At 48.2% G+C, this 56,786-nt stretch carries 58 protein-coding genes and 1 tRNA gene (2 of these 59 cut by a window edge); 32 read left to right on the top strand and 27 right to left on the bottom strand.

All coding sequences use genetic code 11. From position 1 onward, the window contains the following. The 5 genes from LVQ76_RS04820 to LVQ76_RS04800 form a co-directional block, all read left to right on the top strand. Positions 1 to 1,131, top strand: the 3' portion of a protein-coding gene (locus tag LVQ76_RS04820) for a heavy metal sensor histidine kinase (RefSeq protein ID WP_232921116.1). Its footprint begins 327 nt before the window's first position; the window shows 1,131 of its 1,458 coding nt (coding positions 328-1,458); its start codon lies off the left edge, out of view; its stop codon occupies positions 1,129 to 1,131. A gap of 64 nt (positions 1,132 to 1,195) precedes the next feature. Then, complete coding sequence (locus LVQ76_RS04815; RefSeq protein WP_172893304.1) at positions 1,196 to 1,675, top strand: (R)-mandelonitrile lyase; 480 nt, start codon at positions 1,196 to 1,198, stop codon at positions 1,673 to 1,675. Further along, on the top strand, positions 1,653 to 2,414 hold the full coding sequence (locus LVQ76_RS04810; RefSeq protein ID WP_232921115.1) for a carboxymuconolactone decarboxylase family protein: 762 nt from the start codon (positions 1,653 to 1,655) through the stop codon (positions 2,412 to 2,414). Before LVQ76_RS04815 ends, LVQ76_RS04810 begins: the two co-directional genes overlap by 23 nt. A 9-nt stretch (positions 2,415 to 2,423) precedes the next feature. After that, complete coding sequence (locus LVQ76_RS04805; RefSeq protein WP_232921114.1) at positions 2,424 to 3,008, top strand: flavodoxin; 585 nt, start codon at positions 2,424 to 2,426, stop codon at positions 3,006 to 3,008. A gap of 107 nt (positions 3,009 to 3,115) precedes the next feature. Continuing rightward, positions 3,116 to 4,180, top strand: a complete 1,065-nt coding sequence (locus LVQ76_RS04800; RefSeq protein WP_232921113.1) for an alpha/beta hydrolase — start codon at positions 3,116 to 3,118, stop codon at positions 4,178 to 4,180. Positions 4,181 to 4,394: 214 nt separating this feature from the next. Here LVQ76_RS04800 and LVQ76_RS04795 read toward each other — a convergent pair whose 3' ends face one another. Then, entirely contained in the window at positions 4,395 to 5,306 is a 912-nt protein-coding gene (locus LVQ76_RS04795; protein WP_232921112.1) for a LysR family transcriptional regulator, read from the bottom strand. Between the two features lie 105 nt (positions 5,307 to 5,411). Between LVQ76_RS04795 and LVQ76_RS04790 the strand changes: the two genes are divergently transcribed. Next, positions 5,412 to 6,017, top strand: coding sequence for an FMN-dependent NADH-azoreductase (locus tag LVQ76_RS04790; RefSeq protein WP_232921111.1), 606 nt, complete (start codon positions 5,412 to 5,414; stop codon positions 6,015 to 6,017). 253 nt (positions 6,018 to 6,270) lie between these two features. On the opposite strand, the gene LVQ76_RS04785 is transcribed toward LVQ76_RS04790, so the two are convergent. After that, entirely contained in the window at positions 6,271 to 6,873 is a 603-nt protein-coding gene (locus LVQ76_RS04785) for a site-specific integrase (RefSeq protein WP_232921110.1), read from the bottom strand. A gap of 302 nt (positions 6,874 to 7,175) precedes the next feature. Then, positions 7,176 to 7,418 (bottom strand): DUF2798 domain-containing protein, encoded by a 243-nt coding sequence (locus tag LVQ76_RS04780; RefSeq protein ID WP_232921109.1) that lies wholly within the window; start codon positions 7,416 to 7,418, stop codon positions 7,176 to 7,178. A gap of 416 nt (positions 7,419 to 7,834) precedes the next feature. Between LVQ76_RS04780 and LVQ76_RS04775 the strand changes: the two genes are divergently transcribed. Beyond that, a complete protein-coding gene (locus LVQ76_RS04775; RefSeq protein ID WP_232921108.1) occupies positions 7,835 to 8,686 on the top strand; it encodes an aldo/keto reductase in 852 nt (283 codons plus the stop codon). Positions 8,687 to 8,712: 26 nt separating this feature from the next. Continuing rightward, complete coding sequence (locus LVQ76_RS04770) at positions 8,713 to 9,702, top strand: aldo/keto reductase (protein WP_232863659.1); 990 nt, start codon at positions 8,713 to 8,715, stop codon at positions 9,700 to 9,702. Between the two features lie 34 nt (positions 9,703 to 9,736). Here the strand turns inward: LVQ76_RS04770 and LVQ76_RS04765 are convergent, their stop codons facing one another. Then, positions 9,737 to 10,630 carry a LysR family transcriptional regulator gene (locus tag LVQ76_RS04765; protein ID WP_232921107.1) on the bottom strand — a complete coding sequence of 298 codons (894 nt, stop codon included), beginning with the start codon at positions 10,628 to 10,630 and terminating at the stop codon, positions 9,737 to 9,739. Positions 10,631 to 10,778: 148 nt separating this feature from the next. On the opposite strand from LVQ76_RS04765, the gene LVQ76_RS04760 reads away from it, so the two are divergent. The 3 genes from LVQ76_RS04760 (at position 10,779) to LVQ76_RS04750 (ending at position 12,337) form a co-directional block, all read left to right on the top strand. Next, complete coding sequence (locus LVQ76_RS04760) at positions 10,779 to 11,570, top strand: SDR family oxidoreductase (protein WP_232921106.1); 792 nt, start codon at positions 10,779 to 10,781, stop codon at positions 11,568 to 11,570. A gap of 123 nt (positions 11,571 to 11,693) precedes the next feature. Further along, a complete protein-coding gene (locus LVQ76_RS04755) occupies positions 11,694 to 11,945 on the top strand; it encodes a YdgH/BhsA/McbA family protein (RefSeq protein WP_099462172.1) in 252 nt (83 codons plus the stop codon). A 56-nt stretch (positions 11,946 to 12,001) separates the two neighbouring features. Further along, positions 12,002 to 12,337, top strand: coding sequence for a helix-turn-helix domain-containing protein (locus LVQ76_RS04750; protein ID WP_232921105.1), 336 nt, complete (start codon positions 12,002 to 12,004; stop codon positions 12,335 to 12,337). Between the two features lie 118 nt (positions 12,338 to 12,455). Here LVQ76_RS04750 and LVQ76_RS04745 read toward each other — a convergent pair whose 3' ends face one another. The 4 genes from LVQ76_RS04745 to LVQ76_RS04730 form a co-directional block, all read right to left on the bottom strand. Next, positions 12,456 to 14,219 (bottom strand): hypothetical protein, encoded by a 1,764-nt coding sequence (locus LVQ76_RS04745; protein ID WP_232921104.1) that lies wholly within the window; start codon positions 14,217 to 14,219, stop codon positions 12,456 to 12,458. A gap of 8 nt (positions 14,220 to 14,227) precedes the next feature. Beyond that, positions 14,228 to 15,337 carry a dsDNA nuclease domain-containing protein gene (locus LVQ76_RS04740; RefSeq protein ID WP_232921103.1) on the bottom strand — a complete coding sequence of 370 codons (1,110 nt, stop codon included), beginning with the start codon at positions 15,335 to 15,337 and terminating at the stop codon, positions 14,228 to 14,230. Between the two features lie 223 nt (positions 15,338 to 15,560). Then, positions 15,561 to 16,745, bottom strand: a complete 1,185-nt coding sequence (locus LVQ76_RS04735) for a tyrosine-type recombinase/integrase (protein WP_232921102.1) — start codon at positions 16,743 to 16,745, stop codon at positions 15,561 to 15,563. Between the two features lie 163 nt (positions 16,746 to 16,908). Further along, positions 16,909 to 16,983 (bottom strand) — tRNA-Gly (locus LVQ76_RS04730). A 650-nt stretch (positions 16,984 to 17,633) separates the two neighbouring features. Between LVQ76_RS04730 and ttcA the strand changes: the two genes are divergently transcribed. Beyond that, positions 17,634 to 18,569 (top strand): tRNA 2-thiocytidine(32) synthetase TtcA, encoded by a 936-nt coding sequence (gene ttcA, locus LVQ76_RS04720; protein WP_232863656.1) that lies wholly within the window; start codon positions 17,634 to 17,636, stop codon positions 18,567 to 18,569. Between the two features lie 42 nt (positions 18,570 to 18,611). On the opposite strand, the gene ynaL is transcribed toward ttcA, so the two are convergent. After that, positions 18,612 to 18,764: a proline-rich small protein YnaL gene (ynaL, locus tag LVQ76_RS22440; protein ID WP_277813390.1), complete on the bottom strand. Its 153-nt coding sequence runs from the start codon at positions 18,762 to 18,764 to the stop codon at positions 18,612 to 18,614. 264 nt (positions 18,765 to 19,028) lie between these two features. After that, a complete protein-coding gene (zntB, locus tag LVQ76_RS04715) occupies positions 19,029 to 20,012 on the bottom strand; it encodes a zinc transporter ZntB (RefSeq protein ID WP_232903507.1) in 984 nt (327 codons plus the stop codon). A gap of 217 nt (positions 20,013 to 20,229) precedes the next feature. Here zntB and LVQ76_RS04710 point away from each other — a divergent pair, with 217 nt between their 5' ends. After that, positions 20,230 to 21,318: a GGDEF domain-containing protein gene (locus tag LVQ76_RS04710; RefSeq protein WP_232921101.1), complete on the top strand. Its 1,089-nt coding sequence runs from the start codon at positions 20,230 to 20,232 to the stop codon at positions 21,316 to 21,318. A gap of 13 nt (positions 21,319 to 21,331) precedes the next feature. Beyond that, positions 21,332 to 21,430, top strand: coding sequence for a YoaK family small membrane protein (locus tag LVQ76_RS04705; protein ID WP_151993583.1), 99 nt, complete (start codon positions 21,332 to 21,334; stop codon positions 21,428 to 21,430). Positions 21,431 to 21,502: 72 nt separating this feature from the next. On the opposite strand, the gene LVQ76_RS04700 is transcribed toward LVQ76_RS04705, so the two are convergent. Next, positions 21,503 to 23,122, bottom strand: a complete 1,620-nt coding sequence (locus LVQ76_RS04700) for a peptide ABC transporter substrate-binding protein (RefSeq protein ID WP_232863653.1) — start codon at positions 23,120 to 23,122, stop codon at positions 21,503 to 21,505. 254 nt (positions 23,123 to 23,376) lie between these two features. On the opposite strand from LVQ76_RS04700, the gene mpaA reads away from it, so the two are divergent. Beyond that, on the top strand, positions 23,377 to 24,084 hold the full coding sequence (gene mpaA, locus LVQ76_RS04695) for a murein tripeptide amidase MpaA (protein WP_232921100.1): 708 nt from the start codon (positions 23,377 to 23,379) through the stop codon (positions 24,082 to 24,084). A 7-nt stretch (positions 24,085 to 24,091) separates the two neighbouring features. Here mpaA and ycjG read toward each other — a convergent pair whose 3' ends face one another. Beyond that, the gene (gene ycjG / locus LVQ76_RS04690) at positions 24,092 to 25,057 is read right to left on the bottom strand and encodes an L-Ala-D/L-Glu epimerase (RefSeq protein WP_232921099.1); all 966 of its coding nucleotides are present in this window, start codon (positions 25,055 to 25,057) and stop codon (positions 24,092 to 24,094) included. Between the two features lie 349 nt (positions 25,058 to 25,406). Here ycjG and tpx point away from each other — a divergent pair, with 349 nt between their 5' ends. Then, positions 25,407 to 25,913, top strand: a complete 507-nt coding sequence (tpx, locus tag LVQ76_RS04685; protein ID WP_151993587.1) for a thiol peroxidase — start codon at positions 25,407 to 25,409, stop codon at positions 25,911 to 25,913. 111 nt (positions 25,914 to 26,024) lie between these two features. On the opposite strand, the gene tyrR is transcribed toward tpx, so the two are convergent. The 7 genes from tyrR to pspA all read right to left on the bottom strand — a co-directional run bounded on the left by tyrR (position 26,025) and on the right by pspA (position 31,930). Beyond that, a complete protein-coding gene (gene tyrR, locus LVQ76_RS04680; protein ID WP_232863650.1) occupies positions 26,025 to 27,587 on the bottom strand; it encodes a transcriptional regulator TyrR in 1,563 nt (520 codons plus the stop codon). Positions 27,588 to 27,745: 158 nt separating this feature from the next. Next, positions 27,746 to 28,816 (bottom strand): YcjF family protein, encoded by a 1,071-nt coding sequence (locus LVQ76_RS04675; protein ID WP_232863649.1) that lies wholly within the window; start codon positions 28,814 to 28,816, stop codon positions 27,746 to 27,748. Then, complete coding sequence (locus tag LVQ76_RS04670; protein ID WP_151993590.1) at positions 28,813 to 30,210, bottom strand: YcjX family GTP-binding protein; 1,398 nt, start codon at positions 30,208 to 30,210, stop codon at positions 28,813 to 28,815. The genes LVQ76_RS04675 and LVQ76_RS04670 overlap by 4 nt, the downstream gene beginning before the upstream one ends. A 123-nt stretch (positions 30,211 to 30,333) precedes the next feature. Further along, positions 30,334 to 30,564, bottom strand: coding sequence for a phage shock protein PspD (pspD, locus tag LVQ76_RS04665; RefSeq protein ID WP_064511601.1), 231 nt, complete (start codon positions 30,562 to 30,564; stop codon positions 30,334 to 30,336). Positions 30,565 to 30,609: 45 nt separating this feature from the next. Then, complete coding sequence (gene pspC / locus LVQ76_RS04660; protein WP_064511602.1) at positions 30,610 to 30,969, bottom strand: envelope stress response membrane protein PspC; 360 nt, start codon at positions 30,967 to 30,969, stop codon at positions 30,610 to 30,612. Further along, positions 30,969 to 31,196, bottom strand: a complete 228-nt coding sequence (gene pspB / locus LVQ76_RS04655) for an envelope stress response membrane protein PspB (protein ID WP_034455459.1) — start codon at positions 31,194 to 31,196, stop codon at positions 30,969 to 30,971. Before pspB ends, pspC begins: the two co-directional genes overlap by 1 nt. Before the next feature lie 62 nt (positions 31,197 to 31,258). Then, entirely contained in the window at positions 31,259 to 31,930 is a 672-nt protein-coding gene (pspA, locus tag LVQ76_RS04650) for a phage shock protein PspA (protein ID WP_151993591.1), read from the bottom strand. Positions 31,931 to 32,103: 173 nt separating this feature from the next. Between pspA and pspF the strand changes: the two genes are divergently transcribed. The 6 genes from pspF (at position 32,104) to sapF (ending at position 38,539) form a co-directional block, all read left to right on the top strand. After that, positions 32,104 to 33,087: a phage shock protein operon transcriptional activator gene (gene pspF, locus LVQ76_RS04645; RefSeq protein ID WP_232921098.1), complete on the top strand. Its 984-nt coding sequence runs from the start codon at positions 32,104 to 32,106 to the stop codon at positions 33,085 to 33,087. A gap of 174 nt (positions 33,088 to 33,261) precedes the next feature. Next, positions 33,262 to 34,902, top strand: coding sequence for an ABC transporter substrate-binding protein SapA (gene sapA / locus LVQ76_RS04640; protein ID WP_232903503.1), 1,641 nt, complete (start codon positions 33,262 to 33,264; stop codon positions 34,900 to 34,902). Next, the gene (sapB, locus tag LVQ76_RS04635) at positions 34,899 to 35,864 is read left to right on the top strand and encodes a putrescine export ABC transporter permease SapB (protein ID WP_151993594.1); all 966 of its coding nucleotides are present in this window, start codon (positions 34,899 to 34,901) and stop codon (positions 35,862 to 35,864) included. The genes sapA and sapB overlap by 4 nt, the downstream gene beginning before the upstream one ends. Further along, entirely contained in the window at positions 35,851 to 36,741 is an 891-nt protein-coding gene (gene sapC, locus LVQ76_RS04630) for a putrescine export ABC transporter permease SapC (protein WP_134182414.1), read from the top strand. The genes sapB and sapC overlap by 14 nt, the downstream gene beginning before the upstream one ends. Then, complete coding sequence (gene sapD / locus LVQ76_RS04625) at positions 36,741 to 37,733, top strand: putrescine export ABC transporter ATP-binding protein SapD (RefSeq protein ID WP_232863647.1); 993 nt, start codon at positions 36,741 to 36,743, stop codon at positions 37,731 to 37,733. Before sapC ends, sapD begins: the two co-directional genes overlap by 1 nt. Then, the gene (gene sapF, locus LVQ76_RS04620; protein WP_064558754.1) at positions 37,733 to 38,539 is read left to right on the top strand and encodes a putrescine export ABC transporter ATP-binding protein SapF; all 807 of its coding nucleotides are present in this window, start codon (positions 37,733 to 37,735) and stop codon (positions 38,537 to 38,539) included. The genes sapD and sapF overlap by 1 nt, the downstream gene beginning before the upstream one ends. A 51-nt stretch (positions 38,540 to 38,590) precedes the next feature. On the opposite strand, the gene LVQ76_RS04615 is transcribed toward sapF, so the two are convergent. After that, on the bottom strand, positions 38,591 to 39,001 hold the full coding sequence (locus tag LVQ76_RS04615; protein ID WP_232863646.1) for an SRPBCC family protein: 411 nt from the start codon (positions 38,999 to 39,001) through the stop codon (positions 38,591 to 38,593). 282 nt (positions 39,002 to 39,283) lie between these two features. On the opposite strand from LVQ76_RS04615, the gene fabI reads away from it, so the two are divergent. The 4 genes from fabI to pdeR all read left to right on the top strand — a co-directional run bounded on the left by fabI (position 39,284) and on the right by pdeR (position 45,788). Next, positions 39,284 to 40,075: an enoyl-ACP reductase FabI gene (gene fabI, locus LVQ76_RS04610; RefSeq protein WP_232921097.1), complete on the top strand. Its 792-nt coding sequence runs from the start codon at positions 39,284 to 39,286 to the stop codon at positions 40,073 to 40,075. A 226-nt stretch (positions 40,076 to 40,301) separates the two neighbouring features. Next, entirely contained in the window at positions 40,302 to 41,462 is a 1,161-nt protein-coding gene (locus LVQ76_RS04605; RefSeq protein ID WP_232903502.1) for a CMD domain-containing protein, read from the top strand. A 100-nt stretch (positions 41,463 to 41,562) separates the two neighbouring features. Beyond that, on the top strand, positions 41,563 to 43,497 hold the full coding sequence (locus LVQ76_RS04600; RefSeq protein ID WP_232903501.1) for an exoribonuclease II: 1,935 nt from the start codon (positions 41,563 to 41,565) through the stop codon (positions 43,495 to 43,497). 299 nt (positions 43,498 to 43,796) lie between these two features. Beyond that, positions 43,797 to 45,788 (top strand): cyclic di-GMP phosphodiesterase, encoded by a 1,992-nt coding sequence (gene pdeR, locus LVQ76_RS04595; protein WP_232903500.1) that lies wholly within the window; start codon positions 43,797 to 43,799, stop codon positions 45,786 to 45,788. Positions 45,789 to 45,820: 32 nt separating this feature from the next. Here the strand turns inward: pdeR and LVQ76_RS04590 are convergent, their stop codons facing one another. Beyond that, positions 45,821 to 46,195, bottom strand: coding sequence for a carboxymuconolactone decarboxylase family protein (locus LVQ76_RS04590; protein WP_232903499.1), 375 nt, complete (start codon positions 46,193 to 46,195; stop codon positions 45,821 to 45,823). A gap of 88 nt (positions 46,196 to 46,283) precedes the next feature. Between LVQ76_RS04590 and LVQ76_RS04585 the strand changes: the two genes are divergently transcribed. Beyond that, a complete protein-coding gene (locus LVQ76_RS04585) occupies positions 46,284 to 47,174 on the top strand; it encodes a LysR family transcriptional regulator (RefSeq protein ID WP_232921096.1) in 891 nt (296 codons plus the stop codon). Between the two features lie 97 nt (positions 47,175 to 47,271). Here the strand turns inward: LVQ76_RS04585 and LVQ76_RS04580 are convergent, their stop codons facing one another. Continuing rightward, on the bottom strand, positions 47,272 to 48,141 hold the full coding sequence (locus tag LVQ76_RS04580) for a crotonase/enoyl-CoA hydratase family protein (RefSeq protein ID WP_232921095.1): 870 nt from the start codon (positions 48,139 to 48,141) through the stop codon (positions 47,272 to 47,274). A gap of 220 nt (positions 48,142 to 48,361) precedes the next feature. Between LVQ76_RS04580 and yciZ the strand changes: the two genes are divergently transcribed. Then, positions 48,362 to 48,544, top strand: a complete 183-nt coding sequence (yciZ, locus tag LVQ76_RS04575) for a protein YciZ/DeoL (RefSeq protein ID WP_034455445.1) — start codon at positions 48,362 to 48,364, stop codon at positions 48,542 to 48,544. A gap of 27 nt (positions 48,545 to 48,571) precedes the next feature. On the opposite strand, the gene fsa is transcribed toward yciZ, so the two are convergent. Next, positions 48,572 to 49,234, bottom strand: coding sequence for a fructose-6-phosphate aldolase (fsa, locus tag LVQ76_RS04570; RefSeq protein WP_232863640.1), 663 nt, complete (start codon positions 49,232 to 49,234; stop codon positions 48,572 to 48,574). Between the two features lie 131 nt (positions 49,235 to 49,365). On the opposite strand from fsa, the gene LVQ76_RS04565 reads away from it, so the two are divergent. The 4 genes from LVQ76_RS04565 to osmB all read left to right on the top strand — a co-directional run bounded on the left by LVQ76_RS04565 (position 49,366) and on the right by osmB (position 53,987). Beyond that, positions 49,366 to 50,265 carry a glycyl-radical enzyme activating protein gene (locus tag LVQ76_RS04565; RefSeq protein WP_232863639.1) on the top strand — a complete coding sequence of 300 codons (900 nt, stop codon included), beginning with the start codon at positions 49,366 to 49,368 and terminating at the stop codon, positions 50,263 to 50,265. Positions 50,266 to 50,269: 4 nt separating this feature from the next. Beyond that, on the top strand, positions 50,270 to 52,702 hold the full coding sequence (locus tag LVQ76_RS04560) for a formate C-acetyltransferase/glycerol dehydratase family glycyl radical enzyme (protein WP_232921094.1): 2,433 nt from the start codon (positions 50,270 to 50,272) through the stop codon (positions 52,700 to 52,702). A gap of 43 nt (positions 52,703 to 52,745) precedes the next feature. Further along, the gene (gene yciT, locus LVQ76_RS04555; protein ID WP_232863637.1) at positions 52,746 to 53,504 is read left to right on the top strand and encodes a DNA-binding transcriptional regulator YciT; all 759 of its coding nucleotides are present in this window, start codon (positions 52,746 to 52,748) and stop codon (positions 53,502 to 53,504) included. Between the two features lie 264 nt (positions 53,505 to 53,768). After that, complete coding sequence (gene osmB / locus LVQ76_RS04550) at positions 53,769 to 53,987, top strand: osmotically-inducible lipoprotein OsmB (protein ID WP_034455440.1); 219 nt, start codon at positions 53,769 to 53,771, stop codon at positions 53,985 to 53,987. Between the two features lie 138 nt (positions 53,988 to 54,125). Here osmB and yciH read toward each other — a convergent pair whose 3' ends face one another. The 4 genes from yciH to LVQ76_RS04530 form a co-directional block, all read right to left on the bottom strand. Continuing rightward, entirely contained in the window at positions 54,126 to 54,452 is a 327-nt protein-coding gene (gene yciH / locus LVQ76_RS04545) for a stress response translation initiation inhibitor YciH (RefSeq protein ID WP_151993608.1), read from the bottom strand. Beyond that, positions 54,452 to 55,189: an orotidine-5'-phosphate decarboxylase gene (gene pyrF, locus LVQ76_RS04540; protein WP_232921093.1), complete on the bottom strand. Its 738-nt coding sequence runs from the start codon at positions 55,187 to 55,189 to the stop codon at positions 54,452 to 54,454. Before pyrF ends, yciH begins: the two co-directional genes overlap by 1 nt. Before the next feature lie 194 nt (positions 55,190 to 55,383). Beyond that, a complete protein-coding gene (lapB, locus tag LVQ76_RS04535; protein ID WP_151993610.1) occupies positions 55,384 to 56,553 on the bottom strand; it encodes a lipopolysaccharide assembly protein LapB in 1,170 nt (389 codons plus the stop codon). A gap of 6 nt (positions 56,554 to 56,559) precedes the next feature. Continuing rightward, positions 56,560 to 56,786, bottom strand: partial view of a LapA family protein gene (locus LVQ76_RS04530; protein ID WP_151993611.1) — the 3' portion only. Its footprint extends 79 nt past the window's final position; 227 of the gene's 306 nt are visible here — the last part of the coding sequence; the start codon falls outside the window, past its right edge; it ends in the stop codon at positions 56,560 to 56,562.

Genomic DNA, 56,786 nt, shown 5'->3' with positions numbered 1-56,786 from the left:
CAGGAAGGCTTTAATAAAGTGCCCGGTGCATCAGAAGGTGCATGCTCGCTGTTTCTGTTAGTGAAAACCATCCCCGCCAACGGTGAAAGGCCTGAGCTGCGCTATGTGGTTGCTATCGACTCCACACCGTACATGGGAACACTTGATGCGTTCACGCGTACATTGCTGATCATTACCGCACTGGGCGTCGTGATTGTCGCCTTACTGGGATACATCGTATCAAGGATCGGTCTTCGTCCGGTTAGGGCGCTCAGTAAACAGGCCCGGCAACTCGCTCCCGGGGACCATGGTCAGCGCCTGAATACCGAAGCATTACCTGACGAATTACAGCAGTTAGCATCATCTTTTAATGGCGTGCTGGAACGGCAAGAGGTCGCCTGGAGGCAGCTCGAAAGCTTCAATGCCGATGTTGCGCATGAACTCCGGACTCCGCTGACTAATCTGATCGGCCAGACGCAGCTGGGGCTCTCACGCCGACGTTCGCAAGATGAACTGGAAGAGTTATTGGGTTCCAATCTGGAAGAGCTTGAACGTATGACATCTATAGTTAACGACATGCTGTTCCTGTCGCATGCTCACGCGGGTGAACATGCTTCCCAGCTTACGCAGGTGTCCCTGAGAGAAGAAACCCTGAAAACTGCGGAGTATGTTGAACCCTCTTTTGCTGAAAAACAGCTCTCTCTGGATGTTCAGGGCGACGTCACCGTGCACATCGACCGGCGACTGTTCCACCGCTCACTGGCTAATTTACTGGAAAATAGCGCAAGACACTCACCGTCCAACAGCACGGTTACGGTGCGCTTAAGCGAAAAAGGTCATCAGGCCTGTGTCGAAGTTTCAAACCCGGGCGATCCGATAGCACCAGAGCACTTACACCGGCTTTTCGAGCGGTTCTATCGCGTCGACACCTCCCGATCCAGGAGTGATACCCATCATGGACTGGGCCTGTCGATCGTGCGTGCTGTCGCCATTATGCACCGGGGAGATGTCTTTGCCCGTAGTGAAGGTGGCATCAATACATTTGGCCTCACCTTTGCGATACAAGCGGATAAAGTGGCGGGTAATGCTCAATCCAGCGCTGAGTCGGGACAAGGGTTAACTGACAGAATTGTCAGGGGGGCGTCAGCCTGACGTCATTACTCGCTCGATAAAATCATCGCAGGCAATTCCCTCTTCATTGATAAGGACGCTTTGCATGATCGGACATTTACGTTACCTCGGGCTGTTACTGCCCTTCTTCACCTTTTCATCCTGGGCAGCGGAGCAAAATCCTGCTGTCCATATCGCCCCCGCAGGAAGTCAGAATGCGGTGTACGGGCCTGCCGAGAACTTTACCGGTCGCGTCCGGGTTGATCCTCTCTTCAAACCGGATAACGACATCAGTGTTTCCGGGGCTTATGTCACGTTTGAGCCTGGTGCCCGCTCCGCCTGGCATACGCATCCGGCAGGTCAGCGGCTGATTGTGACCTCGGGTGTCGGGCTGACCCAACAAGAAGGCCAGCCGGTGCAGGTTATCCGCGCCGGTGACGTTGTCTCTTGCCCGGCGGGCGTCAAACACTGGCACGGGGCGGCACCCGGCAGCGCGATGACGCATCTGGCGATAACCGGGATTGTGGATGGCAAAAGCGTTAACTGGATGGAGAAAGTGACAGATGAACAATACCACGCCCATTAAAGCATTAGCGGCAGCGGTACTGCTGACCTTTGGTTTTGGTCTCGCGGCAAATGCTGCGCCCGTCAATAAAGGAGCCTCAGAAATGAACCACGAACAAACGGTTTCAGATACGCTGTCAGCCAGCCAACAGGCCATCCCGTTGATTGCGGCATCGATGGCCAGCAGTCAGATGGATAAGCTGAATGCAGCACTGAATCAGGGACTTGATGCAGGACTCACCATAAACGAAACCAAAGAGATTCTCGTCCAGCTTTATGCCTATACGGGCTTCCCCCGTAGCCTGAATGCGCTTAGTGAACTGATGAAGGTCGTCGAAGCACGTAAACAACGTGGCATCGAAGACGTTGAGGGCAAAGAACCGGTCGCCACCATCCCAGTCGGGGATGAGCTTCGCCGTGTCGGTACCGCAAACCAGACAAAAATCTCAGGCGCTCCCGTCCAGGGCCCGCTGTTTGATTTTGCCCCAGTGATTAACCAATTCCTGCAAACGCACCTTTTCGGCGACATTTTCGCCCGCGATAACCTCGACTGGCAAAGCCGCGAGCTGGCAACAGTTGGCGCATTAGCGGCCACACCTGGCGTTGAAGCCCAGCTGTTATCGCATACACGAGCCAGCATGCGGGTTGGCTTGACGGCAGCGCAGCTGCGCCAGCTGGCGCAGGTTCTGCGTGAACATGGCGAAAATGATGCAGCAACGCGAGCTGAAAAGGCGCTGCAACAGGCGCTCGCAAGCAATTAGGAGGTGGTTATGGAGCATGATCCCAACCGCAGAATGTTGATCACCGCACTTGCCGGACTCACGCTGGCGAACGTTTCTCTGGCGACAGCTGCCACCGGAAATGCAAACGTGCAGGGTAAAAGTCGAATTCTGGTGGCGTACTTCTCCCGCAGCGGAAATACACGGGTGATTGCGGGCGTCATTCAACGTAGCCTGAACACCGATCTGTTTGAAATCGAACCGGCAACGGCTTATCCGGAAGACTATTTCCAGACCGTTGAGCAGGCAAAAAATGAGCGTGAGCGGGGAGTAAAACCGGTATTAAAAAATAGCGTCGCAGATATATCACGCTATGAGACCGTGTATTTAGGCTTTCCGATCTGGGGGACCAGCGTGCCGCCTGTAGTGCAAACATTTCTCAGCAGCCACAACCTTGCGGGCAAATTACTGATCCCCTTTATAACTCACGGTGGCTACGGTAAAGGAGACAGCGACGACATCCTTGCCCGTCTCGCCCCAACTGCGCGTAGGGAAAAACCGCTGGTCATTGAATGCGACCAGGAGCGAAGAACAACTGAAACGGTCACCAGTTGGTTAGAAACAATACGCAGTTAATCGTCCGCATTCATGAGTCTGCCAAATAAGGGCAATCAGGGGTGCTAAATAATTAACGCTGACAACTCAGATATGATTGAACAGCAAACATAACAGAGGATGTAATCTTGAAGACGATCTTAAAAACGCTGGCCATTTGCATGATGGCGGGTGGTCTGGTGGCTCAGTCGGTATATGCCGAGCCGCTGGTCATTCAGGAACAGGGAAGCTTTTCTGCTGGTGGCACTATCATCACCGCACCAGGAACATTTGACGCGAAAAAGCCGCTGGACTCAGCTGGCCAAACCTACCATGGCGATCATGCGTCTGTGTTCTACCAAATCCCGGAGAATCCGCATAAATACCCTATCGTCATGCTGCACGGCGCAGGTCAGTTCTCCCGTACCTGGGAAAGCACCCCGGATGGTCGCGAAGGTTTCCAGAACATATTCCTGCGTCGCGGTTTCTCAACCTGGCTTGTCGATCAGCCACGCCGGGGCAGCGCCGGTCGCACGACTGTAGAAGGTACTGTTACGCCTAAACCGGATGAACAGATGTGGTTCAACCAGTTCCGCGTTGGCGTGTGGCCAGAGTATTTTAAAGGCGTTCAGTTCTCTCACGACAAAGAAGCACTGAATCAGTATTTCCGTCAGATGACCCCAAATACCGGGCCGTTTGATATCAATGTCATCTCTGATGCGATGTCCACCGTCGTGGATAAATCCGGCCCGGCTATCCTTTTCACTCACTCTCAGGGTGGCGGACCGGGCTGGTATACGGCGATGAAAAACGACAAGGTTAAAGCCATTGTCGCCTTCGAGCCTGGCAGCAGCTTTGTCTTCCCCGAAAAAGAACTCCCTGCCCCTATGCCAAGCGCGTTCGACACGCTGAAGGGTGAGCCTGTGCCAATGGCGCAATTTATGGCACTGACCAAAATCCCGATTCTAATTATTTACGGCGATAACATACCGGATAAACCTGTCGCCATGCCCGCGCAGGACAGCTGGCGGGTACGTCTGGCGATGGCTCGCGAGTGGCGCGACGTGGTGAACAAGCATGGCGGGGATGTGACGGTAACGCATCTGCCAGAGGTAGGAATCAAAGGAAATACTCACTTCCCGTTCTCTGACCTCAATAATGTGCAGATTGCTGATTTAGTCGGTCAGTTTTTGAAAGATAAAAATCTGCAGTAGGACGAAATAGCATTGAGCTTTCATTATTGAGGGCTCAATACAAACATCAATTTTTTCAAAAAAAATGGGGACGTGACAGTCTGCTGTGAGCGAACAGCGGACGTTGAATATTAAGGCCTTACAGTTGATTAGCCGTCATCCCAAAAAATAACCGGCCTTTGATTAGATTTACCAAATTCAGGGGGTAGAGATTAAAAAGACATCACGGATACTGTCAGATTGAACTGGAAATCAATCCCTGTAGTTCAGAACGAAGCTCATCTATTACAACACGCGTTTTTTGAGGCATCCAGGTAACAGCTGGCCATACAGCGCTGATCTGAAAAGTCGTGTTCGCGCTTCCGGGCAGGATCTCTAGCATTTCTCCCCGCTTAATTTCTCTTGATACTAACCAGTCCGGAAGCCATGCCACTCCAAGCCCATTGTTTACCGCCGCAGCAATGGCTGCGAAATCATCCGTTGAGAAGACTGGAGTTGGATTAAAATCAACCGACCTGCCTTTCTCATCCTGTAGTTTCCAGCTCTGCAGTATCCCACCACGCGCATATCCGATGGCTGGATGATCGCTTAGCTCAGCCACGGTAAGTGGCATTGGCCGATTTTTAAGATATACAGATGAAGCACATATCATCATCCCGTGCTGACTCAGCTGCCGGGCTTTGATAAAACTTGAGTCAGCCAGAGCACCAATTCGCACGGCAAGATCAAATCCTTCCTCAGAAAGATTCACCTGCCTGTCATTGTAAGAAACCTCCAACTGTAGTTGTGGATAGCGCCGGGTCAGATTGAATAAAAGTGGAGTGACGCAACGATGACCAAAGAGTACTGGAAGGCTTAACCTGAGACGTCCCTTTACGGCTTTTTTACCTCGCTGAATTTCTTCTTCTGCTTCTTTTAGCCTGTCCAGTGCGAGACAGGATTGCTGATAAAGAGTCTCACCTTCCTCTGTCAGAATCTGACTTCGGGTTGTGCGTTTGAACAAGGCGGTTCCGAGTTGCTCCTCGAGTCGCGAGATAGTTTTTCCGACTGCTGAGCGAGTGACATACAGCTTCTGAGCTGCTTTAGCAAAATTCCCGCTTTCAACTACTGCGACAAAAACAGGGATACTATTCAGGTCTGTTAACATTCATTGGTTCCACTATGGATACACTCAAAGGATAGAATGTCACTAATGGTGCTCACAGGAAAGTGATAACCTCATTTTTATGAAATTCATTCCGAGGATATTGCTATGAGTAAAGTTTTGATTCTGAAATCCAGCATTAATGGCCAGACATCTTTGACTAATCAACTGATAGATGAGTTAAAAGTGCTGCGTAAAAACGCCGGACATAAAGACACATACATTGAACACGATCTCACCACGATGGGATTACCAAAACTTGACCATTCACTTTTTGCAGCAATGCGGGGTGGGGACGATGCTGAACCCGCAATCCGGCAAGCAATTGCACTTTCTGACAAGCTGATTAAAGAATTAAAAGCCAGTGATTTACTCATTATTGGCGCACCAATGTATAACCTTAATGTACCGACGGATTTAAAAAAATGGTTCGACCTGGTGGCGCGGGCGCGAGAAACCTTTCGCTATACCGAAACCTATCCACAGGGCCTTGTGGAAGATGTCCGGGCTGTAGTGATAAGTTCCCGTGGTGGCGTACATGAAGGGCAACAGACAGATGCTGTGACACCTTACCTACGTTCCGTTCTGGGACTGATGGGTATCAATGATGTCGAATTTATATATGCAGAAGGAATGGATATTAAGCCCCACGGACGCGATACCGGCATTGCTCATGCCCGGCAGTGTCTCGAACAGACGACACTCCAAGCATAAGACCCCAATATATTTAATGGGAGGCCATGCCTGGTTTCAGTGTTATTTGCTCAGCATTCAGGTTATTCCATACGTTAGCTAGCGAACGTAGAGCACTTAATGGCTCAAAAGCAAAGCAGCAATCATCAAATCACATGATTCTGGCACAATATTCGTAACCAGTAAGCGCACACCCTGAATCATTTAAAAGTGTAACTCTCAGGGTGTGAATGACTATATTTGGCACAGGACTGCTATTGCAGCCCTGACAACTTTAGACTTCAATCGACTCAGAGATCTCTAACGCATCATCGACTTCAATGCCGAGATAACGCACTGTGCTTTCCAGTTTCTTATGACCCAACAGAAGTTGGATCACCCGGAGATTCTTTGTCTTCTTGTATATCAGGTAGGGTTTTGTTCTTCTCATGGAATGAGTGCTGTACAGCGAGTCTTCGAGACCAAGCTTTTCTACCCATCCATGAAAAATACGGTTGTATTGCCGGGTTGAAATGTGTTGGCAAGAACCGACCCGAGATTGGAACAAGTAGTCTTTACTGTGCAGATTACCCCGCTCTATTAGCGCTGCAACTGCTTCTCTTGTCCCTTTAGTTATCTCAAATTGGACGGGGCTACCGGTTTTCTGTTGTAACACTGTTGCTCTGCTCGAAACAGAACAGCCATATGCAACATTTGATACTTTGAGTTTTACCAAATCACAGCCCCGAAGTTTACTGTCTAAAGCCATGTTGAACAGAGCTAGATCGCGCGTTTTGCCCTCCAGTTCAAGTCTAATTCGGATACCCCAGATATGAGATATCTGAAGCGGTCTTTTTTGTCCGATGATACGATTTTTGTTCCACGGTGACGTGTTCATGCTCAAACCTCCTGCAATGTGGGAGATTTAAGTATGATTGTCCCTTATGAGCGAACTGCGGAAGTTAGCCTCACACGGGTAATCAGTTTGTAGGAAGATTTCTAAAAGTGAATGGCGCGGATTACAGGGATACTTACAATAACGCCTCACTGTGCGAACCGTATGAAAAAGCCCACTCATGGTGGGCTTAAAACCAAACTATTGTCGTTCAGCCTGCGGTAGCGGCATGCAGTTAATTAACTAAAACCCCCTACTGGTTGCGTTTTTACTAGAGGTCTAACACTCCCGGCTCCAGCAGATATTCACTCAGCTCTGACGAGATCACGATTAGCCATCAACCGTCCGGCCATCATGAAAGCCAACGGCGACACGACCAAAGAAAAACAGAAGGCTACCGGCCAAGCAATAATAAACGAACTGGCCCAAGCATCCACAAAGGTGGAGCTCATACCGAGATGAAGAATGGAGAAGAATCCAGTCATAAGGAAGGCCATCATCCCGGAGATGAAGACTTGGGCGGTGATCAAAACTTTCTTGCTGTGCATGCAAATATTCCTTTTACGGAGGTGCGAGCATGGACAGCATATAGCTACCCACGGCATCACACCCAAATTGATTAGGGTGATGCCGTGGGTTCTTAAAATAGACTAATTCTCGCAAGATACGAGGGTCGGAATAACCAAACCGACCGATCATTTTTCGGCACAAGGATTCTAAGTGTCACTCGGTAGCAAGTCAACGTGCTCAAAAAAACGAACTTGGCATACAGTTTCGTACAGCTCCCCCCACTTACAATTGATTTACTTATTCTGCTTTGAAATGACCGCTGTTGGCACGCAGCGGACCTTCAGCCCCTCAAAATTAATGAACACATCTAATAAGCCCTAGCTAATTACCCCATCTAATCGAATAAATTACTTTGCGTTATGCTTTTCCTACACAACAGCTGAAGGATAACGTCATGCAAACTGTAAAACTGAACAACGGTATTGAAATGCCCCTGCTGGGCTTTGGTGTCTTCCAGATGACGGATGCCGCAGAATGCGAAAGAGCCGTTATTGATGCCATCGATACAGGATACCGCCTGATCGATACCGCTGCGTCTTACCAGAATGAAACCCAGGTCGGGAACGCACTGAAACAGACCGGTATTGCCCGTAACGAACTCTTTGTAACGACCAAACTTTGGCTACAGGATACCAATTACGAAGGCGCTAAAGCACAGTTCGAACGCTCCCTGAATCGGCTGCAACTTGATTACGTCGACCTGTATCTGATTCACCAGCCTTACGGCGATGTCCATGGGGCATGGCGTGCTATGGAAGAACTGCAGCAGGCAGGCAAAATTCGCGCCATTGGTGTCAGCAATTTCCATCCTGACAGACTGGCCGACCTTATCGCCTTCAACAAAGTTGCCCCTGCGGTAAACCAGATTGAAGTTAACCCCTTCAACCAGCAGCTGCATGCTGTTCCATGGAATCAAAGCCGTGGCATTCAGCCAGAAGCCTGGGCACCGTTTGCGGAGGGTAAGAATGGTCTGTTCCAGCATCCCGTATTAACGGCGATTGGTCAGAAATACGGCAAAAGCGTGGGTCAGGTGGTTCTGCGTTGGATCTTCCAGCGAGGCATCGTTTCACTGGCGAAATCGGTGCGTAAAGAACGCATGGCAGAGAACATCAACATTCTCGATTTTGAACTCAGCTCTGAAGATATGCTGCAAATTGCCGCCCTCGACACCGCAGCCAGTGCCTTCTTCTCTCACCGCGACCCGGCGATGGTGGAATGGCTGACTGGCCGCAAACTTGATGTTTAAGACCCGATAAAAGAGGTATTTATTCAATGCAAAAACGTTATCTGGGTCAATCCGGGCTCGAAGTCTCAGCGCTTGGACTCGGCTGCATGGGCTTAAGCCACGGCTACGGCCCGGCGACCGATACCCGTCAGGCTATCGAGCTCATTCGCGCTGCGGTTGAACGTGGCGTCACCTTCTTCGATACCGCCGAAGTATATGGCCCCTTCCTTAATGAAGAGGTTGTCGGCGAAGCCTTAAAACCGTTTCGTGACCGTGTGGTCATTGCCACTAAGTTTGGTTTTACTTTTGGCGACGACAACAAGCAGCAGATTTTAAACAGCCGTCCGGAGCATATCCGTGAAGCTGTGGAAGGATCATTACGCCGTCTTAAGACTGATGTCATTGACCTGCTGTATCAACACCGTGTCGATCCGGATGTCCCGATTGAAGATGTTGCGGGTACGGTAAAAGACCTGATAGCTGAAGGCAAAGTTAAACATTTCGGTCTGTCCGAAGCGGGTGCGCAGACCATTCGTCGTGCCCATGCCGTACAACCTGTCACGGCCCTGCAAAGCGAATACTCAATGTGGTGGCGCGAGCCTGAGCGGGAGATCCTGCCTTTACTGGAGGAACTGGGCATTGGTTTTGTGCCTTTCAGCCCATTAGGTAAAGGCTTCCTTACGGGCTCGATTAAGCCAGGAACTACTTTTGGGAAGGATGATTACAGAAGCCAAGTGCCGCGTTTCGCCGAGCAGGCGATTGAAGCCAATGAAAAGCTGGTCTCATTGCTGGGTGAACTGGCTGCAGAGAAAGGCGTGACGTCTGCGCAAATTGCGCTGGCATGGCTGCTGGCACAAAAGCCGTGGATTGTTCCTATCCCTGGTACCACCAAACTACACCGGCTGGAAGAAAACCTGGGGGCTGCCGACATCATTCTTTCGCAGGATGACTCACGGCAGATAACCCAGGCGCTTGAAACGATTAAAGTCGTTGGCGAACGTTACTCTCCTGAGCACCAGGCCCGCGTAGGCCGTTAATATCCGGACGGGTCCGCTGAGATTGGCGGACCCTTTATTCCTGATAGCGAAGTGCATCGATCATCAGCGCAAAAGCTGGCGGATGCTGCTTACGGCTCGGGTAGTAAAGATAATATCCGGGGAAAGACGGACACCAGTCCTGCAGAACCTGAATAAGCTCTCCTGACTTTATATAATCCTGCACCCTGTCTTCAGGTATACAGGCGATGCCAAAACCGGATAAAGCCGCATCAATTCTTTCCGCCTGCAGATTAAACGTTACCTGCCCTTCCACTCTGACCCGTAACGGTTTCCCATCCTTCTCAAACTCCCAATGGTAAAGTCCACCGGCAGTCGGCAGGCGCATATTGATACACCGATGGTTTTGTAGCTCGTGCGGTGTTTCGGGTACGGGGCTAGCGGCAAAATAGGACGGTGCTCCCACCACTGCCATACGCATTTCCGGTCCAATCCTCACCGCGATCATATCCTTATCTACGCTTTCGCCAAGGCGGATCCCCGCATCAAAACGCCCCTCAACAATATCGACAAAACCGTTATCAACCACCAGTTCGAGATTAATTTCCGGATATTCCCTGAGGAAGGATTTTAACTTCGGCCATACCAGACTTCGCGCTGCATGCTCCCCGGCAGATAAACGGATATTGCCGGAGGCATTGCCGTTCAATTGAACAAGCGATTCCAGCTCCTGCTCAAGATCGGCAATACGGGGTTCAAGGCAGGCGATAATTCTCTCACCGGCTTCTGTAGGGGCAACGCTTCGGGTCGTGCGGGTCAGAAGGCGGATATTCAACCTTTCCTCCAGTGCCTTCATCGCGTGGCTGAGTGCAGATTGAGAAACGCCCAATTTACCCGCTGCTTTGGTAAAACTTCGCTCCCTTGCTACCACAAGAAAGATTTGCAGTTCGTTGAAGTTTTCTTTGAGCATCGGCAATTTCCTAGTGGAGACATTCCCTTCAACGCGCACTCATGAAGGGTGTTCATAGACACAATCATTTTAGCCCCATTACTGACAATAATGATAATTGATATTCTGACTGTATCGAAAATAAGTCTGAATTATCAGAAGGTTTATCATGAAAATACTCGTTGCAGGAGCGACAGGAACTATTGGTCTTCATGTCGTGAATACCGCTATTGAAATGGGCCATCAGCCCGTAGCGCTGGTCAAAAATAAACGTAAAGTAAAATTGCTTCCTCGTGGAACGGATGTTTTTTACGGCGATGTTTCAGTGCCTGAAACACTCACCGATTTGCCGAAAAATATTGATGCCATCATCTTCACTCTCGGTTCCGATGGTCAGGGTCGTATTGGTGCCAGAGCGGTAGATTACGGCGGAGTGCGCAATATTTTACGAATATTCAAGGATACGCCTGTTCGTATCGGCCTAATGACCACAATTGGCGTGACTGAACGACTCAGCACCTGGAATCAACGCACTGAGGTTCATGACTGGAAAAGACGTGCCGAGCGTCTGGTAAGGGCGAGTGGTCATCCCTATACCATCGTCAGGCCCGGCTGGTTTGATTACAACAATGATGATGAACACAGAATCGTTATGCTTCAGGGAGATCGTCGCCATGCAGGAACACCGGAAGATGGTGTGATATCCCGGGAGCAAATAGCCCAGGTTCTGGTCAGTGCTCTGACTAACGACGCGGCAAGAAATAAAACGTTCGAGCTGGTGGCTATACCAGGAGAAGCACAGCAGGATCTTACCCCACTGTTTGCAGACCTGCAGACTGATGATCCACAAAAAAATGATGGGGTTCTGGACATAGACAATATGCCTCTGCGTGAAGAACCTGACTGCATTATTAACGAGCTGAACCTGTATTCAAATAAATTAACCAATCTACAACCCTGACAATTTTGTCTTATAGCGGTCAGTCTCATGACAGCTTAGGTTTGTATATTTGAATGTACAGAGAGGATAGTTCCCCTGATACGAGTCCAGTTTCAAACATAAATTTTAAAAGAGGTATTAGATATGAAATCACTACTTATTACTTCATTGGTCATGGGATTTATTGCAGTGAATGCTGCATCTGCCGCTCAGGAAATTAACCATGCAGATGGGAAAGAAAAGTTAGGTGTAGTCTCAGCCAGCAATGCCTATACGCTTGATGAATTATCGAATACGCTTTCTCGTAAGGCTGATGAGCAAGGGGCAACGTCATTCAAAATCCTGTCGACAACGGGGGATAACAAGCTACATGGGGTTGCTGAAATCTATAAGTAAATCATTAGCATCCTGAACAGGATGTGTCACAGCCCTCTTATAGTGAGCGTCGATTTATGTTCAGAACAGAAGACATCATCGATGAGATAACCAAATGGATTGATTCAAACTTGCATAAGCCGCTGAAGATAGAGGATGTTGCTGCGCGGGCAGGATACTCCAAGTGGCATCTTCAGCGGATTTTTGTACAGGTAAAAGAAGTTAGTCTTGGAACATATATTAGAGATAAAAAACTTAAACTTGCAGCTAAAGATCTTATCGAGACTAATGAGCCAGTGATGGGTATAGCCTATAAATATGGATTCGATTCACAGCAAACATTTACGAGAGTTTTCTCTAATAAGTATAAATTGCCACCACTAAGATATAGAAACGCTGAAAAGACAAGATAAATAGATACTTCTTAATTGGATTTAAGCCCTCAAAATAAAGCTGCCCGCAAGAAAGACACATGAATTAAAAATCAATATGAAACGCGTACATTTTCGCGTTTCATATTGTTCAGAAATTTTATTCAGTAAGCTGACAAGTATCAACATAGATATCAAGATTCAGATCCAACGGTTTGGATAAAAATGTTCTCTCGTGTTTCCCATCACCAATAAAGAATAAGTTCGTATCATCTGGGAAATATCTGTCCTTGATATTTTTAACGCTAGCCCTTCGAAATGCACTAACCTCTTTACCATCTTTCAATAGTTTATCTTCAGAATATTCAGAAATTGATATAAATGATTGAGTATCCTTTGGAAGGTTCTTTCCTACAAATGAAAGTATAAGGTCAAAGTTCCTATCATCGATATCCTCCTTAAGAATTGCGTCTAACATAAATGGAAGTCGATGTATATTCTCACTTTTGTTTATCAAATAATTTAATGCAAAATGATAAGACATTACTGTTTTGTGAAGCTCAACCCCTTGAAAAGGGAATGAATTGATTTTATAAAGATTAGTATATCTTGCTTCTTTTACATTAAACAATTGCATCTCATTGAGATATTTTTGAAAAATATCTTTGAAATCTTTTTCTTTGTGGGATCGCTCTACAAAAAGAGACTGCTCCTCACCCATCTCACCTATCAACTCTTTAATCTCATCAGATCTCTTCGTGTGTTCCTCTATCTCGTTGTGAATGTTATTCAATAAGCGTACATTTGCCTTATTATCGATCCATGTATTAACGGATACAGTTTGTGATTTTTTCTCAAAAAAATACGAGTACTTTGACGATATTTCAAGTTCTAGTTTTTTAATTTTTGTAAGAGAGGAGTTAATGTCGGACTGCGTACTTTGAATCTTAATATTTAACTGTTCTAACAATTTATCTGTATCATTTATGTTTTGATGAAAACCATATAAGCCTTCTAAAGAATATGGCAATATTTGCGTACATGCAGGGCAACGATCAACATTATTATAATTTTGATGTTTAATGTTTCTTTTGGTTCTTTTAAGGATCTTGATATGATTTTTTGTTAAAGATAATTTATTACTCAGATTAGTATAAATATCACGTTCTTCATCTAAGAGTGCCACCAAATGTATATAGCTATCAATGTACCTTTGAGCTTCTTCACCGAACTCCTCATCCAACAATTTAGAAATAACCAAGCGAGGTTCATTACTATATTTATTTAATGAAGAAATTTTCGATTGAAGTTGAAGTCGCTCTTTTGTTAGTTGATAAAAATACTCTTTATCAAAGGAGTTCTCTATACCAAGATAGTAATCAAGATATGTATCCTTGAAGTCCTTATAAAACCCGAGATTAGAGAACGACTCCCTTAAATAAACCCAACCGACTGATTGGGAAATATAATAGGGCAGAAAAATACATTCTATTGATGCTGTTTTTAGTTCACCTTTCTGTTCAAGAAGCATGCCAAAACCAAACAATTGAGACAATTTCTCTTTAAGTTTCACATGTTCAAATCGACTATCAGCATCTATCCCATTAAAACTTACAACACTCCCACAGTCCTCTTTTAAATATATAACCCCTTCCTCTCTCACTATTACATACTTCTTCTCCACACCTTTTTTTGTGATACAAAAATCCAATCTAAATATAGGATTATATCGAATTATTTCGTTTAACCCATCTTTGACATCGTTTATTCCAAAGGTGAATAAAATACTCTGTAACAGAGTGCTTTTACCTGAGGTATTACATCCACTGATTATATTTACCCCATTCGAAAACCTCTGATCAAAATATACATTATGACTTTCAGAGACGACAAACAATCTATCAAATTTTATAATGGTCTTCATGGTTTACCTTAATCATAGCACTCAACGTACGAACACAGAACTGCAAAAAATATATCGATGTTAGTCAAATTTAAAGAGTGAGATTTTCTAACGCCATCAATGTATGCAGTTAATATGTCCTGAAGAGAGTAATATTGAGCCGTGTAATCATTATTTCTAACGAAATTTTTAATGAGCTGATAGTCAAAATTACTCATATCCTTGAGCAGCTCAAAAGAATTAATTATATAAGCCTCATGATTTTTCTGTATATTAAGGGGTATTCTAAATTGTATTGAGAACTGCTGTGCAGAGGTACGCCAATAATCGAATGTCTTTTGCTGTGAATCAATTATATTCATAACTTTCTTAACTTCTTCGCCTTCAACCCTTTTTGTTGGATCGAGTAGACATATTTCCTGCCCTTGATTATATACAGTTTCCACATTCCTAAATAGAGCAAGTATTACTTCAATGGCTGCTTTCGAGTCAGCTATATGAGAAAACTTCCTAGACATAAGTCCAATAAGCGATTCCTTTTGTTTTGCAGCCGTTCGTGGGAAATCTACCCACTGAATTTTTAGGTTACTTAATTCTTTCCGATGGAAAACAGAAGACTCTTCATTACAAATGTCTGTAACATTATTTTCAATTTTATTCTGAATGTTTTTATGTAATTCATCATAAACACAAATAGAGTTTTGCTCATTAACCCTTAATATTTGCTCAGTAATACCTTCTTTTTTTAAGGCCTTTGACGGTGAGTACTTTAATTCTATTTCTGTATTTGATATAAATATTAACTGGTGTTTATAATCTTCACTTTTTTCAAAAGCATCATTTCTTAAATTTTCGCCTACCAATAGTATTTTAGATACCATCTCAGAAAACCTAGAATCGATAGTCCATATTTTCCCGCTAAGTTTCTTTGCTTGATAGGCATGTATCTCGTTAATATAACTTAAGCAATCAGTTTTATAACAAAATAGAAAATCATCGTGATGTTCGATACAAATAAAGAAATCTTTATTGATAAAAGAATTAAAATTATCTAACAAAAGATATAATGCACAGTTTCTTTGAAATTCGAAACCAGTTAACGCATCAACCCCGGCGTTTGCCGCTTTATTTTTAGCCACCCTACTCTCCTACAACAGCTAAAAATTTCCATCGTCATCCATTGATGGATGTGGATGCAAATTAAACCATTTAAGGCGATGTGTATCACGAAAATCAAAAAAAATAAATTTGTAACATCTTTTTTAGTGATCTAATGCACTGTTTTGCATACTGTTTTTTTGTACAGTTAAAAATAATACATTAAGGGAAAACATCAAAAACTCGTTTTCCCTATTTACAGGCTTATATAACCCTAGTTAAAGATGCTTCAACATAATTCGCATACCACTGCATCATATCCCTTCTCCCTTCCAGATACTGAGCGTGGTTATATGTCCCACGAATAGAGTTCTTATCGACGTGAGCCAGCTGTAGCTCAATCCAAGCCGAGTTGAATCCCTGCTCATGCAAAATGGTACTCATCGTGTGACGGAATCCATGCCCCGTAACGAGTCCGGCATAGCCGATGCGCTTGACCAACACAGTCAATGCCATATCACTCATCGGTTTCTTGGGATTATTACGTCCAGGGAACAACAACGCTCCTGCTCCCGTCATGAGTTTAAGCTGATTAAGCAGGTCAATTGCCTGGCTTGATAATGGAACTAAATGGGGACGGCGCATTTTCATGCGTTCTGCGGGTACGTTCCAAACCTTTCGCTCAAAATCAAATTCCCGCCACTCTGCTTGTCTCAGTTCTCCGGGCCTTACTCCGGTCAAAATAAGCAGCTGCATGGATAACTTAACAAGCACACTACCAGTATAGGTGTGCAGGATACGAAGAAACTCTGGCAATTCGTCCTGGGTTAAAAAAGCATAATGCTTTTTCTCATGAGGAGTTACGGCACTGGCTAAATCAGGCGCTGGGTTGTACTCAGCCCTGCCAGTGACTATTGCATACTTCCAGACCTCTCCACACCTTTGACGAACTTTACGGACCTTCTCTGTTGCACCTCGAGCCTCGATCTTAGACAGAACAGCAAGCAACTCCATCGGCTTGATATCTTTGATTGGCCGGTGACCGATATATGGAAACACATCCGTCTCAAAGGTTCTCATCATCTCTTCACGATAGGAGACAGACCAGCGATCATAGCGACGCTGATACCACTCCCGAGTGATAGCTTCAAACGAATTTTCTGCGTCCTGTTGACGACTAAGTTTCTCAATTTTGCGCTCAAGAGAAGGATCGTTGCCAGCCGCTAATGTCCTTTTAGCATCCTCACGCTTACTTCTGGCTTCAGCTAAAGAAACATCGGGGTAAACGCCAATCGCAAGCAGCTTCTCTTTGCGTAGCGAACGGTATTTGAGACGCCAGTATCTCTTACCGTTGGGATTAACCAGCAAGTAAAGACCACCACCATCGGCCAGTTTGTAGGGCTTCTCTTTGGGTTTTGCAGTTTCAACCTGACGAGCAGTTAACTTCATTGGGGGTACCTCTCAGCAGGGGTACAATTATACCCCCATCCATACCCCCACATTAGGGTTGACCCTGAGGGAGTACTATTGAGTTCAATTGACTAATAGAATGCTATAGCTGCTGATTTATCAAGGGAAAATTGAGTTAGGTAGACTTCAGGAGAGTTTGGTTTGGAGCGGTCAGCGGGAATCGAACCCGCATCATCAGCTTGGAAGGCTGAGGTAATAGCCATTATACGATGACCGCTTTGGTCCGCCACCGGAGCCTCGAACCCCGTACTACAACCTATGATTGCCGCTCTTCCCGATGAGCTAGTGGCGGTTTGGTAATACTACCGACACATTAGATTTAATAATCGCACACTCTGAAGAGGGTTAACGGCCGGCGCGGCATAATACATAAGTGAAATTACCCATGCAATCTATAAGTATTTATTGAGGTGGTATTTTCATGCTACTGATTATTATAACAACAATTGCGCAGAAATAAGCCAACTGAGCAAGAGAGTTCGCATGTGCTGCGCATTTAATCATTTTGAATACGCGAAGAGACAACCGCAACAAATACGCTTCATTTTTGTTCCCGGAATCTGGCTGGATGAGCAAAAACCTTCCTCAATTTAGCCCGGATGGAACGCAGCTGTAAAACGTGCTGGCATTCGCCGTGGCAATCCGTACCATACACGCCACACTTATGCATGCTGGATGCTTAAAACGGGAAGAAACCCGCCATTTATCGCCAGCCATATGGACCATGAAAATACCCATATGGTTTATGACATTGATTCAACCTGGATACAGGATATGAACGGCGATCGGTTCAGCATGCTAAACCAAAAACTCGCGCTATAGGCTGTGCCCCTGTGGTGCCCCTGAAACAACCGGCAAATCAATAAAATGCAAGATAAACAAGAAATTACAAAGAAAGATCAATACAACCTGAACAAATTACAGAAGCGCCTGCGTCGTAACGTGGGTGAAGCGATCGCTGATTACAATATGATTGAAGAAGGCGACCGTATTATGGTCTGCCTGTCAGGCGGTAAAGACAGCTACACCATGCTGGAAATTCTACGAAACTTACAGCAAAGCGCGCCGATTAATTTCAGCCTGGTGGCCGTTAACCTCGATCAAAAACAACCGGGCTTCCCTGAGCATATCCTGCCTGCGTATCTGGAAAGCATTGGTGTTGAGTACAAAATTGTCGAAGAGAACACTTACGGTATCGTTAAAGATAAGATCCCGGAAGGCAAAACTACCTGTTCTCTGTGCTCTCGTTTACGCAGGGGCATCCTTTACCGTACTGCGACTGAGTTAGGTGCGACGAAAATCGCGCTTGGTCATCACCGTGACGACATCCTTCAGACGCTGTTTCTGAATATGTTCTACGGCGGCAAGATGAAGGGTATGCCACCAAAATTGATGAGTGATGACGGGAAACATATCGTCATTCGTCCGTTGGCTTATTGCCGTGAGAAAGACATTGAGCGTTTTGCAATTGCTCGTGAATATCCGATCATTCCTTGTAACCTGTGTGGTTCGCAGCCGAATCTGCAGCGCCAGGTCATTGGTGAAATGCTGCGTGACTGGGATAGACGCTATCCTGGCCGTATCGAAACCATGTTCAGTGCCATGCAAAACGTTGTGCCTTCGCACATGTGTGACACGGAACTGTTCGATTTTAAAGGCTTGCAACATGGTGCTGAAGTCGTTAATGGCGGAGATTTAGCATTCGACCGCGAAGAGTTGCCGATGCAACCTGCAGGCTGGCAGCCAGAAGACGAAGACAGCGAAACCCCTCTGCAACGCCTCGATATCCTCGAAATCAAATAATCCTCTCTTCCCTCTCTCGCCTGAGAGAGGGAAAACTCTACTCTAACTATGCGGTGGTGGCTCGATAATCGGTCTTTGGTCGGGATCTAGTGGTGGGTCTGGTATCGGCTGCGGTCTTGGGATCGGGTCAGGTACTGGAGTAGGTTCACTCGGAAACGACGGGTCACTCATATTTAATCTTCGATAAACAGTCATCACTGCCTCCTGTAAATACTCCTTTTAAGCATAGACCACATATTGCAGACAAAAAAAAGCCGACTAATAGTCGGCTCGTACGAATCAATTGTGCTATGCAGTAATTCTAAAAAAGGAAGTAAGACAATATGGAGCGCAACGCCCATCGCTTGACGTTGCATTCACCTGCGAGAGAGATATTGCCTTGAACCGGCGTTCCATTTATTGACCTTGCTCAACTATAGCCGCCTTTTTTAACCTTCATAATGTTAAAAATGTTAAATTTTACAGCCATTTACTACGATGTAACCACCAGGCAACACCGCCTATAAGAACCACCAACATGATACAAAACAGGCTGAAGCCAAAATGCCAGCCGCCGCCAGGAATACCGCCCAAATTCACACCAAACAGCCCTGTCAAAAAAGTGCTGGGTAAAAAAACCATTGCCATTAGTGACATGGTGTAGGTTCTTCTTCCCATAGCTTCCTGCATAACCTGAGCAATTTCATCGGTCATAACCGCAGTGCGCGCGATACAAGCATCAATTTCATCAAGCCCACGCCCTAACCTGTCGGAAATATCCTGCATACGACGACGATGATCATCAGTCATCCAGGGTAAACGCTCACTCGAAAGGCGCGCATAAACATCTCGCTGAGGTGCCATATAACGGCGCATGACGATTAACTGTTTACGCAGTAGAGCAAGGTATCCACGCGGTGGAATTTGCTGGTCCAGCAAGTTATCTTCAAGGTCGATGATTTTGTCATGCAGTTGTTCAATAAATTCACTTGCGTGATCGGTCAGCGCATCGCAGACATCCACCAACCAGCTTCCACAATCGAGTGGGCCAGCGCCTTCCTTAAGATCGTTCACCACATCATCAAGAGCCAAAACCTGACGCTGACGCGTTGACACAATAAGCCGCTCATCAATATATAAACGCATGGCAACAAGTTGGTCCGGGCGTTCATCGGTACTGCCGTTAATGCAGCGCAACGTAATCAACGTGCCCTCGCCAATGCGCGTCACTCGCGGACGCAGGCTCTCTCCCGCCAGGGCATCACGAGCATAATTTGGCAGCAGCGGCGTAGTTGCCAGCCAATTAGCACTTGCGCTATTGGTATAGTTCAAATGCAACCAACCAGGATGTTCGGCATCAATGGTATCGGTATCTTCAATGGTATCGACCCCGCCTTTACCATCCAATTGCCAGGCGAACACGGCATCCGGCACATTTAACTGGTATCCCTTAATGGTTTCCACTGCATTATCTCCACGTGTTACCACAATATTGTTGTCAGTCTAGCCGTCTTCTTTTGTTATGTAACTCGGAAAAATTAGCAAACACGCTGAATTTGCTGAATAAAAAATGTTACATTTCCGCAGTTTTTTAGACCCAATCATGCCTCGCGGCATTCGGAGATGATGTTTGTCAGAAAGACGTAGGGCTTCACCCAATTTAGACCTCCGCCTTAAGACCATGCGCCAACGGGCAATCACTGTCAGTGGCCCGTGGTTTCTATGGATTAATTTGTTGTTCTGCTTATTTATTTTAGGCAGGCATTACTTCTCGCCCTCGCAGCAAATCGCCAGCGTTACGGCATCAGTACCCATACTGGAAATCCTTATGGGGCTAATTCTCGCAGTCTCATCATCAGCCATTTTCATTTTGCGCATGGCACACGATCAACATGCCGAGTGGTTAAGCAAATTTCTGTACGGGGCATTGCTTTGTATCAGCGCATTATGGGTAGGATGTTTTTATGTATTCCTGGCAAGCGGCGATTCGCGGATTGTTTTCCCCTTTGCAGCATTGCTGATTTTCACTGCGCTAATTTCACTTTATTTTGATGGCCGAGTTTTACTGAGTTTCACCCTGCCAATCTGGATCTCGATTCTGGTCTGTAATTTTATTTATCCCTCTGATCTGACCGTACTGAATGCGCTTCTCTATCTGCTTCTGGCGGGGCTTTTTGAGTCTGGCCGTCGAATCTTGCGTGGCTGGTTTGTGTTGGCGATTAGTCGTGAGCAAGAAAATAGAGAATTGATTAAACGGCTACAAGACCTGGCGAATAATGATCCACTTACAGGTATTGCCAATCGTCGATCTTTTCATCTTCTTCTCGAAAAGGCTATGCAGCGCCAGCAACTATGCGGTATGCCACTTTCATTGATTATGCTGGATGTCGATTACTTCAAGAAGTACAACGACCATTATGGCCATCAGGCTGGTGATGAGTGTCTGGTGAAAATCGCTCAATGTCTGGTGGGTGCTACTCGTTCAACACATGACGCCGTTGCTCGCTTTGGCGGAGAGGAGTTTATTATTTTACTGCCCGATACGCAGGAGCAGCAGGCAATAGAAGTAGCTGAACGAATCAGGCGGAACCTACACGCCCTCTCTATCCCGCACGCAGCCTCACCCGTAATGCCTTATGTTACTATCAGTCTCGGTATCGCCACTCTGATACCCGGAACCACCTCGACACGCCTTATCGCACAAGCAGATGCCGCGTTGTATAAAGCAAAAGAAAATGGCCGCAACCGGTGGCAAACATACCAACACTAGCAAAGAGAGAAAAATGAAAATTGGCGTACTGTTTCCAATAGCAATCATTGTTGCAGCGATTGTATTTATCACCTGGTTTATTGCTGGTGGCTACGCGACATCCGCTTCTTGATAGAGCAAACGACAGTGAAGAATAAGCCGGTCAGTTGCGTAACTGACCGGCATTACTGAAGGATGGGCTAATCTAGTGAGCCACGATATACATCGTGCGGCTATATGCGACATCTTCAGGGTTATTAATTGGATAACCTTTCAACCATGGCTTGATTAAACGGCCATTCGTGTACTGATAGATAGGCGCTATTGGCGCTTTTTCCTGGATGATTTTCTCAGCCTGGTTGTAGTCTTTATTGCGCGCTTCATCCGTAGTTTCCTGGCTCGCTTGCTGCAGAATTTTGTCATATTCCGGCGAGTTGAAGCGTGAGATATTGCCGCTATGGGATGACGTTAGCAATGACAGGAAGGTAGAGGGTTCGTTGTAGTCACCTACCCATGAAGCTCGGATAACATCGAAGTTACCGGTATTACGGCTATCGATATATGTCTTCCACTCCTGGTTTTGCAGCTTCACATCCACACCCAGATTTTTCTTCCACATCGAAGCCACTGCTATAGCAATCTTCTGGTGGTTTTCCGAGGTATTGTACAAAAGGGTGAGTTTAAGCGGATTGGTCGGTCCGTAGCCTGCGGCCTGCAATAACGTTTTCGCCTGTGCATTGGCCTCTTCCTGGCTCATTTGCTCAAATGGCGAAGTTTCCGGTTTAAATCCGGCGGTTACATCCGGAGTAAAACGCCACGCAGGTTTTTCACCTGTCCCCAGCACTTTTTCAGCCATGATATGACGATCAATAGTCATACTCAGGGCAAGGCGCACACGTTGATCGGCGGTCGGGCCTTTTTGGGTGTTGAAAGCGTAATAATACGTTCCCAACTGCGGCGGGGTGTAAACCTGGCCTGGGATGTCTTTTAGCAATTTCTGGTAGAGGTTTTTCGGGAAGGATTCAGTAATATCAATATCTCCCGCCAGATAACGTTTCGTTGCCGAAGACTCTTGGTTGATCGGAATAAACGTCACTTGGGTAATAACCGTTTTGCTATTATCCCAATAATGAGGGTTCTGTACCGCCACCAGCTTTTCGTTAACGATGCGATCTTTAAGCGCGTATGCACCGTTACCCACCAGATTACCCGGCTTAGTCCAGTCGTTCCCGAATTTCTCAACTACAGCTTTAGGAACCGGGTAGAACGAGAAATTGGCCGTAAGATTTGGGAAATACGGTACTGGTTTATCCAACTGAATTCGTAGCGTTCTGGCATCCACTGCCGTCACACCCAACTTATCAGCAGGCATTTTTCCATCAATGATGGCTTGTGCGTTGTTAATACCAGCAAGAGCTGCGAACCATGCAAATGGCGAGGTGTTTTTAGGGTCAACCAGACGCTGCCAGCTATAAACAAAATCTTGCGCTGTTACAGGTGTCCCATCAGACCAACGCGCGTTATCACGCAGAGTAAAGGTCCAGGTGCGGTTATCATTGCTTTGCCATTTAGTCGCAACACCAGGTTCTAGTTGCCCTTTCTCGTTTTGATTCACCAGCCCTTCAAAAAGATCACGGATTACCTGAATTTCTGGTAACCCTACTGCTTTGGCTGGGTCAAGAGACGCAGGCTCATCTTTAATATGGCGAACCAGACTCTGGTCGGCGGCAAGTTTAGTACCAGCGGGGACATCTGCCGCCCAGGCGTTAGAAAAGAGGCTGGCGATAGCTAACGCACAACAAGTAGTCAAAAAACGCTTTTTCATGTTTTACCCTTATGAATAATTTTGTTTGGGACAGCACTACGCTCACGCCAGTGACAGAGAAACAATGTAACGCAATCAACTGTTTTGCCAATAACTAAAATAAATAACGTGACGAAAATCGCCTCTGCGGTAGGTTTTTGTGAACAATAGCGTAAAGGCTGAACTGGTCTGACAGGAGATTGTTTCTGATGAGTTTTATTTAAATCACTGCTATTACTATCAGCAATAAAAAAATAGAACTTTTAAGGAAAACTATGCCAACCCACCGCCCCCGTTCGCAACGTGGCCATTTGCCACAAGGTTCTGAACGTTATGGGAAATCCGTTTTCGGCGCACCGCTTATCTGGTTCCCAGCTACACCGAATGAGCAACGCAGCGGCTTAATTATTGCGGGAACGCACGGCGATGAAAATGCTGCCATGGTTACGCTTTCTTGTGCGTTACGCACGCTGAAACCTGAACATCGACGCCATCATGTGGTTTTAGCCGTAAATCCTGACGGTTGCCAGCTCGGTTTGCGCGCTAACGCCAATGGTGTAGACCTGAATCGTAATTTCCCCGCGGCCAACTGGAAATCAGGTGATACGGTTTATCGCTGGAACAGTAGCGCGGATGAACGTGATGTGGTGCTCTCTACAGGTATAAAACCGGGTTCTGAGCCAGAAACGGCGGCGCTATGTCAGTTGATCCACACGCTGAAACCCGCATGGATTGTCTCGTTCCACGACCCGTTGGGCTGCATTGAAGATCCTGATAATTCGCCGCTTGGCGCATGGCTTGCGAAGGAGTTTGAATTGCCGCTGGTCACCAGTGTGGGCTACGAAACGCCGGGCTCTTTTGGAAGCTGGTGCGCAGATTTGGACTTGCCCTGTATCACCGCAGAATTCCCGCCCATCTCGGCTGACGAAGCGAGTGAGCGGTATCTGGATGCCATGATGGGCTTGTTACACTGGCAAAAATAATTTCCCGTTACGGATAAAGTTTACCGGTTTCAAAATGCAACCCTGGTTCGACGTCCACCGCGAGCCAGGTTGGGCCATCGAGATCGGCAAAACGGACTTTCGCCGCCAGCGGTAATGCGGCGGCGATAGCTCGGGAAGTACACAACATACAGCCCAACATCACATCAAAACCTGCTTCACGAGCGGCTTGCGTTAAGGCCAGCGCTTCGGTTAAACCCCCGGTTTTATCCAGCTTCACGTTCACCATTTCGTAGCGCCCTTTCAGCTCGGCCAGACTTTCACGGGTATGGCAGCTTTCATCGGCGCAAATGGGTAGCGGATGGATGAAATTCGATAACGCTTTATCCTGCCCCGCTGGCAGCGGCTGTTCAAGCATCGCCACATTCAGGTCTGCCAGTAACTGACAACGCGCCGCCAGCCCTTCACTTTTCCAGGCTTCGTTGGCATCCACGATGATCACCGCTTCCGGCACGACGGCACGAATCGCCACCATACGCTCGCTAATCAGTCGGTCGTCAATTTTGACCTTTAGCAGGCGCGCGCCTTTATCCCACAGCAGTTTGGCCGCCGCTGCCATTTGTTCCGGCTCGGCAATACTCACCGTTTGCGCGGTTGTAATCAGTTCCGGGAGTTCGATACCCGCAATATGCGAAAGCGTGCGCTGATTGCGACGAGCGTCTAAATCCCATAACGCGCTATCGACGGCATTACGCGCAGCACCCGCAGGTAGAACATCCTGCAATTGCGCACGCGTCATCCCTTTTTCCAGTTGAGGTATAACCGTGGTGATTTGCGCCAGCACCGATTCCACGCTTTCGCCATAACGCGGATACGGCGTGCACTCGCCCACTGCTTTGATACCGTCCTCTTCCAGCTCAATCACCACAACTACCGCTTCGCTGCGAGTTCCGCGTGAAATCACAAACGGCGTATGCAGCGGCCATGCTTCCTGGTAAACCTTGACTGATCTCATTATTGTTTTGCCTGTCGTCGTTGTTTGTATCCTCCGCAGAGTATACCCAAAATAATTCAAGGTGCATCGAGGCGGCAAGGGAACGAGTCCCGATGAGCTTACATAAGTAAGTGATTATTCGGCCCATCCATAGGCCTCACCCCTCCGGGGCCGCTGTAACAGCGTTCAAATCTGTTCCAGACAGATTTGTCGGGTGAGAGAGCGCAGCCAACAAAGAGGCAGCTTGAAGAATGAAGGGTATATAGCCAGCGAACACGTTTACTTGCACTATCAGTTTTTTATATTCAGACGATGAATACTGACATACACTGTCGGCGGCGTTAATTATATGTAAAAAGGAAAATCAAACATGTCACAAATCGTTCATTTCCAGGGCAACCCTGTAGCGGTTGCAGGTCAGATCCCACAAGCTGGCAACAAAGCAGAAGCTTTTTCTTTAGTCGCAAAAGATCTTTCTGATGTTGCACTGAGCCAGTTCGCCGGAAAACGTAAAGTACTGAACATTTTCCCAAGCATCGACACTGGCGTTTGTGCGGCATCCGTGCGCAAATTCAACCAACTGGCAACTGAAATGGAGAACACCGTTGTACTGTGTGTTTCCGCGGATCTGCCATTTGCACAGTCTCGCTTCTGCGGCGCAGAAGGCCTGAGCAACGTTGTTACTCTGTCTACTCTGCGTAACCCAGAATTCCAGCAAGCTTATGGCGTTGGCATTTCGGAAGGCGCACTGAAAGGCCTGACGGCTCGTGCCGTTGTGGTTCTTAATGAGCAAGATGAAGTGGTATTCAGCGAGTTAGTGAACGAAATCACTAACGAGCCAGATTATGCTGCAGCACTGGAAGCCCTGAAGGCTTAAGTGTTAACAAGGGTGGTAAACTTTTTTGTCGGATGACGCTGCGCTTATCCGACCTACGAAGAGATTTATCATCAGTGTGAATGCCCCCGAAATCAGGGGGCATTGTTTTTTTTAATCTTCGGTTTTACGCTGGCTCAAACCATATTCACGTAATTTGTTCGCAATCGCCGTATGTGACACACCCAGGCGTTTTGCCAACTTACGCGTACTTGGATAAGTACGATAAAGCTGTGTCAGTACCGAGCGCTCAAAGCGGCTGGTAATATCATCTAACGACCCTTCCATCGCCTCTTCGCCAACAGCCAAACTGACGGTGTCAAAATCAGGCAGCACAATATCTTGTGGACGCAATTCATAACCTTCCAACTGTGTTAATGCGCGATAAATTGCATTTTTCAACTGGCGCACATTTCCCGGCCATCCGTAACGTGTAAGCATATTACTCAGGTCATTTGCCAATTTCGGGCGCGGTACCCCTTGTTCATCGGCAAATCGTGCTACAAACAGTTCGGTCAGGGGCATGATGTCTTGCGGGCGATCACGCAAAGGCGGCAGATTCAGCGTCAGTACATTCAAGCGGTAATAGAGGTCCTCACGGAACTCCCCTTTTTGTACCATTTCAACGAGGTTCTTCTGGGTGGCGCAAATCACGCGGACATCAACATGTACTTCGTGTTCTTCACCCACACGGCGGAAAGTCCCATCGTTGAGGAAGCGCAGAAGTTTAGTTTGCATACGCGGCGACATCTCACCAATCTCATCCAACAGAACCGAGCCACCGTTCGCCTGCTCGAAGAAGCCCTTTTTCCCTTCGACGGCATTGGCGTAAGCGCCTGGCGCGTGACCAAACAATTCGCTTTCTACAACATCGTCTGGCATCGAACCGCAGTTCAGCGCCAGATAAGGTTTCTGTGCGCGTGGGCTGCCAAGGTGGCAAGCGTGAGCCAGCAAATCTTTTCCGGTGCCTGTATCGCCAACAATCAGCAGCGGCGCATTCAGCAGTGCCAGTTTATGAGCCTGATCAACCACATGGCGCATTTTTGGGCTGACGGCAACAATCTGACTGAAAGCGCTGACATCAGTGTTAGAGATATTTTGTAGTTGGCGACCCATACGCACCGTGGAGCGCAGCATAACAACAGCCCCCACCAGTGAAGACTCTTCGTTTTCACTATCCAGATGAACCGGCGTGATTTCCATCAGGAAGTTCTGCCCGTTGATGACCACATGTTCGGTATGCGATTCGGCCGGAGAACTTTCAAGCCAACGCATAAAATTGAAACCATTCACAAGGCTTGCGGCATTATGGTTACGCAACTTGTCTTCATTTTGTCCGAACAGCGCACAACTCGCTGGGTTTGCCAGCTCTACTTTGCTTTTCATATCCAAAGAAAGAACCGGCTCTGGCAGCGCTTCAAGCAAAGCACTCAGCGCACGATGCTCACGTTCGGAAGGCATCCACGGCACAGTACGCACATCCGTAACGCCTGGAATACGGCGAATTTCAGCCATTAGACTGCTGAACGAATCAAATTCAAGTGTCGAGAAATTCAGGTAAATTCGCCCAATTGGATCAATTTCGATTCCTCGCAAATCGATACTACGCAGCACAAGTAAATCAAGTAATTCTCGAGTCAGACCAAGGCGGTCCTGGCAAAAAACTTCCAGACGCATGGAGGTGTCCTTCAATTGCAATAAGCTGAGTCATTGGGTGGAGTGATGATACTCCAGATAACGAATGGTCAGAAGAGATGTGTGAAGAAAAGTTGACAGATAAGTCGCTGAATGGGGGCAATGCCGTAAAGCAAAGTGCTCACGGCATTGCCTGTTTGTTACTCTACAGGTCTGGTTTTACTTTTACTTATTGTCTCTTTGAGCTGAACCAGCAACTGCTTGCGGAAATCACCGAGTTTCGGTTTGTCGCCTTCAATCCATGGCAATGGGCGGCAAAGCTCCATTGCTTTAATCCCTAAGCGGGCGGTCAGCAAACCAGCACCAATGCCCTGCGCAGCACGCGTCGAAAGTCTTGCCGCGAGATCCTGGCCTATCCAGTCCATACCGACTTCACGCACCAGTTCACTGGCTCCGGCAAAGGCGATATTCAACAATACCAGACGGAACAAACGGATACGGCTGTAGTAACCTAATTCTATGCCATAAACCGTGGCAATACGGTTTATCAGGCGCAAGTTACGCCAGGCGATAAACGCCATGTCCACCATCGCCAGCGGGCTGACGGCAATCATTAGCGTGGATTCAGCAGCCGAGCGGCTGATTTCCCGGCGCGCCTGGTTATCCAACACTGGCTGGACCAAACGGGCGTATAGCTCCACTACTTCACGATCGTTTTGCGTTTCATGAATCGCGGCGTACCAGCGTTGCAGTGCAGGATGCCCGTGATCAAGCCCAGCCTGGCGCGCGAGTTTTTCGCAGAAGGCTTTACCCTTCCCCATGCCGTGGCTATGCATCAAATCACGCGCTTCGTCACGTTCTTCAGCACGCTGGCGCAAACGCCATAAACGTCGCCACTCTGTCGCCACTGAGCCCACACCGGCAGCAATAATCAACCCGCCAGCAATGCCGCCTCCGAGAGCAATCCAGTCCTGGGTAACATAAGCGGTATGCGTCCACTGAATGCCTTGCGCCACCACGCTGACGCCAAACAGCCCAAGCCCGACCTGAACCATGCGCCGCCACAGGCTGCGTTTCGGGCGCAAAGCCGCTTCAATCACGGCTTCTGCTTGGCCGCCATCGTCAACGTCAACCTCATCAAACGTGTTGAGCGCTGGAGTAAACTTCTCAGCCTCCGGCTCGCTGAAAGCATGTGGCGCTTTGTAGATATCTTCTTTTTCCACATCCAGTGGTTGTGCGAAATCGATACGCGGTTTTAATGGTTCGTTCATCGCAATTTATCCCCGATTAAAAACTCCAGCGCCGCGTCCATCCGAATGTGCGGCATTGGCTTGTCCACATCCATCACTTGCGGACGGAACTGTTCAAACTGAAAACCTTGTTTCTCCCAGAAAGCACTTCCTGGTAAACGCGCCGGAACTTCGCCAGGGTAGACGGTTAGCGGTGCGCCATCACTTAAACGGTTACCACGCAATGCCGGGATTTGCTCACCTTTCACGTCAACCAGGCCACTTTGTGTTGCCTGAACTGACGCAAGCCCCATGCAGTCCATGTCGATACCTTCAAACGCGGCATTCTGCCAGGCGTCCTGCACCAGTTGCTGTAGTAACGACACCATGTTGGCGTGCTGATCGACGGTCACATGGTCGGCCTTGGTGGCAGCAAATAAAAGTTTGTCGATAACCGGCGAAAACAGGCGACGAAACAACGTGCGCTGGCCGTAATGGAAACTTTGCATCAGTTGCGTCAGCGCGAGGCGCATATCGTTGAATGCTTGCGGGCCGCTGTTGAGAGGCTGAAGACAATCCACCAACACAATTTGGCGGTCAAATTTAAGGAAGTGGTTCTTGTAGAACCCTTTGACCACTTTTTCACAGTAGTAATCAAAGCGTGTCCGCAACGTGCCGATATTGGTGGTTTTGTCTGCCTGAGCGAGTTTCGACTCGCCAATGCTATCCACATCTGGCCACGGGAAGAATTGTAACGCCGGAGCGCCAGCCATATCACCAGGTAACACAAAACGACCGGGTTGGATAAAATGCAGACCTTCTCGTTTGCAGTGCAGCAGATATTCAGTCCAGGCCTCTGCAATTGCAGCAAGGCGGTTTTCATCGGCAGGAGCCAGCGGATCCAACCCTTCACATAGTTTGCGCCACTGCACCGACCATTCAGCGCGATCTCCTGTCAACAGACTTGTCATCTGGCGCGACCAGCTCAGGTAATTTTGCGCAAGCATCGGCAAGTCCAATAACCACTCGCCAGGATAATCGACAATTTCCAGATACAGCGTTGATGTGTCTTTGAAATGGCGCAGCAGTGAATCGTTAGAACGATAACGCAGCGCGAGGCGCATTTCGCTAACACCGCGGGTTGGAGTCGGCCAGTTCGGTGGAGAGCCGTACAACTGCGCCAGACCTTCGTCATAGGTAAAACGTTGAATACCTAAATCACGCTGTGGCACACGTTTAACGCCAAGCAGGCGTTCTTCACGCACCGCATTAAGCAACGGCAAACGCGCGCCGTTATGCACGCTCAATAATTGATTCACCATCGCGGTGATAAAAGCCGTCTTACCGCTGCGGCTTAAACCGGTTACGGCAAGACGTAAATGTCGGTCCACACCCCGGTTCATCAGGGCATTCAGTTCATTCTTGATTCTGTTCATATGCGTCCTGGTTGCGCCCGTTGTCTCTCAACTGAGGAGAATCTTCACTGATTGTAATAAATATGGGTAGTTAATACCGAATCAATGGCAAATGAATTGAAAATCAAAAGTGTGGAGAAAAGATTACTTTGCAGTGCCACCTTGAGTGCGAGCAGAAATTTTGCGCAGTACTCGTGCCAGCAGGGGCTCAAGGGTTAGCGCCAGTAGCATTTTCAATGGACGGCGCGCTACGGATTTAACTGCCCAACCCGCGACGCCTGCAGGGCCGTAGCGCAGGGCGGTCAGCAATACTAACTTACCGACAATTTTCAGGCCCGGCTTAGCCTTGTTCGCAGCCGTCTGGAATTTAGACATGGTTTCTCCCGATTACAACGGGGGCAATCGCCCCCATAGAGAACATTAAAGCTGACGGAAACGGCTACGTAACGTGAAGGTATCAGAGGTTATATAGCGTTCCATAGAACGTAAACGCTGCTCCCCTGCCGCAAGTTCAGCATCTACTTCGTCGAGCAAATCGCGCGTAGTCGGTTGAGGAGTTGCCTGGTCGGCACCCGCAGGCATTGGGTCAAGGATAAAGGTCAGTGCGATGTAGGCCACCATCACAAAGAAAAATAGGCCAAAGATCATCGCTAATACGGTAATCAGGCGTACCAATTTGACTGGCACATCAAGGTATTGCGCGATACCCGCGCAAACCCCCTTCACCATCCCTTTTTCAGGGATACGCCACAATTTACGACCGGAAATTGAGTTCACCATTATTTGTCTCTCCAGTTCGGATGTTCTGCATCAAGGATCTGCTCCAGCGTCTGAATACGTTCGCGCATACGGCGTGATTCATCAGTTAGCTGCGCCAGCCGCTGTTGCTCGCCCTGAGAGAGCTGCCCGCCATTCGCGGCACGGTTGTTGTAGTGCAACCACAGCCAGATGGGGGCGACAAACAACACAAATATGGTTAACGGAATGGCAAGAAAAAGCGCGCTCATGTGTACTCCTTTTACAAGTCAGGCCAGCTGCGGCGCGCCATGCACGCCGCAGTTAAAGTGAATTACCCACGTTCCTGGTTATTCATTTTAGCTTTCAGCGCAGCCAGCTGTTCGCTGATCTCGTCATCGGCTTTCAGTTCAGCAAACTGTGAATCGAGATTTTTCTGTTTACCAAAGCTGTGGCTTTCCGCTTCTGATTCCATCTGGTCAATACGGCGTTCAAAAGATTCAAAACGAGCCATTGCTTCATCGATTTTGCCGCTATCCAACTGGCGACGAACATCGCGTGAAGAAGAGGCTGCTTGATGGCGCAGCGTTAACGCCTGCTGGCGCGCGCGGGTTTCGCTGAGTTTATTCTCAAGCTCGCCAATTTCTTTTTTCATGCGCGCCAGGGTTTCATCGACATGCACCACTTCATCTTCCAGGGTGGCGATCAGGTCGGTCATTTTTTGTTTTTCGATCAATGCCGCACGTGCAAGATCTTCTTTATCTTTACGCAGCGCCAATTCTGCTTTGTCCTGCCATTCCGCCTGCTGTGCAGTTGCTTGCTCTACGCGACGGGAAAGTTGTTTCTTTTCAGCCAGCGCACGAGCCGAGGTAGAGCGCACTTCAACGAGTGTGTCCTCCATTTCCTGAATCATCAGACGCACCAACTTCTGTGGGTCTTCTGCTTTCTCGAGCAGTGAGTTGATGTTGGCATTCACGATGTCGGCAAAACGAGAAAAAATACCCATAATTCAATCCTCTTTAGTCATTATTTCAGGTGCCCGGCACCTTGCTCGAATTGAATATTGCAAGCGGCGTGCCAAATTTTTATCTTATTGATTTTAAACATAATTATTAAATTTGACTCATTAAACATAACGTTTATAGTGGTTATATTCACTAACTATTGGTTAATTTAATCATGGCAGATAGCAAAGATAACCTGATTGGCGAAGCAAACAGCTTTCTTGAAGTGCTGGAGCAAGTTTCGCGCCTGGCACCACTGGAAAAACCGGTGTTAGTGATTGGCGAGCGTGGCACGGGTAAAGAGCTGATTGCTAACCGTTTGCACTTCCTTTCGCGCCGTTGGCAAGGGCCGTTTATTTCCCTGAACTGCGCCGCACTGAACGATAATTTGTTGGATTCAGAACTGTTCGGCCATGAAGCCGGAGCCTTTACCGGGGCGCAAAAACGCCATCCAGGCCGCTTTGAACGCGCTGATGGCGGCACACTCTTTCTTGATGAACTCGCCACCGCGCCGATGATGGTGCAGGAAAAACTGCTGCGCGTGGTGGAATACGGCGAGCTTGAGCGCGTGGGCGGCAGCCAGCCGTTGCAGGTGAATGTGCGGCTGGTATGCGCGACCAATGCCGATTTACCGCAACTGGCCGAGGAAGGGAAATTCCGTGCTGATTTGCTCGACCGCCTGGCATTTGATGTGGTGACACTTCCCCCGCTGCGCGAGCGCCAGCCCGATATCATGTTAATGGCCGAGCACTTTGCGATTCAGATGTGCCGCGAATTGCAGCTCCCGCTGTTCCCTGGGTTTACCGAAGAAGCGCAAGCGACGCTGTTGAATTACGCCTGGCCGGGGAATATCCGCGAATTAAAAAACGTGGTGGAACGTTCGGTTTATCGCCATGGATCCAGTGAGGAACCTGTCGATGAAATCATCCTCGATCCCTTTGCGCGGCAACCTGTAACTATTGTAAAAAGTAGCGAATCGCAGCAACAAACCTTGCCTATGGATTTACGCGCCTGGCAAAATGATCAAGAGAAAACACTCGTTGAACAAAGCCTCAAGCAGGCGAAATACAACCAGCGTAAAGCCGCTGATTTGCTCGGGCTCACTTATCATCAACTGCGCGCCTTACTGAAAAAGCACCAAATTATGCTATCTGAATAGCTATCAGATTGAGTTTTTAGTCTCTGCGAAGGCCACTAACGCTGCAAAAAACAGCATCTCCCCGCCTTTTTTGCAGGCTTTGTTTATAAAAAAAGCAAAATAGCCTGACATATTTTGGGAAGCCCTCCAGAGTGCGATACACTTTGGCTATCACCCGAGAAAACTCAAAAACTTATGCGCGGAATTGTCTCCTCCCTGTTACTGGCGGTTAGCTGCCTGAGTGGCGCGGCATTTGCTGCAACACCTATTGAAAAGCCAGCCGATATCCGTAACAGCGGATTTGTTTATTGTGTCAGCGGTCAGGTCAATACTTTTAACCCGCAGATGGCCAGCGGTGGTTTGACTGTGGACACCCTTGCCGCACAGTTATATGACCGGTTGCTGGATGTTGATCCGTACACTTATCGCCTGGTGCCAGAATTGGCCGAGAGCTGGGAAGTATTGGATAACGGTGCGACTTATCGTTTTCATCTGCGCTCGAATGTTCAGTTCCAGACCACCCCATGGTTTAAACCTACTCGCGCACTCAATGCCGACGATGTGGTTTTCAGCTTTCAACGAGTGTTTGATCGTAAACACCCGTGGCATAACGTTAACGGCGGCAACTACCCTTACTTCGATAGCCTTCAATTCCCGGACTCAGTAAAAAGTATTCGCAAGCTTGATAGCAACACCGTTGAGTTCCGACTGGAAAAGCCGGATGCCTCTTTCTTGTGGCATATGGCTACACATTACGCATCCGTGATGTCTGCAGAATATGCAGATCAACTGACTAAGGCCGACCGTCAGGAGTTAATGGACCGTCAGCCGGTTGGCACAGGGCCATTCCAGATAAGTGAATATCGCGCGGGGCAATATATTCGCCTCGCACGCCATCCGAAATTCTGGCGCGGTGTTCCATTAATGCCACAAGTTGTTCTGGATCTGGGTTCAGGTGGTACAGGGCGTTTATCGAAACTGATTACCGGCGAATGCGATGTACTGGCCTATCCTGCAGCCAGTCAGCTGACGATTTTACGTGATGACCCGCGATTGCGGCTTACTTTGCGTCCGGGAATGAACATTGCTTATCTGGCGTTTAATACCAACAAAGCACCATTGAATAACCCAGCAGTACGTCATGCATTGGCACTGGCCATTAATAACCAACGCCTGATGCAGTCGATTTACTACGGTACAGCCGAGACAGCCGCCTCTATTTTGCCTCGTGCTTCCTGGGCTTATGACAGTGACTCCAAAATTACCGAATACAACCCGCAGAAAGCTCGCCAGCAATTAAAAGCGCTCGGACTTAACAACCTTGAATTGCGTCTATGGGTTCCAACTAGCTCTCAGGCATGGAACCCAAGCCCGTTGAAAACGGCAGAGCTTATCCAGGCGGACATGGCGCAAATTGGGGTGAAGGTCATTATCGTTCCCGTCGAAGGCCGTTTCCAGGAAGCTCGCTTAATGGATATGAATCACGACTTAACGCTTGCAGGTTGGGCAACAGACAGTAACGACCCTGATAGTTTCTTCCGCCCCATGCTTAGTTGCGCCGCGATCCGATCGCAGACCAACTATGCTCGTTGGTGTGACCCTAAGTTTGATGAAGTGCTGCAAAAAGCGTTGTCGTCTCAGCAACTGGCTTCTCGCATTGAAGCTTACCGCGAGGCTCAGGATATTCTGGCCGAACAATTGCCCGTGCTGCCACTGGCGTCATCACTGCGCTTGCAAGCCTATCGCTACGACATGAAAGGGCTGGTGCTAAGTCCGTTTGGTAATGCATCGTTTGCGGGTGTTTCCCGCGAGAATGTTGAGGTGAAAAAACCATGATTATTTACACTCTGCGCCGCCTGCTATTGCTGCTGGTGACGCTGTTTTTTCTGACCTTTATCGGTTTTAGCCTCAACTATTTTACCCCTCATGCCCCACTGCAAGGTGCATCACTGTGGAATGCGTGGGTTTTCTGGTTTGAAAGTATTATGCATTGGGATTTCGGCGTATCGAGCATTAACGGTCAGTCGATCAATGAACAGCTGCGTATTGTTTTCCCTGCCACCATGGAACTGTGCATCCTGGCATTTGGCCTGGCATTACTGATAGGTATTCCGGTGGGAATGCTGGCCGGTATTATGCGCAATAAGTGGCAAGACCGGCTGATAAGCGCGCTGGCACTGGTTGGTTTTTCTATTCCTGTATTCTGGTTAGCCCTGCTGCTAACAATGTTTTTCTCGCTAACATTAGGCTGGTTACCCGTTTCCGGACGCTTTGATTTACTTTATGAAGTGAAATCAGTGACTGGTTTTGCGCTGGTTGACGCCTGGCTATCGGACTCCCCTTATCGCGAAGAGATGATCGTCAGCGCCATACGTCACATGGTGCTGCCAGTGGTGGCATTAGCCGTCGCACCGACCACTGAAGTGGTGCGTCTGATGCGTATAAGCACCATTGAAGTGTTTGACCAAAACTATATTAAGGCAGCTGCAACCCGAGGTTTATCACGCCTGACAATTCTTCATCGTCATGTGCTGCACAACGCGTTGCCTCCGGTCATTCCACGCCTCGGCCTGCAATTTTCAACCATGTTAACTCTGGCGATGATCACTGAAGTTGTGTTCAGTTGGCCGGGCCTTGGGCGCTGGCTTATCAACGCAATTCGCCAACAAGACTACACGGCCATTTCTGCTGGCGTTATGGTCATTGGCTCATTGGTAATCATCGTGAACGTTATTTCCGATATTTTGGGTGCCATGGCAAACCCTCTGACACATAAGGAATGGTATGCCTTACGATAGCGTCTATCGCGAGAAGCGACCGCCGAGCACTCTGCGCCTGACATGGCGAAAATTTTACGGCGATACTACGGCGATGATCGGCCTATATGGTTGTGGCGCTTTGGTGCTGCTGTGCATTTTTGGTGGTGTTTTTGCCCCCTACGGCATCGACCAACAGTTCCTGGGTTATCAACTGTTACCACCTTCATGGTCACGCTATGGCGATGTATCTTTCTTCCTGGGTACAGACGATCTGGGGCGTGATGTGTTAAGCCGCCTGTTAAGCGGTGCTGCACCAACAGTTGGCGGTGCGTTTGTCGTTACGCTTGCTGCAGCAGTATGCGGTATTATTTTGGGCGTGTTTGCCGGTTCAACACATGGCCTTCGCTCTGCTGTACTCAACCATATCCTCGATACGCTGTTGTCGATCCCGTCGCTTCTGCTGGCAATTATTGTCGTGGCGTTTGTCGGGCCACATTTGTTGCACGCTATGTTTGCCGTGTGGCTCGCCCTGCTGCCGCGGATGGTGCGTTCTGTTTATAGCGCTGTACACGACGAGCTGGAAAAAGATTACGTGGTTGCCGCACGCCTTGATGGTGCATCGACACTGAATATTCTCTGGTTTGCGGTGATGCCGAATACGGCGGCGATTCTGGTGACTGAGATTACCCGTGCGCTATCCATGGCGATTCTGGATATCGCTGCACTAGGATTTTTGGACCTTGGGGCACAACTCCCATCACCGGAATGGGGCTCGATGTTGGGTGACGCACTGGAGTTGATTTATGTCGCTCCGTGGACAGTAATGTTGCCCGGAGTGGCTATCATGATCAGTGTGTTGCTGGTCAACCTGCTGGGCGACGGTTTACGCCGCGCAATCAATGCGGGGGTGCAATAATGCCATTACTTGATATTCGAAACCTGACCATCGAGTTTATGACCTCCGAAGGTTGGGTAAAAGCCGTCGACCGCGTCAGTATGACTCTGAATGAAGGGGAAATCCGTGGCTTAGTAGGCGAGTCCGGCTCAGGAAAGAGTCTGATTGCCAAAGCGATTTGCGGCGTCACCAAAGACAACTGGCGCGTCACCGCCGACCGTATGCGGTTTGATGACATCGATCTACTGCGCCTGAGTTCACGCGAGCGTCGTCGGCTGGTCGGCCACAACGTTTCGATGATTTTCCAGGAACCACAGTCGTGTCTGGACCCATCAGAACGTGTCGGGCGTCAGTTGATGCAAAATATTCCCGGCTGGACCTATAAAGGCCGCTGGTGGAAGCGATTTGGCTGGCGCAAACGCCGGGCCATTGAGTTATTACACCGTGTGGGGATTAAAGATCATAAAGATGCGATGCGTAGCTATCCTTACGAGCTGACTGACGGTGAATGTCAAAAGGTGATGATAGCCATCGCCCTTGCCAACCAACCGCGTTTGTTAATTGCGGATGAGCCAACCAACGCGATGGAACCAACCACGCAGTTGCAAATTTTCAAACTGCTGACGCGGTTAAATCAGTACAACAACACCACGATTTTGCTGATCAGCCATGATTTGCAGATGCTGAGCAAATGGGCCGATAAAATTAACGTCATGTATTGTGGGCAAACCGTGGAAAGCGCAACCAGTGAAGAGCTGATTGCCACCCCGCACCACCCTTATACACAGGCGCTTATCCGCGCGATTCCTGATTTTGGCAGCCCGATGCCGCATAAAAGCCGCCTCAATACCATGCCGGGTGCGATTCCTTTACTGGAACAGTTGCCGATGGGGTGCCGACTGGGGCCTCGCTGCCCTTATGCACAGCGTGAATGTATTGAAACACCTCGCTTGATGGGGGCAAAGACACATCTTTATGCCTGTCACTTCCCGCTGAATATGGAGAGTCAGTAATGGTCGAAACGCTGCTCGAAGTTCGAAATTTAAGTAAAACGTTTCGCTATCGAACCGGCTTATTCCAGCGCCAGCATGTTGATGCCGTAAAACCGCTGAGTTTCACTTTGCGTGAAAAACAGACGCTGGCGATTATCGGCGAAAACGGCTCTGGCAAATCGACACTTGCAAAAATGCTTGCCGGGATGGTTGAGCCCACCACTGGCGAAGTGCTAATTAACGATCATTTGCTGCAATACGGTGACTATACCTACCGAAGCCAGCATATACGTATGATTTTCCAGGATCCAAGCACGTCGCTGAACCCGCGCCAGCGTATTTCGCAGATCCTCGATTTCCCGCTGCGCCTGAACACCAACCTCGAGCCAGAAGCGCGTCACAAGCAGATTATTGAAACGCTGAGAATGGTGGGCTTGCTTCCCGATCACGCCAGCTACTACCCGCATATGCTGGCTCCCGGGCAAAAACAGCGTCTGGGTTTGGCGCGCGCGTTAATCCTGCGTCCCAAAGTGATTATTGCCGACGAAGCGCTGGCATCTCTTGATATGTCGATGCGTTCGCAACTGATTAACCTGATGCTTGAGCTACAGGAAAAACAGGGCATTGCCTATATCTATGTGACCCAGCATATCGGCATGATGAAACACATCAGCGATAAAGTGATTGTGATGCACCAGGGCGAAGTCGTTGAGCGTGGCAGCACCGCTGAAGTTCTTGCCTCACCGCTTCATGACCTTACCAAACGCCTGATCGCCAGCCATTTCGGCGAAGCGTTGACAGCAGATGCGTGGCGAAAAGATCGGTAAAGCCAACATATTAAGGGTGGATACCGTTCGCGATGATCCACCCTTAACACGTTATTTTTTCGCTTCAACATAGCGGGCAAAATTATCCAGAATAGCCTGCCAACCATTTTTCTGATGCTCGACGGGGTATTGAGTATCAGGGTCAAATTCTAGATATACCTTCACACCGCCCTCCTGCTTAGTAAATTCGACTTTCGCTTCCCGGTCACCAAAAGTGTATTCAATCAATTTATGCGGAATGATGTGGGTATAAACACCTGCAAAATCAAACCCCATACTGCCGTCCTTCGCTTCCATTCGTGATGAAAACTTTCCTCCGGGCTTTAAATCTACTTCTGCATTGACGGTATGCCAGTCTGCCGAAGCAGTATTCCATTTTTCAATATCTTGCGGGTTATTGTAGGTATCCCAGACTTGCTCAATGGGTGCATGAACCTGCGTTTCAACAGTGATTTTCATCATTTATCTCCGGTGATTATTTTACCAGGCAAGTGCGAATTAACACCCTAAAACATAGTATCCATCAGGCATGTCGGCAATGCGTCCGCCACGTCCTCCACACAACCATCTGTTCAGACCTTTGGTGACGCGATAACCAGTCGTTCAGCGTAAAAAAATAACCTGACACAACAGCCGTTGAGTGGGATATAATTTCACTTTCGTGTTGAAAAATTGTGACTAGTCATCGTCAACTTGATGATTATAAAGTCATAAAATTAGCAGAAACTATAAGGATTCAAAGCTATGGGTTTTCTTACCGGTAAACGCATTCTGATCACTGGCGTCGCCAGTAAACTCTCCATTGCCTACGGTATCGCACAGGCTATGCACCGCGAAGGTGCTGAACTCGCTTTCACTTACCAGAATGAAAAACTGAAAGGCCGTGTGGAAGGGTTTGCTGCAGATCTGGGTTCAAGCCTGGTTCTGCCGTGCGACGTTGCAGAAGATGCAAGCATCGACGCGATGTTTGCTGAGCTTGCGAAAAGCTGGCCGAAATTTGACGGTTTCGTTCACTCTATCGGTTTCGCACCTGGCGACCAGTTAGATGGCGACTACGTGAATGCGGTTACCCGTGAAGGCTTCAAAATTGCTCACGACATCAGCTCCTACAGCTTTGTTGCGATGGCAAAAGTTTGCCGTGAAATGCTCAATCCTGGTTCAGCACTGCTGACTCTGTCTTACCTGGGTGCAGAACGCGCTATTCCTAACTACAACGTAATGGGCCTGGCTAAAGCATCTCTGGAAGCTAACGTGCGCTATATGGCAAACGCGATGGGTCCAGAAGGTGTGCGTGTGAACGGTATTTCTGCTGGCCCAATCCGCACTCTGGCGGCATCCGGCATCAAAGACTTCCGTAAAATGCTGGCGCATTGCGAAGCGGTTACCCCAATTCGCCGCACTGTGACCATCGAAGATGTGGGTAACTCCGCAGCGTTCCTGTGTTCTGACCTGTCTGCCGGTATTTCTGGCGAAGTGGTACACGTTGATGGCGGTTTCAGCATCGCTGCAATGAACGAACTGGAACTGAAAGACTAGTTCGGTTCATAACGTGGGCAGGCGTCTGTCTGCCCCGTTAACTCCCTCGCCTCACCCACAATCTTGCCTGTTAATTCTGAAATTCCTCACGTAGTTATACTTTTCCGATATTTATTATCACCGATCATTCTTTTGTCACCTCCCGCGCTTACGCCAGGATAAAGCAGCAAACCAGGCCGTCAGGTGTTTTCCCCGGGCTTGTAAACTCTTTGACCAAGGAATGACCATGGAACAACGCCGAATCTCAGGCAAAGGCCACTGGTACCATGAAACCCAGTCCAGCCGTAACGATGCCGCTGTGCTTCCGTTAGTTCCCGAAGCCGCGTTTCTCGAAGATCGTTTTTTACTTGATTTGAACCTTAGCGCTGACCAACTCACCTCTGAGTACGCGTGGCTTTCGGCTGCACGTGATATTAGTGAATGTTTGTTGCCTGAAAATAGCCCTGTGACCCGCTTACATACGCTGAGTTGCTATGACCGCTTAAGTACCGCGCTCACTGTCGCACAGGTCTACGGTGTTCAACGTCTTTGTAATCATTACGCAGCTCGACTAGCCCCCCAACCAGGTCCTGACTCATCGCGCGAAAGTAACCGCCGTCTGACGCAAATCACCCAATACGCCCGCCAGTTGGCCAGCCAACCGACGCTGATTGATGATGTCTCGCGTCAGCAACTTGATGAGGTTGCTCTTTCAGTAAATGATATGGTGACATTTAACCAGTTGATTGGCTTTATCGGTTTTCAGGCTCGCGTGATTGCAGTTTTCCAGGCACTACAAAGCTTGCCAGTACGCTGGTTACCAGGGCTTGATACGCAGCAGGATGCCCCTACCGAGTTATTCCTTGATGGTGATAAGCAGTGGCAACCAGGTTTGCCTGAAGTTGAGCTACGCTACGCAAACACACTGCAACTGGACGTACACAACGACTGCCTACCGCAAAATATCTTGCAAGAGATGAGTTGGCTACTGCTTCACGATGCCACGGCATTTTCCCTATTCGGCCAGATGACTCATTTACTACTCCCTCCGAATGCTCAAGCCTGTGATGATCAGATTTTGGTTGGTCTGTTGACCGCTCGTATTAACGGAAGCGTCAGTTGTTTTACGGATTTTGCAAAAGCATGGCGTGGAGAAAGTGGTTTACCTGAAGCAATGCGCAATGGTGAAAGAGCGATACAAGCCTGGAGCCATAACCGCCCACGTGAACGCGCGATAATCCAGGCTGTCCGCGTATTAATTCGCGCACCTGGAAGTTTTAGCGCAGCCCAGCTTCAACCTTTATTCGAACAGGGTTTTAGCGAAGGCGAAGCTTTGCAATTACTGGTGAGTTCAGGGTTGTACGGCTGGTTAAACCGATTGAAAATTGGGCTTGGCAATACTCGCTAGACATTGATAGCACGTACCTTTGCGGCAAACAGCGCTTGCCGCAAAGGGTGGTTTCGCGTAAAACTGTCAGCCGCTCTTTTGGCCACGAAAACTAAAAAACATGTTCCAGGATAACCCGCTGCTCGCGCAGCTTAAACAGCAACTGCACTCCCAAACTCCACGCGTTGAAGGCGTGGTAAAAGGCACGGAAAAAGGCTTTGGCTTCCTCGAAGTGGACTCCCAAAAAAGTTACTTTATTCCGCCGCCGCAGATGAAAAAAGTGATGCACGGCGACCGCGTGAGCGCGGTGATTCATACCGACAAGGACCGCGAAACCGCTGAGCCAGAAGAGCTTATCGAACCGTTCCTCAGCCGGTTTGTTGGTCGTGTACAACGTAAAGACGACCGTCTGTCTATCGTTCCGGATCACCCGTTACTGCGTGATGCGATTCAGTGTCGTGCTGACCGCAATGTCACGCATGATTTCCAGAATGGTGATTGGGCAGTCGCGGAAATGAAACGCCATCCGCTGAAAGGCGACCGCGCTTTCTACGCCGACCTAACACAATTTATCACCTTTGGTGACGATCACCTTGCGCCATGGTGGGTGACACTGTCACGCCACAATCTTGAGCGTGAAGCGCCAGACGGCGTGGCGACAGAAATGCTGGACGAAGGCCTGGTGCGTGAAGATTTAACCGCCCTGGATTTCGTTACCATTGATAGCGTCAGCACCGAAGACATGGACGATGCGCTGTTTGTTGAAGAACTTGCCGATGGCAAATTACAACTCACCGTAGCTATCGCCGATCCGACCGCCTGGATTGCTGAAGGCAGTAAACTCGACAATATTGCTAAAGTCCGCGCCTTCACCAACTATCTGCCGGGCTTTAACATCCCAATGTTGCCTCGCGAGTTGTCTGACGATTTATGTTCACTGCGCCCTGACGTGACGCGTCCGGTTGTGGCCTGCCGCATGGTTATCGCGCAAGATGGCAGCATTGAAAATGAGATTAACTTTTTTGTTGCGACCATCGAATCCAAAGCCAAACTGGCCTATGACGCTGTATCCGACTGGTTAGAAGAAAAAGGCGACTGGCAGCCACCGAGTGATGCTATCGCTAAACAAATCCGTCTGTTGGAACGCGTCTGCCTGAGCCGCGCCGACTGGCGCCGTACCCACGCGCTGGTGTTCAAAGACCGCCCTGATTACCGTTTTGTATTAGGTGAGAAAGGCGAAGTGTTGGATATCGTTGCGGAATCACGTCGCATCGCTAACCGCATCGTTGAAGAATCAATGATTGCGGCTAACGTCTGTGCGGCCATTGTGTTGCGCGAGAAATTGGGATTCGGCGTTTATAACGTCCACACCGGTTTCGACCCGGCAAACATTGAACAGCTGGCGACTATGCTGCAAGGTCACGGCCTTGAAGTAGATGCGCAAGAAGTGTTGACACTAAACGGCTTCTGCAAATTACGCCGTGAGCTTGATGCGCAGCCAACCTCCTTCCTTGACACTCGTATTCGTCGCTACCAGTCGTTTGCTGAAATCAGCATTGAGCCAGGCCCGCATTACGGCCTGGGTCTGGAGGCTTATGCGACCTGGACTTCACCGATTCGTAAATACGGCGATATGATCAATCATCGCCTGTTGAAAGCGATAATCAAAGGTGAAACAGCATCCCGTCCACAAGACGAAATTACAGTACAGATGGCTGAGCGCCGTCGCCTGAACCGCATGGCTGAACGCGATGTCGGTGACTGGCTGTATGCTCGCTTCTTGAGTGACAAAGCCGGAACGGATACTCGTTTCAGTGCAGAGATCATTGATGTGAGCCGTGGCGGTATGCGCGTACGTCTGATTGAAAATGGCGCTGTTGCCTTTATCCCTGCCCCATTTATCCATGCTGTCCGCGATGAGATGGTATGCAGTCAGGAGCCAGGAACCGTGCAAATTAACGGCGAAGTGGCTTACAAAGTGACAGATGTCATTGATGTGACAATCGCAGAGGTTCGTATGGAAACTCGTAGTGTGATCGCGCGTCCAGCAATCTGACGGTTAGTTAGTCATTTAAATTTAAAAGCTGAGCCTCGTGCTCAGCTTTTTTTTGTTCTTTTTTTATTGTGAATACACTTAGGATCATAATCACAACCAGAAAATGATTAGAACCACAACTCGTTTTCTGCTGGTTATAAGTCAGGAAAAACTGTCAACAACGTGCGGAACATTCAGATTTTTCACATCTTCTGCAAAAACAATGTCTTTAACTCACTGTTGTCGCTTTAAGATCGGTTTATATTGCTAATATGAATAACAGACTGACACGCTATGTCGGGCCCTGTTCAGGAGAGAGCATGAAAGACGATTTGGAGCAAAATCTGCTCTACCGTTATTTAGGGACAACCAGCCCATACTGGCGTTTACCAAACGATAGCAACGCTCTGCAATTAGCCGCTAGCGAAAGCTCTGATATCAGCCAGGTGGTCGCTCTTGAACCCGAGCAGGCGGAACAAATCCGCCAAATGACGGTAATAACCTCAAGCGTCACTATGTCGATTTCATTATTTGGTAGTGAAGTTTCCGTACATTTAGTGGGCCGTAAGGTATCAAAAAAAGAATGGGCGGGTTCGGCATCTGCCTGGGATGACACCCCTTCTGTTGCCCGAGATTTGGTGCAAGGGCTCTCATTCGCGGAACAGGTCGTCTCGGAGGCAAACTCTGTCATCGTTATTCTCGACAGATTAGGCAATATTCAACGCTTCAATCGTTTGAGCGAGGAGTATACCGGTCTTAAAGAACAAGAAGTTATTGGCCAAAACGTTTTTAAATTGTTTATGAGCCGTAGTGAGGCCGCCGCTTCCAAACGCAATATTAGCGGATTCTTTCGTAACGGAAATTCTTACGAAGTCGAACGCTGGATAAAAACCCGTAAAGGCCAGCGGCTGTTTTTGTTTCGCAACAAATTTGTCCATAGCGGCAGCGGTAAGAATGAAATCTATTTGATCTGTTCTGGTACTGATATCACTGAAGAACGCCGTGCGCAGGAGCGCCTGCGCGTATTGGCGAACACCGACACCATCACCGGCCTACCAAATCGTAATGCCATCAATGATTTAATCTCCTCCGCGATTGAAAACCGTGGTGAAACCCAGGTAGGGATCGTTTATCTCGACCTTGATAACTTCAAAAAAGTAAATGATGCGTACGGGCACATGTTCGGTGACCAGTTATTACAGGCCGTGTCATTAGCGATTCTAAGTTGCCTTGATGAAGGACAGATACTTGCGCGCTTGGGTGGAGATGAGTTTATTGTTCTCGCCACTGACACCTCTCAGGCAACGCTCGAAGCCATGTCGTCGCGTATTCTGGCGCGACTAAAACAGCCCTTCCGCATTGGTTTGATTGAAGTTTATTCCGGCTGCTCGTTAGGTATATCGCTGGCTCCGCAACATGGTGAAGACCGTGAAAGTCTTATTCGGAATGCTGATACCGCGATGTATACCGCCAAAGAGAGTGGTCGTGGCAAGTTCTGCGTATTTGCTCCAGAAATGAATCAACGTGTGTTTGAGTACCTGTGGCTCGACACCAACTTACGTAAAGCGCTCGATAACGACCAACTTGTTATTCACTATCAGCCTAAAATGACCTGGAGAGGTGAAGTCAGAAGTCTGGAAGCACTGGTGCGATGGCAATCGCCGGAGCGCGGGCTGATTCCACCGTTGGATTTTATCTCTTATGCAGAAGAGTCCGGGTTAATTGTGCCTCTTGGGCGATGGGTGATGTTAAGTGTGGTTCAGCAGGTGGCGAAATGGCGTGATAAAGGCATTAATTTACGCGTTGCAGTCAACGTTTCTGCCCGCCAATTAGCCGATCAAACAATCTTCAGCGATCTGAAACAAGCGCTGAAAGATCTTAATTTTGAATACTGCCCGATTGATGTAGAGCTTACTGAAAGCTGCCTGATTGAAAATGAAGACCTTGCACTTTCGGTTATTCAACAATTCAGCCGCTTGGGTGCCCAGGTGCATTTAGATGATTTTGGGACAGGTTATTCCTCACTTTCGCAACTTGCCCGCTTCCCGATCGACGCGATAAAACTCGACCAAAGTTTCGTGCGCGATATTCATAAGCAGTCGGTGTCTCAATCGCTGGTGCGTGCAATCGTTGCAGTTGCCCAAGCGCTTAATTTACAGGTCATTGCCGAAGGGGTTGAGAACCAAAAAGAAGACGCCTTCCTGACTAAGAATGGCGTCAACGAACGGCAAGGGTATTTATTTGCGAAGCCCATGCCCGCTGCCGTGTTTGAACGTTGGTTAAAACGCTATCTGGCCAGAACGGCGCGATAAGCTCTGCGACCAAATGAGCCAGGGAAACCTGGCTATTTTATTTGTGCAAAAACCTCTTTCGCCGCAAATAGACCATTCAACGCGCAAGGAAACCCTGCATACACCGCCATTTGCATGATCACTTCAATAATTTCCTGTTCCGAACAGCCAACATTCAGCGCCCCCTGGATATGGACTTTAAGCTGTGGCGTCGCATTTCCAAGTGCGGTCAGTGCTGCAACAACAGCAATTTCTCTGGCTTTTAAATCGAGGCCTGGTCTTGAGTAGATATCACCAAATGGAAATTCAATCAGCAGACGCGCAAAATCCGGTGCTATATCACTCAGGCTCTTAATGACATTTTCACCAGCATGTCCATCAACCTCTTTTAATTTTTCCAGACCTCGTAGATAACGTTCACTTTCCATTTTGGAACCCTCTTCTATTGAATAGTGAACGAACTCTAAATTTTACTGAGCAACGCATCCAATACCCTTTTTGTGATACCTTTTTGGTATGAACGAATCCATCGATTTACGACAATTTCGTTATTTTCTGGCTGTGAGTGAAGAGCTCAATTTCAGTCGTGCCGCATTGCGTCTGCATATTTCTCAGCCTCCACTAAGTAGGCAAATTCGGCAACTCGAAGACCAACTCGGAGTGCAGTTATTTCTTCGTAGCAAGAAGGGTGTCACCCTCACCGAAGCGGGGGCCGCATTCTTACCAGAAGTGAAACGCACACTCCTTCAGGCAGAAAAAGCGATTGCCGTCGTAAAAGAGATGCGAAGTAACATTGGGGGGAAATTTGTTGTTGGTTACACAACAGTGTTCGAACGAAGTGCAATCCCTGATGTGACAGAGGCCTTGCGCCAACGTTTTCCTGCCTGGCAAATCCACACATCAGGAGATCATTCAATCAATCTCATTCGTGAAGTGAAAAAAGGGACGATGGATGCGGCATTTATCGGCTTGCACACGGACGTTCAAGGCCTGGCTGTTGAAAAAATTTTAGAAGATCCACTTGTGGTGGCTTTGCCCGCAGGTCATAAACTTGCGCACAAACGCTTCATCAGTTTTGACTCACTACGTGACGAGCCGATGTTCTGGTTTGAGCGGCGGTTAAATCCCGGTTTTTATGATTACTGCCAGGCGTTTTTCCACAAGATTGATTTCAAGCCTCATATCATTCCGGAACCGCAAGATCATCACATCATGCTCGGGCTTATTGCGGAAGGAAAAGGTATTGCTCTGGTCCCTTCATCGTTGCAGTGCATCAAACGACAAGGCGTTATTTTCCGTAAACTGAAGGAAGAGACTCATCATCTGGCGATGGGGATTGGCGTTGCCTGGGATAAACAAAATTATTCACCTGTTTTGCAGGCATTTCTTGAGTTGCTGAGGCGTTAACACCTGAAAGAAGACGCCTTTCTTCAGAAGAATGGCGTCAACAAACGGCAGGATTTAGACCAATGCCCTCAGCCGTATTCGAGCGTTGGCTCACGTGTTAACTGGCTTTACGCAAAGCTGTAGCACTGTGACGATTTTGCATTTGCACTAACCTTTCCATATAAGCGATATCCTTAGCTTCGAGGCAAAATGCTGCATCAACCCAGTCTTCGGTGATATCCATCAACTCCGAGCGAGGCAGTTGAAGTACACGCTGACGGGCACGCAACATAGCCCGAACACCATTCAGTTTAGGCTGCAATGTATCAATGAAAGTACGAGTAGCAAGATAACCCTGGCCGGGTTCAAACAGTTCATCAACCAGACCAAACTGCTGATGCCACTCTGCGGTGTAAGACTCTCCTTTATAAATCAGCTCTTCAGCGAGTTTCATGCCTGAGCGGCGTGCAACCAGCGAATAGGCCCCCATGCCTGGAAAGAGGTTAAAAGCAATTTCCGGGAAACCAAGACGGGCATCTCGTTGTGCCAGCACAAAATGGTGTGCTAATGCGGCTTCGAATCCCCCGCCTAATGCACTGCCCTCAACCATTGCAAGGCTAATTGCACCGCTATCAAACCCTCGTGAGGCTGCATGGACACAGTCGACACAGGCCCTGGCATACGCACGCAATGCCTCGCGACGCCCCTGCTGTATTGATTCAACAAAAAAGCCCAAATCGCCGCCGGTGTTATACATTCCCTGCACCAGAGAACCGGTCACCCAAAAATCAACCACAAAACCCTCCTGTTGAACCAGATACCGCAGGTTCATAATTTCTTCGATTAGCTTATGGTTGAAGCAAGGACGGGGCTGCGCTCTTAACATCATCCACACAGTGCGACGTTCTGCCTCGTAATAACCCGACAACTGGGTGAATCGAGTAGTGTCCGTGAACAATTTGCAGGTTGGCTGGTTAATTACTGTCATTATCTTATCCTCATGTTATGAAAGCGCGTTACACGCAGGATCAGACTAATCCACTACCGCACCTGGATGAATGTATCGGACTGTTTAATAATTATTACTTATATGTTGTTCAATAATTGATTGATGTGTAAGGGTAAAAATTCCCAATTGAGCCTTCTCTTTCCAGACCTTTTTTTGCATTATGAAGGCAACACTTTTCCGCAACTGACCAGGACGCACTATGCCTTCAGTGGACCCTCTGCAACTCGCAAAACGTATTGATACCGTGCTGGATATTCTGGTGGGAGGCGATCATGCGTCTGCTATTAACAATCTGGAAATCCTGAAAACGGAATTGCTGAATATCGCTAATGGTGAAGAGATAAAAGAAGGCGACTTGAAAAAGTCGCCCTGGGAGATTTGAATCTAACGCCGGTGAAAACCGGCTTTTTTATAGGCTCAATGAGCCAAATGCGCCTTGCCAGTCTTTCTCGAAAGTTGCAATCGCAGCATTCACGGCCGGTGTCGTTAACAGTTGTTCAGTGACATCAACAGGTAGCGTAATTGCTTCACATCCTGCCAGCAGGCATGACATTGCCTGATGTGGTGTACGGAAACTAGCGGCCAGAACTTTAGATTGTGGGGCGTGTAGCGTCAGCAACTGCTGTAAATCCTGCACCATTTGAATACCATCGCCACCCTGCGCATCCAGGCGGTTGACGTACGGCGCAACATACTCAGCCCCAGCTAATGCGGCAAGCAATCCTTGAGCTGCACCATATACCGCAGTACCCAGCGTCGGAATGCCTATTACCTTCAACTGCTTCATCGCCGCCAGACCTTCTACCGTGGTAGGGACTTTCACAACAAGACCCGGGACACGCTTCACTAGTAATTCAGCCTCTTTCACCATTTCATCAGCCTGCGCGGCAATGACCTGAGCAAATAGTTTGCCTTTACCACCTAATGCATCCTGCAAGGCTGGTAGTACTTCCCACAAAGAAATCCCCGCTTTGGCGACGATGGAGGGATTGGTTGTTACGCCCTGTAACGGCAAAACACGCGCCAGGCGCTTCACTGCGGCAACGTCAGCAGTATCTAAATACAGTTCCATAAACTCTCCGGATTGGTCATCTATCTCATTGCCGACATCATAACGCCACTGTCTGTTCTTTATCTGATCAAAATCAATAAAACTTTCATTCGAAAGTAATCTAATTTACGAAAGAAGATTAAGGCGGGCTTATGATATTTAATATCCAACGTTACTCAACACATGATGGTCCAGGGATTCGCACAGTCGTATTCCTTAAAGGCTGCTCTCTGGGCTGCCGCTGGTGCCAGAACCCTGAAAGCCGTGCTCGTGGGCAGGATGTGCTGTTTGACGAGCGTCTGTGCCTTGCTGGTTGCGATCTTTGCCCACAGACAGCACCACATGCAATTAGTCGTATTGATGACGTTTTGATCATCGCGCGTGAAAAGCTTTCGACTGACGATATGGCCACGTTAACGGATTGCTGCCCTACTCAGGCATTAAGCGTATGCGGTGAGACACAAAGTGTTGATGTGATCATGCAGAAAGTGCTCCGCGACAAACCATTTTACGACCGCAGCGCTGGTGGAATTACGCTTTCTGGCGGCGAACCATTCATGCAGCCTGAAATGGCTGAGCAACTGCTGCGTAGAAGCAAAGAGGCAGGAATTCATACCGCCGTTGAGTCTTGCCTTTATGTGCCGTGGAAATACATAGAGCCGTCGATTAACCATCTGGATCTCCTGCTCGCCGACCTTAAGCATGTTGATGCACAGCGCTTCAAACAATGGACCGACGGCAGCGTCGAACGTGTAATGGACAACTTCCGCAAGTTGGCCGCACGCAACGTACAAATGACGATTCGTGTGCCGTTGATCCCCGATTTTAATGCCGACGAGCAATCAATTCGCGCGATCGCTGATTTTGCCGCCGATGAAATCGGTGCGAAAGCGATTCATTTTTTGCCTTACCACACCCTAGGTATCAACAAATACAAGCTCCTGAATATCCCTTATCTGGCCGCGCACCAACCCCTTGATGCGCCAGAACTGCTGCAGTTTGCTGAGCAGTACGCAAGCCAAAAAGGGATGACCGCCTGGATAAGAGGATAAACCGATGACCCAACTGAACCTGAACACCTTAAGCCAACGAATCAAAGACCATAAAGAAGCGTTGATTCATATCGTTAAGCCACCAGTTTGTACTGAGCGTGCGCAACATTACACAGCGATTTATCAACAGCATCAGGATAAACCATTACCTGTGCGCCGCGCTCTCGCGCTCGCCCACCACCTTGCTGAGCGCACTATCTGGATTAAGCACGATGAACTGATCGTTGGTAACCAGGCAAGCCACGTTCGCGGGGCACCATTCTTCCCTGAGTACACCGTGGGATGGATTGAAACTGAAATTGATGAGTTGGGTGACCGCCCTGGTGCTGGTTTCTCAATTTCAGATGCTGATAAAGCGGTGATGCATGAAATTTGCCCATGGTGGCGTGGGCAAACCGTGCAGGATCGCTGCTACGGAATGTTCACCGACGAGCAAAAGGAGTTACTGGCGAGTGGCATCATTAAAGCCGAAGGAAATATGACTTCAGGCGATGCGCATCTCGCGGTCAACTTCCCACTGTTGCTGGAATTAGGCATTGATGGTTTACGTGCAAAAGTAGCCGAACGTCGTTCGCGTCTACATCTGACCGACTGGGAAGAGCTGCACAAAGAGCAATTCCTGAAAGCTATTGATATTACTTTCGTTGCACTAAGCGAGCATATCCTACGCTACGCGGCGCTTGCCAAAGATATGGCGAGCACAGAGTCACGTGTGGCACGCCGTGATGAGCTGCTAGCCATTGCTGAAAACTGCGAACACATTGCTCATCATAAACCAACCTCATTCTGGCAAGCTTTGCAGTTGAGCTACTTCATACAGCTGGTATTGCAGATAGAATCTAACGGTCACTCCGTATCTTTTGGCCGCCTCGATCAATTCCTCTATCCGTGGTATCGCCGTGATGTCGAACTTGAACAAACCTTAGGTCGCGACCAGGCTATCGAACTCCTGCAAAGCTGTTGGTTGAAACTTTTGGAAGTGAACAAAATCCGCTCTGGTTCTCACTCCAAAGCCTCTGCCGGCAGCCCGCTTTATCAAAACGTCACCATTGGTGGCCAGACACTGGTTAATGGTGAAGCTGTAGATGCGGTGAATCCACTTTCATACGCCATCCTTGAATCATGTGGGCAGTTACGCTCAACGCAGCCGAACTTGAGTGTGCGTTATCATGCTGGAATGAGTAATGACTTCCTTGATGCCTGCGTTCAGGTGATTCGCTGTGGTTTCGGGATGCCTGCATTTAACAACGATGAAATCGTGATTGAAGAGTTCATTAAACTTGGTGTCAGTCGTGAAGATGCGTACGACTATGCAGCAATTGGCTGTATCGAAACAGCTGTTGGCGGCAAATGGGGATACCGCTGCACTGGTATGAGTTTCATTAATTTTGCCCGGGTCATGCTGGCTGCACTCGAACATGGTCACGATGCTACCAGCGGTAAAGTTTTCCTGCCGCAAGAACATGCACTCTCAGCAGGGAACTTCACACAGTTTGATCAGGTGATGAATGCCTGGGATGATCAAATTCGGTATTACACCCAGAAATCCATAGAAATTGAGTGTGTTGTGGATACGGTCCTGGAAGAAAATGCTCACGACATTCTGTGCTCAGCCCTTGTGGATGACTGCATTGAGCGTGGTAAAAGCATTAAGCAAGGTGGCGCAAAATATGACTGGGTTTCTGGCCTGCAAGTCGGTATTGCCAACCTTGGAAACAGCCTTGCAGCAGTTAAAAAATTGGTGTTCGAACAAGGAGCGATTGGCCAACAACAGCTTGCTGAAGCACTGGCCAATGACTTTGAGGGTTTGACAGGTGAACAGCTACGCCAGCGTCTGATAAATGGCGCGCCAAAATATGGCAACGATGAAGATGAGGTTGATTTACTGTTAGCTCGAGCTTACCAAACCTATATTGACGAGTTGAAGCAGTATCACAATACTCGTTTTGGCCGTGGCCCTATCGGCGGAACTTACTATGCGGGTACTTCATCGATATCAGCGAACGTACCGTTTGGTGCTGCAACTATGGCAACACCTGATGGGCGCAAAGCAACAACGCCACTGGCAGAAGGTGCAAGCCCGGCTTCAGGCACCGACCGTCTTGGCCCAACAGCGGTTATTAGCTCCGTCGGCAAATTGCCAACCAGTAAGATTTTGGGCGGCGTGTTGCTTAACCAGAAGCTGAATCCGGCAACATTAGATAACCCACGCGATCGTGAAAAATTAATGCTAATGCTGCGTACTTTCTTTGAAGCGCATAAGGGCTGGCATGTTCAATACAACATTGTTTCCCGTGAAACACTGATTGATGCCAAACAACATCCTGATAAGTATCGTGACCTGGTGGTGCGCGTAGCAGGTTATTCTGCTTTCTTTACTGCCTTATCTCCAGACGCGCAGGATGATATTATAGCCCGTACTGAACATACACTTTGATAATACCGGCGGTGCATCATGCGCCGCCTAACAATTGGCTGACATGAACTCCAGACAACAAATTATTTTACAGATGGTGATTGATCAAGGCCGCATGAGTGTGGCCGATCTTTCAAAAAAAACCGGTGTTTCAGAGGTAACCATTCGCCATGATCTCAATCTCCTGGAGAAGAAAAGTTACCTGAAACGTGCTCACGGTTATGCCGTTCCGCTAGATAGTGAAGATGTCGAAACCCGAATGATGAACAATTATTCGTTGAAACGTCATCTTGCTGATTTTGCCGCAACATTGGTAAACGATGGTGAAACAATTTTTATCGAAAATGGCAGTTGCAATGCACTGCTGGCTCGCGCGTTAGCCGAGCAGAAAAAAATCACCCTGATTACCGTCAGCAGCTACATTGCGCATCTTTTGAAAGATACCGATTGTGAAGTTGTGTTGCTTGGTGGCATTTACCAGAAGAAAAGTGAAAGCATGGTTGGCCCTCTGACGCGGCAATTTATCCAGCAAGTGCACTTCAGCAAAGCATTTATCGGTATCGACGGCTTTTTACCGGAAACCGGATTTACCAGCCGCGACATGATGCGCGCTGATGTGGTTAACACCGTGCTAGAAAAAGGTAGTGAAACTATTGTACTGACTGATAGCTCTAAATTTGGTGCTATGCACCCATACACTCTCGGCCCGATCTCGCACATTAACCGCGTCATTACAGACGATGCGCTTAGCGGAGTCGCTAGTCAACAATTGCAGGACACAGGGATACAGGTGAATATTGTTAAACAATTCCCGATCGCCTGAGAATCTTTTTAGCTGCCTGCGGCCCAGCAGGCAGTTCTCTTATCAGAATTATCCTGCCTATCCTTTAAGATTATTTACCTATTGTTATTTCCAATACAAATTAGAATATTTATCAGCGATATAACAGGAAGTGACAATCACTGTGGTTATCTTTTAGGTCTTATATCGTCATGCAGTTTCGCGGAACGCTCTTTAAGTTGGTTAATTACCACTATACTTACTCAGAGACTATTTCCGTGAATCAATAATTCAGGAGAAAGTATTATGACCTTAAATAACAAAAAAATTGCTGCCGTTGTGCTGGCTTTAACCGTTGCTACATCTCTGAGCGCCTGCTCCAACTGGTCCAAACGTGACCGTAATACAGCGATTGGCGCAGGTGCCGGCGCTGTTGGTGGCGCTGTCTTAACTGACGGTAGTGCATTGGGCACGTTAGGTGGTGCAGCTGTAGGTGGTATTATCGGTCATCAAGTAGGTAAATAAAGCTTGATACCAGCAAAAGCGTAAATTCTTTTATAAATTATAAAATCTTTAATATTCAGGTCTGACTTTCAGCAGTCATAATAAAAGGCCACGGTATATTTACCGTGGCCTGATTATTTGTATTATATCTTAAACGAATCAACCACCTGCTAATTTTACCTTCATACCTTTAGCTTCCAGCAGCGATTTAATCAGATCGCGTTTATCACCCTGAATCTCAATAACACCATCTTTTAGCGAACCACCACAACCACATTTTTTCTTAAGTTCAGCAGCTAATGTGGCAAGTTCAGCATCATCCGCATCAATACCGGTGATCAAACAAACACCTTTGCCTTTACGGCCACTGGTTTGTCGTTGGATCCGTACTACCCCATCACCTTTTGGGCGAACGGGAGCCGATGCAGGCTCATCAATGCGACCTGTTTCAGTTGAGTAAACTAAACGGCTGTTATCGTCTTTCATCATTCACCTTGCAGCAATGAAGCGCGGATATCACGCAGCGTCTGAGAAGGATTTGCAGATTGGGTGATTGGGCGCCCAATTACCATGAAGTCTACACCTGCCGTTTGTGCTTGCTGCGGAGTCATGATGCGGCGCTGATCGCCTGCATCGCTTCCAACCGGGCGAATGCCTGGTGTAACGAGCTTAAATGATTGGCCCAATTCGTTCTTAAAACGCACAGCTTCCTGAGCAGAACAAACCACACCATCTAATCCACAATTTTGTGTCAAACGGGCCAGACGCTCAGCGTGTTCGGCTGGAGTGGCAGCAATGCCGAGATCGGCCAGATCGCTTGCTTCCATGCTGGTCAAAACAGTCACAGCAATCAGTAATGGCGCATCGTTGCCAAATGGCAGCAGAGCTTCACGTGCAGCCATCATCATACGTGCTCCACCGCTGGCATGAACGTTCACCATCCAGACACCGAGTTCTGCCGCAGCGGCAACTGCATGTGCCGTCGTATTCGGAATATCGTGAAATTTCAGATCGAGAAATACGTCAAAACCACGCGCCTGAATATCTCGCACCAGTTGCGGTCCAAACAGAGTAAACATCTCTTTGCCCACTTTTAGACGGCAATCACGTGGGTCGATGCGATCGATGAATGCTAAGGCTTTATCACGATTATCGTAATCAAGTGCGACGACAATAGGAGAATCGGTGGCAACACGGGAGGATGATGATGCAGTTGAATTCATGGCTAAACCTTCTGATGTTGGACAGCACTGCGCCGCAAAGAGATAAACGGCAAGCATTCTACTCGTGGTACACACAAAATTACAGTTTCCATTACACCCTGCGAGGCATAATTAACTCGATGCAGAGGTGAGTTTTATAAGAAAGATCACTAGTATGTTGTAACTAAAATATCTCTTTTTTTTATAAATACCGGTTACTGCCCATCCAGGCCGCGGATAGGTTTAATCGTTGACCATGCCCGGCAAGAAGGACAATGCCAATAAAGAGTAAAAGCCGTGAAGCCACATTTCTGACAACGATAGCGCGGTTTAGTACGAACCTGTTCACCAACCATGTCACGAAGCACCATCAGGCTCTCTTTTGCACGCCCCTCTTCTGCTTCCTGCAAGTGGTAATCCATCAGGCGATGGAACACACGCATAGTGGGATGACGCTGGAGCTGGCGGTTGATATAAACTTGCGCGACTTCAGACCCCTCTTTATGTTCGAGAATCTCAGCCAGCATCAACTCTGCACCTGCTCCGGTGTTTTCTTCAACACAGCGTTTTAAGAACGCTTCCCACTCTTGTGGTTTATTTAATTGCAGATAGCAGGTCTGTAGCATTTCCAGCGTTTCGCTGACTAATTCGCTATCTTGATCAATAACGCGCTGCAATGTCTCAACAGCTTTTGCATATTCGTTACGAGCCATGAAGATGCGGCCCATCATGATAGATATGCGCGCACAATTTTTATCGGCAGCAGCCCCTTTCTTAAGCAGCGACATGGCTCGATCAAGGTCGTCGCTCCCCATCAATTGCACCGCCTGCTCACAATAGAAGTGGGCAATTTCAGTACGCTGTTTATCTTTCCCGAGCTTGACCAAACGTTCTGCTACTTCAATAGCTTTTTGCCAATCGCTGGTTGCCTGGTGAATCAGCAACAATTGTTGCAACGCGCCAATTCGGAAGTCAGTTTCATCGATCAACTGGGCAAACATATCTTCAGCGCGGTCGTACAATCCCGCCGCCATATAATCACGGCCCAACTGCTGTACAGCCAGCAAACGCTGCTCGTAGGTTAGTGAAGCACTTTCCATTAAAGACTGGTGGATACGGATAGCGCGGTCGACTTCACCACGAGAGCGGAACAGGTTACCAAGCGTAAGGTGGGCTTCAACGGTACTGGTATCTTCCTTGAGCATATCGAGGAAAAGATCAACAGCTTTATCTTGCTGGTTTGACAGCAAGAAGTTAACCCCCGCCACGTAGTCACGCGACAGGCGATTAGCCTCTTGTTGTTTATCTTGTTGTGCGCTTCTTCGCCCCATGTACCAGCCGTAGGCGGCAGCAATAGGAAGTAGCAGAAACAACAATTCCAGCATGGCAGGTTATTCCTTCACAGCCGGTACAACAGCCGCAGTTACATCAGATTCTGTAGTAATTTGCTGCTCCAGGCGTTTAATTTTACGATCGGCGCGCGCAAGTGATACCCGCAGGCGCAACCAGAACAGGCCACAAATCAGCCAGCCCAGTAAAAAACCCGCAGCAAAAAGAGTCGCCAACAAAGTGGAGACACGGTATTCGCCTTGTGCCAACAGATAGTTGAAATTAACTA

It is taken from the genome of Buttiauxella cochleicola, from assembly GCF_021283185.1.
In the GTDB taxonomy this organism is placed as follows: Bacteria; Pseudomonadota; Gammaproteobacteria; order Enterobacterales; family Enterobacteriaceae; genus Buttiauxella; species Buttiauxella massiliensis.
Note: the sequence above shows the minus strand (reverse complement) of the source record. Positions and strands in the feature narration are given on the sequence as shown.

Coding starts and splice junctions, on each gene's coding strand:
- LVQ76_RS04815 (WP_172893304.1), top strand. CDS start 1,196: ATGATCGGACATTTACGTTACCTCGGGCTGTTACTGCCCTTCTTCACC.
- LVQ76_RS04810 (WP_232921115.1), top strand. CDS start 1,653: ATGAACAATACCACGCCCATTAAAGCATTAGCGGCAGCGGTACTGCTG.
- LVQ76_RS04805 (WP_232921114.1), top strand. CDS start 2,424: ATGGAGCATGATCCCAACCGCAGAATGTTGATCACCGCACTTGCCGGA.
- LVQ76_RS04795 (WP_232921112.1), bottom strand. CDS start 5,306: ATGTTAACAGACCTGAATAGTATCCCTGTTTTTGTCGCAGTAGTTGAA.
- LVQ76_RS04790 (WP_232921111.1), top strand. CDS start 5,412: ATGAGTAAAGTTTTGATTCTGAAATCCAGCATTAATGGCCAGACATCT.
- LVQ76_RS04785 (WP_232921110.1), bottom strand. CDS start 6,873: ATGAACACGTCACCGTGGAACAAAAATCGTATCATCGGACAAAAAAGA.
- LVQ76_RS04780 (WP_232921109.1), bottom strand. CDS start 7,418: ATGCACAGCAAGAAAGTTTTGATCACCGCCCAAGTCTTCATCTCCGGG.
- LVQ76_RS04775 (WP_232921108.1), top strand. CDS start 7,835: ATGCAAACTGTAAAACTGAACAACGGTATTGAAATGCCCCTGCTGGGC.
- LVQ76_RS04770 (WP_232863659.1), top strand. CDS start 8,713: ATGCAAAAACGTTATCTGGGTCAATCCGGGCTCGAAGTCTCAGCGCTT.
- LVQ76_RS04765 (WP_232921107.1), bottom strand. CDS start 10,630: ATGCTCAAAGAAAACTTCAACGAACTGCAAATCTTTCTTGTGGTAGCA.
- LVQ76_RS04760 (WP_232921106.1), top strand. CDS start 10,779: ATGAAAATACTCGTTGCAGGAGCGACAGGAACTATTGGTCTTCATGTC.
- LVQ76_RS04755 (WP_099462172.1), top strand. CDS start 11,694: ATGAAATCACTACTTATTACTTCATTGGTCATGGGATTTATTGCAGTG.
- LVQ76_RS04750 (WP_232921105.1), top strand. CDS start 12,002: ATGTTCAGAACAGAAGACATCATCGATGAGATAACCAAATGGATTGAT.
- LVQ76_RS04745 (WP_232921104.1), bottom strand. CDS start 14,219: ATGAAGACCATTATAAAATTTGATAGATTGTTTGTCGTCTCTGAAAGT.
- LVQ76_RS04735 (WP_232921102.1), bottom strand. CDS start 16,745: ATGAAGTTAACTGCTCGTCAGGTTGAAACTGCAAAACCCAAAGAGAAG.
- ttcA (WP_232863656.1), top strand. CDS start 17,634: ATGCAAGATAAACAAGAAATTACAAAGAAAGATCAATACAACCTGAAC.
- ynaL (WP_277813390.1), bottom strand. CDS start 18,764: ATGACTGTTTATCGAAGATTAAATATGAGTGACCCGTCGTTTCCGAGT.
- LVQ76_RS04710 (WP_232921101.1), top strand. CDS start 20,230: ATGCGCCAACGGGCAATCACTGTCAGTGGCCCGTGGTTTCTATGGATT.
- LVQ76_RS04705 (WP_151993583.1), top strand. CDS start 21,332: ATGAAAATTGGCGTACTGTTTCCAATAGCAATCATTGTTGCAGCGATT.
- LVQ76_RS04700 (WP_232863653.1), bottom strand. CDS start 23,122: ATGAAAAAGCGTTTTTTGACTACTTGTTGTGCGTTAGCTATCGCCAGC.
- mpaA (WP_232921100.1), top strand. CDS start 23,377: ATGCCAACCCACCGCCCCCGTTCGCAACGTGGCCATTTGCCACAAGGT.
- ycjG (WP_232921099.1), bottom strand. CDS start 25,057: ATGAGATCAGTCAAGGTTTACCAGGAAGCATGGCCGCTGCATACGCCG.
- tpx (WP_151993587.1), top strand. CDS start 25,407: ATGTCACAAATCGTTCATTTCCAGGGCAACCCTGTAGCGGTTGCAGGT.
- tyrR (WP_232863650.1), bottom strand. CDS start 27,587: ATGCGTCTGGAAGTTTTTTGCCAGGACCGCCTTGGTCTGACTCGAGAA.
- LVQ76_RS04675 (WP_232863649.1), bottom strand. CDS start 28,816: ATGAACGAACCATTAAAACCGCGTATCGATTTCGCACAACCACTGGAT.
- LVQ76_RS04670 (WP_151993590.1), bottom strand. CDS start 30,210: ATGAACAGAATCAAGAATGAACTGAATGCCCTGATGAACCGGGGTGTG.
- pspD (WP_064511601.1), bottom strand. CDS start 30,564: ATGTCTAAATTCCAGACGGCTGCGAACAAGGCTAAGCCGGGCCTGAAA.
- pspC (WP_064511602.1), bottom strand. CDS start 30,969: ATGGTGAACTCAATTTCCGGTCGTAAATTGTGGCGTATCCCTGAAAAA.
- pspB (WP_034455459.1), bottom strand. CDS start 31,196: ATGAGCGCGCTTTTTCTTGCCATTCCGTTAACCATATTTGTGTTGTTT.
- pspA (WP_151993591.1), bottom strand. CDS start 31,930: ATGGGTATTTTTTCTCGTTTTGCCGACATCGTGAATGCCAACATCAAC.
- pspF (WP_232921098.1), top strand. CDS start 32,104: ATGGCAGATAGCAAAGATAACCTGATTGGCGAAGCAAACAGCTTTCTT.
- sapA (WP_232903503.1), top strand. CDS start 33,262: ATGCGCGGAATTGTCTCCTCCCTGTTACTGGCGGTTAGCTGCCTGAGT.
- sapB (WP_151993594.1), top strand. CDS start 34,899: ATGATTATTTACACTCTGCGCCGCCTGCTATTGCTGCTGGTGACGCTG.
- sapC (WP_134182414.1), top strand. CDS start 35,851: ATGCCTTACGATAGCGTCTATCGCGAGAAGCGACCGCCGAGCACTCTG.
- sapD (WP_232863647.1), top strand. CDS start 36,741: ATGCCATTACTTGATATTCGAAACCTGACCATCGAGTTTATGACCTCC.
- sapF (WP_064558754.1), top strand. CDS start 37,733: ATGGTCGAAACGCTGCTCGAAGTTCGAAATTTAAGTAAAACGTTTCGC.
- LVQ76_RS04615 (WP_232863646.1), bottom strand. CDS start 39,001: ATGATGAAAATCACTGTTGAAACGCAGGTTCATGCACCCATTGAGCAA.
- fabI (WP_232921097.1), top strand. CDS start 39,284: ATGGGTTTTCTTACCGGTAAACGCATTCTGATCACTGGCGTCGCCAGT.
- LVQ76_RS04605 (WP_232903502.1), top strand. CDS start 40,302: ATGGAACAACGCCGAATCTCAGGCAAAGGCCACTGGTACCATGAAACC.
- LVQ76_RS04600 (WP_232903501.1), top strand. CDS start 41,563: ATGTTCCAGGATAACCCGCTGCTCGCGCAGCTTAAACAGCAACTGCAC.
- pdeR (WP_232903500.1), top strand. CDS start 43,797: ATGAAAGACGATTTGGAGCAAAATCTGCTCTACCGTTATTTAGGGACA.
- LVQ76_RS04590 (WP_232903499.1), bottom strand. CDS start 46,195: ATGGAAAGTGAACGTTATCTACGAGGTCTGGAAAAATTAAAAGAGGTT.
- LVQ76_RS04585 (WP_232921096.1), top strand. CDS start 46,284: ATGAACGAATCCATCGATTTACGACAATTTCGTTATTTTCTGGCTGTG.
- LVQ76_RS04580 (WP_232921095.1), bottom strand. CDS start 48,141: ATGACAGTAATTAACCAGCCAACCTGCAAATTGTTCACGGACACTACT.
- yciZ (WP_034455445.1), top strand. CDS start 48,362: ATGCCTTCAGTGGACCCTCTGCAACTCGCAAAACGTATTGATACCGTG.
- fsa (WP_232863640.1), bottom strand. CDS start 49,234: ATGGAACTGTATTTAGATACTGCTGACGTTGCCGCAGTGAAGCGCCTG.
- LVQ76_RS04565 (WP_232863639.1), top strand. CDS start 49,366: ATGATATTTAATATCCAACGTTACTCAACACATGATGGTCCAGGGATT.
- LVQ76_RS04560 (WP_232921094.1), top strand. CDS start 50,270: ATGACCCAACTGAACCTGAACACCTTAAGCCAACGAATCAAAGACCAT.
- yciT (WP_232863637.1), top strand. CDS start 52,746: ATGAACTCCAGACAACAAATTATTTTACAGATGGTGATTGATCAAGGC.
- osmB (WP_034455440.1), top strand. CDS start 53,769: ATGACCTTAAATAACAAAAAAATTGCTGCCGTTGTGCTGGCTTTAACC.
- yciH (WP_151993608.1), bottom strand. CDS start 54,452: ATGAAAGACGATAACAGCCGTTTAGTTTACTCAACTGAAACAGGTCGC.
- pyrF (WP_232921093.1), bottom strand. CDS start 55,189: ATGAATTCAACTGCATCATCATCCTCCCGTGTTGCCACCGATTCTCCT.
- lapB (WP_151993610.1), bottom strand. CDS start 56,553: ATGCTGGAATTGTTGTTTCTGCTACTTCCTATTGCTGCCGCCTACGGC.